The 55,984-nt window shown below is 73.9% G+C and carries 51 protein-coding genes (2 of these 51 cut by a window edge); 15 read left to right on the forward strand and 36 right to left on the reverse strand.

Annotation, left to right across the window (positions count from 1 at the left end):
* Positions 1-6, forward strand: partial view of a glutamate decarboxylase gene (locus ACFVVL_RS04325; protein WP_380298528.1) — the 3' portion only. It extends 1,401 nt beyond the left edge of the window; the window shows 6 of its 1,407 coding nt (coding positions 1,402-1,407); the start codon falls outside the window, past its left edge; the stop codon is at positions 4-6.
* A 418-nt stretch (positions 7-424) separates the two neighbouring features.
* Positions 425-1,528: a DUF2690 domain-containing protein gene (locus tag ACFVVL_RS04330; protein WP_387671275.1), complete on the forward strand. Its 1,104-nt coding sequence runs from the start codon at positions 425-427 to the stop codon at positions 1,526-1,528.
* Positions 1,529-1,559: 31 nt separating this feature from the next.
* Here ACFVVL_RS04330 and ACFVVL_RS04335 read toward each other — a convergent pair whose 3' ends face one another.
* The 5 genes from ACFVVL_RS04335 to ACFVVL_RS04355 all read right to left on the reverse strand — a co-directional run bounded on the left by ACFVVL_RS04335 (position 1,560) and on the right by ACFVVL_RS04355 (position 8,358).
* Positions 1,560-2,678, reverse strand: coding sequence for a sigma-70 family RNA polymerase sigma factor (locus ACFVVL_RS04335; RefSeq protein ID WP_387671276.1), 1,119 nt, complete (start codon positions 2,676-2,678; stop codon positions 1,560-1,562).
* 113 nt (positions 2,679-2,791) lie between these two features.
* The gene (gene dnaG, locus ACFVVL_RS04340) at positions 2,792-4,702 is read right to left on the reverse strand and encodes a DNA primase (RefSeq protein ID WP_387671277.1); all 1,911 of its coding nucleotides are present in this window, start codon (positions 4,700-4,702) and stop codon (positions 2,792-2,794) included.
* A gap of 101 nt (positions 4,703-4,803) precedes the next feature.
* Positions 4,804-6,120, reverse strand: coding sequence for a deoxyguanosinetriphosphate triphosphohydrolase (locus ACFVVL_RS04345; RefSeq protein WP_387671279.1), 1,317 nt, complete (start codon positions 6,118-6,120; stop codon positions 4,804-4,806).
* 128 nt (positions 6,121-6,248) lie between these two features.
* Positions 6,249-7,256 carry an SGNH/GDSL hydrolase family protein gene (locus ACFVVL_RS04350; RefSeq protein WP_387671281.1) on the reverse strand — a complete coding sequence of 336 codons (1,008 nt, stop codon included), beginning with the start codon at positions 7,254-7,256 and terminating at the stop codon, positions 6,249-6,251.
* Between the two features lie 157 nt (positions 7,257-7,413).
* Complete coding sequence (locus tag ACFVVL_RS04355; protein WP_380294979.1) at positions 7,414-8,358, reverse strand: PAC2 family protein; 945 nt, start codon at positions 8,356-8,358, stop codon at positions 7,414-7,416.
* A gap of 702 nt (positions 8,359-9,060) precedes the next feature.
* Between ACFVVL_RS04355 and ACFVVL_RS04360 the strand changes: the two genes are divergently transcribed.
* Positions 9,061-9,789 carry a GNAT family N-acetyltransferase gene (locus ACFVVL_RS04360; RefSeq protein ID WP_380294981.1) on the forward strand — a complete coding sequence of 243 codons (729 nt, stop codon included), beginning with the start codon at positions 9,061-9,063 and terminating at the stop codon, positions 9,787-9,789.
* A gap of 3 nt (positions 9,790-9,792) precedes the next feature.
* On the opposite strand, the gene ACFVVL_RS04365 is transcribed toward ACFVVL_RS04360, so the two are convergent.
* Positions 9,793-9,918, reverse strand: a complete 126-nt coding sequence (locus ACFVVL_RS04365; protein WP_387671283.1) for a hypothetical protein — start codon at positions 9,916-9,918, stop codon at positions 9,793-9,795.
* A 13-nt stretch (positions 9,919-9,931) separates the two neighbouring features.
* Entirely contained in the window at positions 9,932-11,050 is a 1,119-nt protein-coding gene (locus tag ACFVVL_RS04370; RefSeq protein WP_387671285.1) for an ADP-ribosylglycohydrolase family protein, read from the reverse strand.
* 110 nt (positions 11,051-11,160) lie between these two features.
* Here ACFVVL_RS04370 and ACFVVL_RS04375 point away from each other — a divergent pair, with 110 nt between their 5' ends.
* Entirely contained in the window at positions 11,161-12,162 is a 1,002-nt protein-coding gene (locus tag ACFVVL_RS04375; protein WP_387671287.1) for a hypothetical protein, read from the forward strand.
* Positions 12,163-12,251: 89 nt separating this feature from the next.
* Here ACFVVL_RS04375 and ACFVVL_RS04380 read toward each other — a convergent pair whose 3' ends face one another.
* From ACFVVL_RS04380 to ACFVVL_RS04405, 6 genes are all read right to left on the reverse strand, one after another.
* A complete protein-coding gene (locus tag ACFVVL_RS04380) occupies positions 12,252-12,794 on the reverse strand; it encodes a ribonuclease domain-containing protein (RefSeq protein ID WP_387671289.1) in 543 nt (180 codons plus the stop codon).
* A 340-nt stretch (positions 12,795-13,134) separates the two neighbouring features.
* Complete coding sequence (ppdK, locus tag ACFVVL_RS04385; RefSeq protein ID WP_380294988.1) at positions 13,135-15,843, reverse strand: pyruvate, phosphate dikinase; 2,709 nt, start codon at positions 15,841-15,843, stop codon at positions 13,135-13,137.
* A 565-nt stretch (positions 15,844-16,408) separates the two neighbouring features.
* Positions 16,409-17,686: a tRNA dihydrouridine synthase DusB gene (gene dusB / locus ACFVVL_RS04390; protein WP_380294990.1), complete on the reverse strand. Its 1,278-nt coding sequence runs from the start codon at positions 17,684-17,686 to the stop codon at positions 16,409-16,411.
* 125 nt (positions 17,687-17,811) lie between these two features.
* Complete coding sequence (locus ACFVVL_RS04395; protein WP_387671292.1) at positions 17,812-18,789, reverse strand: DUF4097 family beta strand repeat-containing protein; 978 nt, start codon at positions 18,787-18,789, stop codon at positions 17,812-17,814.
* Positions 18,786-19,430 (reverse strand): response regulator, encoded by a 645-nt coding sequence (locus tag ACFVVL_RS04400; RefSeq protein ID WP_387671294.1) that lies wholly within the window; start codon positions 19,428-19,430, stop codon positions 18,786-18,788. Before ACFVVL_RS04400 ends, ACFVVL_RS04395 begins: the two co-directional genes overlap by 4 nt.
* A complete protein-coding gene (locus ACFVVL_RS04405; protein WP_387671295.1) occupies positions 19,418-20,647 on the reverse strand; it encodes a sensor histidine kinase in 1,230 nt (409 codons plus the stop codon). The genes ACFVVL_RS04400 and ACFVVL_RS04405 overlap by 13 nt, the downstream gene beginning before the upstream one ends.
* A gap of 134 nt (positions 20,648-20,781) precedes the next feature.
* On the opposite strand from ACFVVL_RS04405, the gene ACFVVL_RS04410 reads away from it, so the two are divergent.
* Complete coding sequence (locus tag ACFVVL_RS04410; protein WP_387671297.1) at positions 20,782-21,438, forward strand: hypothetical protein; 657 nt, start codon at positions 20,782-20,784, stop codon at positions 21,436-21,438.
* Positions 21,439-21,815: 377 nt separating this feature from the next.
* On the opposite strand, the gene ACFVVL_RS04415 is transcribed toward ACFVVL_RS04410, so the two are convergent.
* Positions 21,816-22,739: a helix-turn-helix transcriptional regulator gene (locus ACFVVL_RS04415; protein WP_380294997.1), complete on the reverse strand. Its 924-nt coding sequence runs from the start codon at positions 22,737-22,739 to the stop codon at positions 21,816-21,818.
* A 100-nt stretch (positions 22,740-22,839) separates the two neighbouring features.
* Between ACFVVL_RS04415 and ACFVVL_RS04420 the strand changes: the two genes are divergently transcribed.
* Complete coding sequence (locus tag ACFVVL_RS04420; RefSeq protein WP_380422320.1) at positions 22,840-24,306, forward strand: MFS transporter; 1,467 nt, start codon at positions 22,840-22,842, stop codon at positions 24,304-24,306.
* Positions 24,307-24,365: 59 nt separating this feature from the next.
* Here ACFVVL_RS04420 and ACFVVL_RS04425 read toward each other — a convergent pair whose 3' ends face one another.
* The 3 genes from ACFVVL_RS04425 to ACFVVL_RS04435 are packed head-to-tail and all read right to left on the reverse strand — an operon-like array spanning position 24,366 to position 25,298.
* A complete protein-coding gene (locus ACFVVL_RS04425; protein WP_387671300.1) occupies positions 24,366-24,632 on the reverse strand; it encodes a hypothetical protein in 267 nt (88 codons plus the stop codon).
* Positions 24,632-25,171 carry an RNA polymerase sigma factor gene (locus ACFVVL_RS04430; RefSeq protein ID WP_387671302.1) on the reverse strand — a complete coding sequence of 180 codons (540 nt, stop codon included), beginning with the start codon at positions 25,169-25,171 and terminating at the stop codon, positions 24,632-24,634. The genes ACFVVL_RS04425 and ACFVVL_RS04430 overlap by 1 nt, the downstream gene beginning before the upstream one ends.
* On the reverse strand, positions 25,164-25,298 hold the full coding sequence (locus ACFVVL_RS04435; protein WP_387671304.1) for a hypothetical protein: 135 nt from the start codon (positions 25,296-25,298) through the stop codon (positions 25,164-25,166). The genes ACFVVL_RS04430 and ACFVVL_RS04435 overlap by 8 nt, the downstream gene beginning before the upstream one ends.
* Before the next feature lie 90 nt (positions 25,299-25,388).
* Here ACFVVL_RS04435 and ACFVVL_RS04440 point away from each other — a divergent pair, with 90 nt between their 5' ends.
* Positions 25,389-28,736: a HEAT repeat domain-containing protein gene (locus tag ACFVVL_RS04440; protein WP_387671306.1), complete on the forward strand. Its 3,348-nt coding sequence runs from the start codon at positions 25,389-25,391 to the stop codon at positions 28,734-28,736.
* Positions 28,737-29,146: 410 nt separating this feature from the next.
* On the opposite strand, the gene ACFVVL_RS04445 is transcribed toward ACFVVL_RS04440, so the two are convergent.
* Both ACFVVL_RS04445 and ACFVVL_RS04450 read right to left on the reverse strand, forming a co-directional pair.
* Positions 29,147-29,575: a VOC family protein gene (locus ACFVVL_RS04445; protein WP_380289058.1), complete on the reverse strand. Its 429-nt coding sequence runs from the start codon at positions 29,573-29,575 to the stop codon at positions 29,147-29,149.
* Positions 29,576-29,653: 78 nt separating this feature from the next.
* A complete protein-coding gene (locus tag ACFVVL_RS04450) occupies positions 29,654-32,011 on the reverse strand; it encodes a hypothetical protein (RefSeq protein ID WP_387671308.1) in 2,358 nt (785 codons plus the stop codon).
* A gap of 203 nt (positions 32,012-32,214) precedes the next feature.
* Here ACFVVL_RS04450 and ACFVVL_RS04455 point away from each other — a divergent pair, with 203 nt between their 5' ends.
* On the forward strand, positions 32,215-32,826 hold the full coding sequence (locus tag ACFVVL_RS04455) for an NADAR family protein (RefSeq protein ID WP_387671309.1): 612 nt from the start codon (positions 32,215-32,217) through the stop codon (positions 32,824-32,826).
* A 164-nt stretch (positions 32,827-32,990) separates the two neighbouring features.
* On the forward strand, positions 32,991-34,283 hold the full coding sequence (locus ACFVVL_RS04460; RefSeq protein ID WP_387671310.1) for a hypothetical protein: 1,293 nt from the start codon (positions 32,991-32,993) through the stop codon (positions 34,281-34,283).
* A 129-nt stretch (positions 34,284-34,412) separates the two neighbouring features.
* Here the strand turns inward: ACFVVL_RS04460 and ACFVVL_RS04465 are convergent, their stop codons facing one another.
* Positions 34,413-35,795, reverse strand: a complete 1,383-nt coding sequence (locus tag ACFVVL_RS04465; RefSeq protein WP_380289066.1) for a glycine--tRNA ligase — start codon at positions 35,793-35,795, stop codon at positions 34,413-34,415.
* A 191-nt stretch (positions 35,796-35,986) separates the two neighbouring features.
* Between ACFVVL_RS04465 and ACFVVL_RS04470 the strand changes: the two genes are divergently transcribed.
* The 4 genes from ACFVVL_RS04470 to ACFVVL_RS04485 are packed head-to-tail and all read left to right on the forward strand — an operon-like array spanning position 35,987 to position 39,180.
* Positions 35,987-37,000, forward strand: a complete 1,014-nt coding sequence (locus ACFVVL_RS04470; protein ID WP_387671311.1) for a metal ABC transporter substrate-binding protein — start codon at positions 35,987-35,989, stop codon at positions 36,998-37,000.
* Between the two features lie 13 nt (positions 37,001-37,013).
* Positions 37,014-37,793 (forward strand): metal ABC transporter ATP-binding protein, encoded by a 780-nt coding sequence (locus tag ACFVVL_RS04475; protein WP_380289069.1) that lies wholly within the window; start codon positions 37,014-37,016, stop codon positions 37,791-37,793.
* The gene (locus tag ACFVVL_RS04480) at positions 37,790-38,734 is read left to right on the forward strand and encodes a metal ABC transporter permease (RefSeq protein WP_380289071.1); all 945 of its coding nucleotides are present in this window, start codon (positions 37,790-37,792) and stop codon (positions 38,732-38,734) included. Before ACFVVL_RS04475 ends, ACFVVL_RS04480 begins: the two co-directional genes overlap by 4 nt.
* 35 nt (positions 38,735-38,769) lie before the next feature.
* Positions 38,770-39,180: a Fur family transcriptional regulator gene (locus ACFVVL_RS04485; RefSeq protein ID WP_355373061.1), complete on the forward strand. Its 411-nt coding sequence runs from the start codon at positions 38,770-38,772 to the stop codon at positions 39,178-39,180.
* Between the two features lie 124 nt (positions 39,181-39,304).
* On the opposite strand, the gene ACFVVL_RS04490 is transcribed toward ACFVVL_RS04485, so the two are convergent.
* From ACFVVL_RS04490 to leuA, 4 genes are all read right to left on the reverse strand, one after another.
* Entirely contained in the window at positions 39,305-40,150 is an 846-nt protein-coding gene (locus ACFVVL_RS04490; RefSeq protein WP_380289074.1) for an isoprenyl transferase, read from the reverse strand.
* 4 nt (positions 40,151-40,154) lie between these two features.
* Positions 40,155-40,901, reverse strand: a complete 747-nt coding sequence (recO, locus tag ACFVVL_RS04495) for a DNA repair protein RecO (RefSeq protein WP_380289076.1) — start codon at positions 40,899-40,901, stop codon at positions 40,155-40,157.
* Positions 40,902-41,110: 209 nt separating this feature from the next.
* Positions 41,111-41,620 carry a TerB family tellurite resistance protein gene (locus ACFVVL_RS04500; protein WP_380289078.1) on the reverse strand — a complete coding sequence of 170 codons (510 nt, stop codon included), beginning with the start codon at positions 41,618-41,620 and terminating at the stop codon, positions 41,111-41,113.
* 424 nt (positions 41,621-42,044) lie between these two features.
* Positions 42,045-43,841, reverse strand: coding sequence for a 2-isopropylmalate synthase (gene leuA, locus ACFVVL_RS04505; protein WP_387671314.1), 1,797 nt, complete (start codon positions 43,839-43,841; stop codon positions 42,045-42,047).
* Positions 43,842-44,198: 357 nt separating this feature from the next.
* Between leuA and ACFVVL_RS04510 the strand changes: the two genes are divergently transcribed.
* Together ACFVVL_RS04510 and ACFVVL_RS04515 are read left to right on the forward strand one after the other, a co-directional pair.
* Positions 44,199-45,218 (forward strand): M4 family metallopeptidase, encoded by a 1,020-nt coding sequence (locus tag ACFVVL_RS04510; protein WP_387671316.1) that lies wholly within the window; start codon positions 44,199-44,201, stop codon positions 45,216-45,218.
* A 67-nt stretch (positions 45,219-45,285) separates the two neighbouring features.
* Positions 45,286-45,552 (forward strand): protealysin inhibitor emfourin, encoded by a 267-nt coding sequence (locus ACFVVL_RS04515; RefSeq protein ID WP_380289084.1) that lies wholly within the window; start codon positions 45,286-45,288, stop codon positions 45,550-45,552.
* Between the two features lie 80 nt (positions 45,553-45,632).
* Here ACFVVL_RS04515 and ACFVVL_RS04520 read toward each other — a convergent pair whose 3' ends face one another.
* The 12 genes from ACFVVL_RS04520 to ACFVVL_RS04575 form a co-directional block, all read right to left on the reverse strand.
* Positions 45,633-46,346, reverse strand: coding sequence for an alpha/beta fold hydrolase (locus ACFVVL_RS04520; protein WP_387671318.1), 714 nt, complete (start codon positions 46,344-46,346; stop codon positions 45,633-45,635).
* Between the two features lie 22 nt (positions 46,347-46,368).
* Complete coding sequence (era, locus tag ACFVVL_RS04525; protein WP_387671320.1) at positions 46,369-47,298, reverse strand: GTPase Era; 930 nt, start codon at positions 47,296-47,298, stop codon at positions 46,369-46,371.
* 55 nt (positions 47,299-47,353) lie between these two features.
* Entirely contained in the window at positions 47,354-47,512 is a 159-nt protein-coding gene (locus ACFVVL_RS04530) for a hypothetical protein (RefSeq protein ID WP_380289088.1), read from the reverse strand.
* 139 nt (positions 47,513-47,651) lie between these two features.
* Positions 47,652-48,005, reverse strand: a complete 354-nt coding sequence (locus ACFVVL_RS04535; RefSeq protein WP_380289090.1) for a cytidine deaminase — start codon at positions 48,003-48,005, stop codon at positions 47,652-47,654.
* A gap of 43 nt (positions 48,006-48,048) precedes the next feature.
* Positions 48,049-48,588, reverse strand: coding sequence for a DUF4383 domain-containing protein (locus ACFVVL_RS04540; protein ID WP_380289092.1), 540 nt, complete (start codon positions 48,586-48,588; stop codon positions 48,049-48,051).
* A gap of 30 nt (positions 48,589-48,618) precedes the next feature.
* Positions 48,619-48,855, reverse strand: a complete 237-nt coding sequence (locus tag ACFVVL_RS04545) for a hypothetical protein (RefSeq protein ID WP_380289094.1) — start codon at positions 48,853-48,855, stop codon at positions 48,619-48,621.
* Between the two features lie 33 nt (positions 48,856-48,888).
* Complete coding sequence (locus ACFVVL_RS04550; RefSeq protein WP_387671323.1) at positions 48,889-50,214, reverse strand: hemolysin family protein; 1,326 nt, start codon at positions 50,212-50,214, stop codon at positions 48,889-48,891.
* A 19-nt stretch (positions 50,215-50,233) separates the two neighbouring features.
* Entirely contained in the window at positions 50,234-50,728 is a 495-nt protein-coding gene (ybeY, locus tag ACFVVL_RS04555; RefSeq protein WP_350546232.1) for an rRNA maturation RNase YbeY, read from the reverse strand.
* Positions 50,729-50,742: 14 nt separating this feature from the next.
* Positions 50,743-51,867 carry a PhoH family protein gene (locus tag ACFVVL_RS04560; protein ID WP_380289099.1) on the reverse strand — a complete coding sequence of 375 codons (1,125 nt, stop codon included), beginning with the start codon at positions 51,865-51,867 and terminating at the stop codon, positions 50,743-50,745.
* Between the two features lie 200 nt (positions 51,868-52,067).
* On the reverse strand, positions 52,068-52,988 hold the full coding sequence (locus ACFVVL_RS04565) for a ribonuclease Z (protein ID WP_380289101.1): 921 nt from the start codon (positions 52,986-52,988) through the stop codon (positions 52,068-52,070).
* Between the two features lie 4 nt (positions 52,989-52,992).
* The gene (locus tag ACFVVL_RS04570; protein ID WP_380289103.1) at positions 52,993-53,346 is read right to left on the reverse strand and encodes a histidine triad nucleotide-binding protein; all 354 of its coding nucleotides are present in this window, start codon (positions 53,344-53,346) and stop codon (positions 52,993-52,995) included.
* 105 nt (positions 53,347-53,451) lie between these two features.
* A protein-coding gene (locus ACFVVL_RS04575) for a S41 family peptidase (RefSeq protein ID WP_387671326.1) crosses the window boundary here: on the reverse strand, positions 53,452-55,984 show its 3' portion. It continues 719 nt past the right edge of the window; only the last 2,533 of its 3,252 coding nucleotides appear in the window; the start codon falls outside the window, past its right edge; the stop codon is at positions 53,452-53,454.

The following is a 55,984-nucleotide window of genomic DNA, read 5'->3' on the forward strand; positions in this document are numbered from 1 at the left end:
CACTGACACCCCCGCGGACCCCGCGGACGCGGGCGCGGGTGGTGGTCGCGGCGGGGAGGGCGGGTCGTTCGTGCGCCCTCCCCGCCGCGCGTCCCTGCGGCCCGGGGCAGCCTCCCCCCGTGGAGGCTGCCTCGTACCGGTGGGGGCCGGGGCACGGCAGGTGCCGGTCCGTCAGAAGCGGTCCCCGGACGAAGGACCGGGCGGCGAAGCGCTCCGGTGGGAAGAACACTGCCCCACCGCCACATGAATGTTCGAGCCCTGCCCGGTGTTGTGAGACACTTCCGTCCGTCTCAGCGCCAGGACCAGGGCTTTGGGACGCCGGGCCGCCGAGGTTTGAGACGCGAGCACGCCCGCCCACGCCCCGAGCGGTACCACCCGTTCCAGCCCGCCGCCCCGCCCGCCTCGCATGTTTGGAAGAGACCGCATGGGTTCCGCCTGGAAGCAGCTGCCGGACGACCTCTCCGCCCCCGCCAGGCGCCTGACGGAGGAGCTGCGCGCCGTCAAGGACGCGACCGGGCTCTCGCTCTCCGAACTGGCCGCCCGGACCCACTACAGCCGGGCCTCCTGGGAGCGCTGGCTCAACGGCAAGCGGGTCATCACCGAGCAGGCGCTCGACGCGCTGATCTCGACCGTGGAGTGCGACGGTCCGGCGTTGCGGGCGCTGTGGGACCTGAGCGCGGCGGCGCCGGGGACGGACGCCGGCCCCGCCTCCGCCGACGCCGCCGGGGACGCCGGGGACGCCGGGAACGCGGAGGATCCGGCGGCGGAGGCCCCGGCGGACGCCGCCGGGCCCGACGCCGCCCAGGACGCCGTGCCGCAGAGCGCACCGGAGGCCGCACCGGACGGGCAGCCGGGCAGCGGGGACGGCGCCGGCCGGACGCGGCGGCGCCCGGTGGCCCTGGTCGCCGCCTCGGTGGTGGTGGCCCTGCTGCTGGCACTGCTCGGGCTGCGGCTGCTCTCCTCCTCCGACGAGGGCGACGCCGCGGCGCCGACCGCCGCCACCGTGCCGGCGTCCGCCCCGACCACCCCGGCCACCCCGCCGGTCCCGGTGCCCGCCAACCCCGCCCCGCCGGTCCCGGCCTGCCAGGCGCTCGGCTGCGTCCACAAGGACCCCAAGCCGACCGGCTGCGGCGGGGACGCCCGGACCATGCTGACCACCAACGTCGGCAAGGTCGTCGTCTACCTCCGCTACAGCCAGAAGTGCCAGGCGGCCTGGGCCTCGATCAGCGAGGGCCAGCCCGGCGACCAGGCGACCATCACCACCAGCGCCGGGGAGTCGGAGACCGCGCTGATCCACTGGGGGTACGACAACTACTCGTGGATGGTGAACGCGGCCGATCCGACGGTCACCCTGCAGGTCTGCGGGCAGCGCAAGGAGCCGGAGGGCTCCGCCTGCTCGCCCGCGGTCTCCGACCTGGCCCGGACGGTCGCCTCGACCCCGATCCCGCCCGGCCCGGCCACCCCGCCGGCCACCCCGGCCCAGCCCGTGGACCCCGCCGTACCCGCCGAGCCCGCGCCGACGAGCTGAGCGGGGCGGGGCGGGGCGGGGGCCGGGCGGATCAGTCGAGGTAGCCCCGGAGCTGGGCGGCGAAGGCGTGGTCGCGCAGCTTCACCAGGGTCTTGGACTCGATCTGGCGGATCCGCTCGCGGGTGACCCCGAAGAGCACCCCGATCTCCTCCAGCGTGCGCGCCCGCCCGTCGTCCAGGCCGTAGCGCAGCTGCACCACCTGGCGCTCACGCTCGCCGAGGGTGGCCAGCACCGCCTCCAGGTGCTGACGCAGCAGCAGGAAGGCGGCGGACTCGGCGGGTGAGGCCGCGTCGGCGTCCTCGATGAGGTCGCCGAGCGCGACGTCGTCCTCCTCGCCGACCGGGGTGTGCAGCGAGATCGGTTCCTGGGCGAGCCGCAGCAGCTCGCGCACCCGCTCCTCGGTGAGCTCCAGCGCGGCCGCGATGTCGGCCGCGACCGGCTCGGTGCCGCGCTCCTGGAGCAGCGAGCGCTGCACCCGCACCACCCGGTTGATCAGCTCGACCACGTGCACCGGCACCCGGATCGTGCGCGCCTGGTCGGCCAGCGCGCGGCTCATCGCCTGGCGGATCCACCAGGTCGCGTAGGTGGAGAACTTGTAGCCGCGGGCGTAGTCGAACTTCTCCACGGCCCGGATCAGCCCGAGGTTGCCCTCCTGGACCAGGTCGAGCAGGGTCAGCCCGCGGCCGACGTAGCGTTTGGCGACGGAGACCACCAGCCGCAGATTGGCCTCGATCAGCCGGCGTTTGGCCAGCCGGCCGGCGGCCGCCAGGGTCTCCAGTTCGCCGGCCAGCGCGCCGGCCGGCCGCGGTTCGCGGTGCAGCCGCTCCTCGGCGAACAGGCCGGCCTCGATCCGGCGGGCCAGTTCGACCTCCTCGGCGGCGGTGAGCAACCGGATCCGGCCGATCTCGCGGAGGTACTGGCGGAGCAGGTCGGCCGCCGGGCCGCCGGGCTCGGCGCCGGGCCGCCCCGGTGCGTCCCCGTCGTCCCCGGTGGTGTCCTCCCCGGCGTCGGGGTGCCCGGCCGGCAGGCCCTGGGCGGGCACCCGGGAGCCGTCCGGGAACGGTGCCCGCGCCCGGCCGTGGTCCTCGGGCTCGGCGGGCGGGTCGGCGGCGGGCTGGGCGGTCGCGGAAAGGCCTCGGTCCACGGGCATCCCCTCTGGGCGGGCGCGACTCTGGCGGACCCGCGCTGAACGGAGACAGGACGTCCTCCAGTGTGCGGCACGCCACACTCCGTGGCCGAGACTCGTGCGCGGACTTTCTGCCGCTACAGCGCGGCGGCGCCGTGGCTGCGGAGCTGGTGCCCGTACTGCTGGAGCGCGAAGAGCTCGCCCTGGACGGCCTGGAGCTCCTCGGGAGCCACCCGGGTGCCGATCCGCTGGAGGTGCGCCCGGACCTCGGCGACCCGCCGGTCCACCGCGTGCAGGCGCAGCGTCACCAGGAAGTTCCCCGCGTAGATCGCGTCGGCCTTGCGGACCGAGCGCACCGGCTCCACGGTGAGTTCGGTGACCAGTGAGCGCACCGTGTCGTCCGGGCAGGCCTCGCGCACCACGCCGGTGAAGTCCGCGACGGTGGTGCCGTACGCGACGCCGCCCGCCCGGCCGATCACCCGGCGCACCTCGGCGTACGGCGGGGTGACGAACTCGTCCTCGCCGTAGTTGTCGAACGCGGGGCTGACCAGCTCCGGGTACTGGAGGGCCAGTTTGAGGGTCTCGCGCTCGACGAACTGGTTCGGGTCCCGCGGATCCAGCCGGAACGCGGGCCGCGCCGGCGCGGCCACCGGGGCCTCGGGGCGGCGCAGCCGGCTCTCGCCGCGCGGGTTCTGCTGGCGCTCGCGGTTCCAGCGGGCGAGCTGGGTGATCCTGCGCACGACGAACTGCTCGTCGCCGGGCGTGACGCCCAGCAGCCCGGCCAGCCGCACGGCGTACCCGTGCCGGACCGAGGCGTCCTTGATCCTGGCGACGATCGGAGCCGCGGCCTCCATCGCCGCGGCCTGCCCCTCCGGGGTCTCCACCCGGTGCTGCGACACGGCCGTGCGGAGCGCGAACTCGAAGAGCGGCACCGAGTTGTCGATCAGCTCGCGGACCGCCTCGTCGCCGCCGGCCAGCCGCAGCTCGCACGGGTCCATGCCGCCGGGGCTGACCGCGATGGAGGTCTTCGCGGCGAACTTCTGGTCGTCCTCGAAGGCGCGCAGCGCGGCCTTCTGGCCGGCGGCGTCGCCGTCGAAGGTGAAGACGGTCTCGCCGCGGTACTGGGAGGTGTCCATCAGCAGCCGGCGGATGATCTTGATGTGGTCCTCGGCGAAGGCGGTGCCGCAGGTGGCGACCGCGGTGGTGACCCCGGCCAGGTGGCAGGCCATCACATCGGTGTAGCCCTCGACCACCACCGCCCGGCCCGACTTGGCGATCTCCTTCTTCGCCAGGTCGATGCCGTAGAGCACGTGCGACTTCTTGTAGATCGGCGTCTCGGGGGTGTTGAGGTACTTGGGCCCGTTGTCGTCCTCGCGCAGCCGCCGGGCGCCGAAGCCGATCACCTCGCCGGCGATGTCGCGGATCGGCCAGACCAGCCGGCCCCGGAACCGGTCGATCAGACCGCCGCGCTGGCCCTGCGAGGCCAGGCCGCCGAGCAGGATCTCCTTGTCCGTGAACCCCTTGCCGCGCAGGTAGCGGACCAGGTGCTCCCAGCCGACCGGGGCGTAGCCGACGCCGAAGGTCTTCGCGGCCTCCTCGTCGAAGCCCCGCTCGGCCAGGAAGCGGCGGCCGATCTCGGCCTCGGGCGAGGCCAGCTGCTCCTGGTACCAGGCGGCGGCCACCTTGTGCGCCTCCACCAGGCGGGTGCGCTCGCCCTGCTGGTGGCGGGGGCTGTAGCCGCCCTCCTCGTAGCGCAGGGTGATGCCGGCCTGGGCGGCCATCCGCTCGACGGCCTCGGCGAAGGTGAAGTGCTCGATCTTCATCAGGAAGGCGATGGTGTCGCCGTTCTCCTGGCAGCCGAAGCAGTGGAAGACGCCCTTGGAGGGGTTGACGTAGAAGGAGGCGGACTTCTCGTCGTGGAAGGGGCAGACGCCCTTGTACTCGCCGCCGCCACCGTTGGTCAGCTGTACGTAGTCGCCGACCACCGCGTCGATCGGCAGTGCGCTCCGCACCGCCTGTACGTCTTCGTCCCTGATCCGCCCGGCCACCCCGGAAGTCTACTGGGGCGGACGGGCCGGACGGCGTGGCCGGACGGCACGGTCGGGCGGCGGCCGGGCGGCGGCCGGGCGGGGTGGCCGGCCGGCCCGGGTCAGCCGCGGTCGGAGCCGGTCAGCCGGGCGTGCAGGGCCAGGGCGGAGGCGTCGGTGAGGGTGGCGATCTGGTCGATCACCGTGCGCAGCGCGGCCCGGTCGTCCTCCGCCTCCCGGTACATCGCGGCGAAGACCGGGTCGAGCGTTTCGGGGGCGCACCGGCCGAGGGCGTCGGCCAGCTCGGCGATCACGATCCGCTGCCGGGCCCGCAGCTGCGCCTGCTCGTCGCGCTGCATCACGTAGCGGACGGCGACCGCCTTGAGCACCGCGCACTCCAGCCGGACCTCGCGCGGCACCACCAGCTCGGCCGCGTAGCGGGTGAGCCGGCCGGGGCCGTAGCGGGCCCGGGTGGCCTGCTCGGCGGCCAGGCAGAACCGGCCGATCAGCTGGCTGGTGAGGTCCTTGAGCCCGGCGCGGGCGCGGGCGGTGCCGTCGTAGGACTCCGGCCACCACTCCTGGGCGAGCAGCCGGTCCAGGGCGGCGGCCAGTTCCTCGGGCCCGGCGTCCCGGGCGTAGCGCCCGGCGACCTCGAACAGCTCGGCGCGCTCGCCCGGGGCGCGCAGCGCGGCGGGGTCGATGTGACCGGCCTGGAGGCCGTCCTCGACGTCGTGGGTGGAGTAGGCGACGTCGTCGGACCAGTCCATCACGGTGGCCTCGAAGCACCGGCGTCCGGACGGGGAGCCGGCCCGCAGCCAGCGGAAGACCGGCAGGTCGTCGGCGTAGACGCCGTACTTGGGCGAGGCCGGGTCGGCGGGGTGGGCGCCGTGCGTCCACGGGTATTTGGTGGCGGCGTCCAGGGCGGCGCGGGTCAGGTTGAGGCCGACGCTCCGGCCCGGCCAGGGGGCCAGCCGGGCGGGGGTCTCGTCCTGCGGGGCGAAGCGCTTGGGTTCCAGCCGGGTCAGGATGCGCAGCGACTGCGCGTTGCCCTCGAAGCCGCCGCAGTCCTGGGCGGCCTGGTCGAGCGCCTCCTCGCCGGTGTGGCCGAACGGCGGGTGGCCGATGTCGTGGGCCAGGCAGGCGGTCTCGACGAGGTCGGGGTCGCAGCCGAGGGCGGCGCCGAGTTCACGGCCGACCTGGGCGCACTCCAGCGAGTGGGTCAGCCGGGTGCGCGGGAAGTCGCTGCGCATCGGGGCGACGACCTGGGTGGTGCCGGCGAGGCGGCGCAGGGCGGCGGAGTGGAGCACACGGGCGCGGTCGCGCTGGAACGCCGTGCGGCCGGGGCGCTTGTCCGGTTCCGGCACCCAGCGGGCCTCGGCGGCGTGATCGTACGGGTTCGGGGGCGGGGCGGCGGTGAGGCGGTGCGCGGTGTCGTCCATATGACCTTCACGGTACGCCGCGGCGGTGACACCGGAGGTGTGCCGCGCGCGACGGCGCGCGGGCCGGGGCGTGAACCCCCGGGTCCGCGCGCCGGGTCCTCGGACGCGCCCCCGCCACGGCCCTCGGGTCAGCCCCGGACGGCCTTGAGAACGGCCTGGGCGGCGCCCTCCTGACCCTTGGCGTTCGGGTGGATCGCCGCCAGTCCGTGCGCCGGGAACGGCGGTTCCACCCAGCGGGCGCCCTCCCCCGCGCACATGTCGTGGCCGGCCGAGGGCGCCGCGAGGTCCACGAAGACTGCCCCGGCCGCCTCCGCGCGCCGCTTGAGCATGGCGTTGAGCTGCCGCTCCTTCTCCACCAGGAAGCCGAGGTCCCCGCCGGTCAGGGCCGAGCCCAGGACCGGGACGCAGCTCGCCGGGTCGGCGGGCAGCAGCGACGGGTAGCCGACCACGTAGACCCGGGCCTGCGGGGCGCGGCGCCCGATCTCCTTGAGCTGCCGGCCGAGCTTCTCGCCCGCCGCGTCCACCTTGCGCTGCACCTGGTCGCCGCCGTCCGCGGCGGCGTAGGAGTCACGGCACGGCGCGGCGGCGCGGTCCGAGCCGACCAGGCCCTTCAGCGCGTCCACCAGGTTCTCCTTGGCGCACTGGCCGACGACGTCCATGAACCCGGCGTCGTTGCCGCCGATGCCGACGGTCACCAGGCGGGTGGCCGGGGAGAGCGCGTCCAGCTGCGGCGGGTTGCTGCCGTCGTCGGTCTCCTGGGCGCCGGCCAGGTCGCCGGTGCGGGCGCCGCTGCAGCTGACGTCGCGGAACCGCTCCCCGGACAGGCCGAGCGCCTTGGCCACCAGGGAGGGGTAGTTGACCGCCGAACGGGAGCAGCCCCGCGGCTCCGCGGCCTGCTGCGGGCTGATCTTCAGACCCGAGGTGTAGGAGTCGCCGAGCGCCACGTACGGCCCGGTGGGCGTGGGCGTGGGCGTCGGGGTGACGGCGGCGGCCCGCGGCGGCGCGGAGCCGTCCTGGACGGCGGCCGCCACGGTGGCGGAGCCGGCGGAACCGGAGCAGCCGGCGACCAGCACGGCGGCGAGGCCCGCGCCCACCGCGCCGGTGAGCGCGGCGGTCGGGCGTACGGACAGTGGCACGGGATCCCCCCGGGTAGGAGCCGGTGGCGTTCTTCCTACGACGGCCCGTCCCCCGGGCACCGCACTGCCCAACGGACGGGCGCGCCCGATCGCTCCCGCCCGGGGGCGTGGATTTCCGGCCGGGGCGCGCGGCGCCCGCCGCTCCGCCCCCGGCCCGTCACTCCGGACCGCGCTCGTGCTCGGCCAGGAACTGCTCGAAGCGCCGGCCCAGCTCGTCCGCCGACGGCAGGTCCACCGGCTCGGCCAGCAGGCTCTCCCGGCCCTCGGCGCCGGCCACCGCGTCGTACTGGCCCTCCATGCCGCGGATCGCCGACCGCAGCTCGCCGTCGCCCTGCGCCAGCTGCTCCTCGATGTCGGCGTACACCACGTCGACCTTCTCGCGCAGCAGGGTGCCGGGCAGCACCAGGCCGGTCGCGGACTGCACCGCCTCCAGGATCATCACCGCGGCCGCCGGGTACGCCGAGCGCGCCACGTAGTGCGGCACGTGCACGGCGAAGCCCAGCACGTCGTGCCCGGCCTCGGCGAGCCGGAACTCCAGCAGGGCCTGGGCGCTGCCCGGCACCTGGGCCTGTTCGAACCACTGCGGGTAGCCGGCCGCGAGGTCCAGCCGGTTGCCGTGCGGCGTCAGGCCGACCGGGCGGGTGTGCGGCACCCCCATCGGGATGCCGTGGAAGTCCAGGCTCAGCCGGACGCCGAAGCGCTCGACCAGCTCGCGGACGGCGGCGGCGAAGCGCTCCCACTCGACGTCCGGCTCGGGCCCGGTGAGCAGCAGGAACGGCGAACCGGCCGTGTCGTGGACCAGCTGGAGCAGGATCTCCGGCGGCTCGTAGGAGGTCCACCGCTCGCGGTCGAAGACCATCGGGGGGCGGCGGGCCCGGTAGTCCACCAGACGGTCGTGGTCGAAGCGGGCCACCACCTGCGGGGCGCCCGTCTCCAGCAGGTGGGCGACCACCTGGCCGCCCGCCTCGCCGGCGTCCATGAAGCCCTCGAAGTGGTGGAGCAGCACCAGGCCGGCACCGGTGTCCGCCAGCGCGGCCCTCGCCGCGGCCACGGCGGCCACGCCCTGCTGGTCCAGCTCGTACAGCGCCTGGGGATCACGCACCGCTCACCCACACCCCGTTTCTCTCCTCGTCGCGGTCCGCCGTGTCCGCTCCCCCGCGCGTCGGCCCGCGCGAGGGCTCGTGCCCGGCTCTCCTCGTCCAGCGTGCGGGGCGCCGCCGGAATTCCCGGCGGGCCGTTCCCGTTGCCCGGGCCGCCCGCGCAGGGCCCCGGCGGGCCGGCCGGACCATGATCGCACCCGGCGGGAAAGCCCCTGGTCAGGGGGGAGCGGAAGGCCGCTGCCGCCCGTCCGGGCGCTGCCGCAGGGGCCATTCGTGTGCCGCGAAGTGACGCACCGCCTTCTGACGGGTATCGTCCTCTCGCTGCCTCGCATCGTCGCGTCGTCGTCACGTCGTCCGTAACGCCGTCGACCACGTCCCGGACCGGTGCTCGGCCAGCCACCCACGACGCATCTTGCCTTCACCTGGCCGCCTGCTTCCCTTCGCGCACTCGTTTCCTCCTCGGCCATCTCGCGGACGCACACTGTCCCCTCGCTCATCCCGCCGGACCGGTCCGTGGACCCGTGTCCGTTCCGGCACCGCGCTGCCCGTCTCCGGGCCGTCGCTCCCCGCTCCGCCCGCCCGGCCTCCGGCGTGCGCGGGCACCGGTGGGCGCACTCCGGAACGGGGCGAACCAGTCATCGCTCGCCCGTGCCGCACCCCGGCACGGGCCAGCGCCCTCCGACCGATGAAGGACCGAAGGTTCCGTGCCCGTACCTGTCATCCTCACCGGCCGCACCGTGCGGCTGGAGCCCCTCGCCGCGCACCACGCCGAGGCCATCGCCAAGGCCGGCGCCGAGGACCGTACGACCTACGCCTTCACCCCCGTCCCGCACGGCCTGGAAGCGGCCCGCGAATACGTCGCCCGCGCCCTGGCCGACCAGGCCGCGGGCAGGTCGCTGCCGTTCGCCACGGTGAACCAGGCCGACGGCCGGGTGGTGGGCTCCACCCGGTTCCTGGAACTCGACTACTGGCAGGGGCCGCTGGTCTGGCCGCCGGTGCCGGGCGTGCCGTTCGGCGATCCGGACACCGCCGTCCCGGACGCCGCCGAGATCGGCAACACCTGGCTGTCGCCGCGGGCCCAGGGCACCGGCATCAACACCGAGGCCAAGCTGCTGATGCTCCGGCACGCCTTCGAGGTGTGGGGCGTGCAGCGGATCTCGCTGCGCGCCGACGCCCGCAACCTGCGCTCGCGCACCGCCATCGAGCGGCTCGGGGCGACCTCCGAGGGCGTCCGCCGGGCGCACTCGCGCGGGCTGGACGGGGTGGTCCGGTCGACCGCGTTCTACTCGATCCTGGACAGCGAGTGGCCGGCCGTCCGGGACATCATCGAACTGCGGATCGCCGCCGCCACCTCGCCGAGCGCCCCGGATCCGGCGATCAACCAGGAGTGCCTTAGACACGGCGGCGGCGCCGGGCACCTGATCACGGCCTGACCGTCAGGCCCCGGCGGGCTCCCCGCCGGCGGCCCGCAGCAGCCGGGCCGGCAGGCCGCCGTCACCGCCGTCCGCGCCGTCCCGCGGCCCGGGCGCGCGGTGCGGGCAGGTCTCGACGACGGCGGCCACCGGGCGCCACCCGTCACGGCCCGGGGCGACGGTCGGTTCCCGGACGGGGTGGCCGTCCGCCCGGCAGATCCGCAGCGTGCCCTCCCGGGTGTGCAGACGCCGGCGGCGGTCCGCCGGCGCGCCGGTCCGCAGCCGCTGCCACTGCGCGTCCGTCCACACCACGTCCGGTACCGGGCACGACCGCGGCACCAGCAACTGCGCGCCGTCCCGGCCCCCGGACACGGCGCCCGGCGCCCGGCGCGGGGAACGCCCAGGCGGGCAGCGGCTCGCGGGCGGCCGGCCAGGCGGCGGGAACACCGGCCGTCCCGGTGTGCGCCGCGACCACGCCGCCGGTGATCGCGGCCACGGTGTCGGCGTCCCCGCCGGCGGACACGGCCTCCCGGACCGCCGCCGGGTAGTCGGTGAGCCGGCGGGCCGCGCACCGGAGCGCGTACGGCACGGTGTCGGCGGCGCTGGTCCGGCTGCCGTTGCCGAGGACCCGGGCGGCGCGTTCGGAGCCCGGCTCGGCGAGCAGGGCGACCGCCCGGGCCGGCCCGTCGTGGACGGCGCCGCGCGGGGTGAGGTGGCGGACCTTCTCCAGGAAGCTCTCCGGCGTCATCCGGGTGGTCCTGGCCCGCACTGCGAAGGCGGCGGCCACCGCGACGGCGATCGCGCCGTCCACCGCCTGGGGGTGGGTGCGGGTGATCAGCGCGGACGCGACGGCCGGGCGCACCGCCCGCACCTGGTCGTCCGCGTACGCCGCCCCGGGCGGGGCCACCCGCATCGCGGCGCCGTTGCCGTACGAGCCCCGGCCGTCGAACAGCCCGGCGGCCGGCACCCTCGCGTCGCCGCCCTCCCGGACCAGCCGCAGCAGGCGGTCGGCGGACGGGCCGTAGCCGCGGTCGAAGTCGTGGCGCCGGGCGAAGGCGTGGGTGAGGTCGAACACGTCGATGCCACCGCGCTCGGTGTGCGCGGCGTACACCGAGCAGGCCATCTCGGTGTCGTCGGTCCACGGCCAGGGGCCGGGCGGGACGGTCCGGGCGTGCAGGTGGGTGCGGGCGGTGGCGGGGACGAAGAACTGGGCGCCGAGGGCGTCGCCGACGGAGAGGCCGTTGAGCGCGTCGAACGCGGGGCCGGTGTGAGGAGTCGTCATCGCGGCCGAGCACAGCCCTCCGCCCGCCCCGCGTCAACCGCGTTTGACCGGGCAGTCCCCCGGCGGGCGATGTTCCGCATACTCCCGATCCGGGCGGGAACCACCCGGGCATGACCCGCGCCGGCTCCCTCGTCGACCCGCTGCTGCTGCTCGGCGCCGACCAGCAGCACATCGCCACCCGCGCCCAGCTGCGCGGGCTCGGCGTGCCGTCCGGCACCATCGCGCACCGGCTGCGGGCCGGCGGGCCCTGGCAGCGGGTGCTGCCCCGGGTGATCTGCCTGCAGACCGGGCGGCTGACGGCGCACCAGCGGCTGCGGGCCGCCGTCGCCTACGCGGGGCCCAAGGGGCTGGCCGCACCGCCCGGCGGCGAGGTGCTGCTCACCGGAGCGGCGGTACTCGCCGACGCCGGGCTCCCCTCGGCCGGCCACCCGGCGGACCTCACCGAGGTGGACGTGCTGATCCCCGCCCGGCGCAAGGTCGCCGACCGGGGGTTCGTGCGGGTCCACCGGGCGAACGGGGCCATGCCCGGCGGCTTCGAGCGCGACGACGGACTCTGGAGCACCACCGTCGCCCGGGCGCTGGCCGACCTCGCGCCCCGGGAGAGCGGACGGCACCGGTTCCGCGCGCTGTGCGCGGAGGCCGTCCAACGCCGCCACTGCGAACTCGGCGAGCTGCTCGACCAGTTGCTCGCCCGGCCGGACGCCCGCGAGCTGCCCCGGCTGGCCGGGGTGGTGGAGGAGCTGACCGCCGGGGTGCGCTCGGTCGTCGAGGGCGAGGCGCGGGACGCGGTGCGCGGGGCCGGGCTGCCCGAGCCGCTCTGGAACCCGGTGCTCCTCCTGGACGGGCGGTTCCTGGCCGTGCCGGACGCCTACTGGCCGCAGGCCTGCGTCGCGCTGGAGATCGACTCCCGGGCCTGGCACCTGCGCCCGGCCGACCACGAACGGAGCCTGACCCGCGCCAACCGGCTGACCGCCGCCGGGCTGCCGGTCGTCCGCACCACCCCCGTCCAGCTGCGCCGTGACCCGGGGCCGGTGCTGCAGGAGCTGGCCGTCCTCCTCGCGGCCGGGCCGCACGGCCCGCATGCCCGGATCAGCTGGCGCCGGGCCCGCTGACCGTCCCGGGCCCCGCCCCCGGTCCTGGTTCCGGTTCCGGTTGTGGTTCCGGTTCCGGTCGGGCAGCCTCGTCCGCAGCCCCGGGGCGCTCAGCAGCGGGCGTCGATCTCCTGGAACGTGCCGTAGTGGTCGGCGGTCCAGTACTGCTCGCCGGAGCCGCCGGTGACCACCCGGCGGGCGCCGCGGTCGCCGGAGCCGGGGGTGACCACGGTGAACTCGTGGTAGTAGCCGGAGGCCTTGCGCGGAAGGCGGCTCTCGCGGTTCTCGAAGACGATGCCGTCCGAGCGGTAGGGGTAGGGGCCGCCCTTGGCGATCAGGCCGAGGGTGTCGAGGGCCTGGCCGGGCAGCGTGGTGCGGCAGACGTCGGCCATCGCCGGGTCGGTCGGCACCCAGCCGGTGGCGGTGCCCGCCGGCGCCGTGCCGGCCGGTGCGGAGGGCTTGGGCGCGCTGGGCTTGGGCGCGCTGGGCTTCGGGGCCGTCGGGGTGCTCGACGCGGCGGCCGGGCCGGTGGAGGTCGCGGCGGCCGTCGGGGTGCCGTCGCCGGTGCCGTCGGACGCGACGTAGCCGACTGCGGCGGCGATCGCGCAGAGCAGCACGGCGAGGACGGTCCACAGGCGGTTCTTGCTGGTCATGGGCTCCAGCTTCGCAGCCGGCGGCCCCGCGCGCGGCCAGCCACACACGTGGCCGCGGCCACATCGGGGCGGCCGGCGTGTCCTGGGCCGTGCCCCGGGGTGCCGTGTTCCGGGTGCCGCGCTTCCCGGGTGTCCCGGGTGTCCCGGGTGTCCCGGGTGTCCCGCACGGAGGCGGACATGCGCACGGCCGGGGCGGGTACGGACGCCGTTGTCCGTTCCCACCCCGGCCGCCTTACGTACGCCGGTTCTCCTGCGCCGAGCTCCGGTGTACGCCCCTCCCCGATGGAGGGGACGCGGTCAGCGGTCCGGCTGTGCCGGGGGGCTCGCAGCCCCCCGGCGTTCAGCGCGAGTCGCTGCCCGCAGACTCGATGGCGGCGCGGCCGGCCTCCAGGCGCGCCACCGGGATCCGGAAGGGGGAGCAGGAGACGTAGTCCAGCCCCACCTCGTGGAAGAAGTGGACCGAGTCCGGGTCGCCGCCGTGCTCGCCGCAGACGCCGAGCTTGAGGTCGGGGCGGGTCGCCCGGCCGGCCTCCACGGCGTGCTTGACCAGCGAGCCGACGCCGTCGCGGTCGATGGTCTCGAACGGCGAGACCCCGAAGATGCCCTTCTCCAGGTAGGCGGTGAAGAAGGAGGCCTCGACGTCGTCGCGGGAGAAGCCCCAGACCGTCTGGGTGAGGTCGTTGGTGCCGAAGGAGAAGAACTCGGCGGCCTCGGCGATCTGGCCGGCCGTGACGGCGGCGCGCGGCAGCTCGATCATGGTGCCCAGCTTGATGTCCAGCTGGACGCCGGTGGAGTGGGCGACCTCGGCGAGCACCCGCTCGCACTCGTCGCGGACCAGCTCCAGCTCCTGGACGGTGCCGACCAGCGGGATCATCACCTCGGGGCGCGGGTCCCCGCCGGCCAGCTTGCGCTCGGCGGCGGCCTCGGCGATGGCGCGGACCTGCATGCCGAACAGACCGGGGATGACCAGGCCGAGGCGCACACCGCGCAGGCCGAGCATCGGGTTCTGCTCGTGCAGCTTGTGCACCGCCTGGAGCAGGCGCAGGTCGTTCTCGTTCGGGTCCTTGCGGGCCTCGGCGAGGGCGACGCGCACCGACAGCTCGGTGATGTCCGGCAGGAACTCGTGCAGCGGCGGGTCGAGCAGGCGGACGGTGACGGGCAGGCCGTCCAGCGCCTGGAAGAGCTCGACGAAGTCGCCCTTCTGCATCGGCAGCAGGGTGGAGAGCGCCTGCTCGCGGTCCTTGTCGTTGTCCGCGAGGATCAGGTGCTCGACCTCCTTGCGGCGCTCCTCGCCGAGGAACATGTGCTCGGTGCGGCACAGGCCGATGCCCTGGGCGCCGTAGCGGCGGGCGCGCGAACCGTCCTCGGCGTTGTCGGCGTTGGCGCGCACGGCGAGCCGGCGGCGCACGTCGGCGTGCGACATCAGCCGGTGCACGGCCTGGACCAGGCCGCCCTGGACGTCGGCGCCGGCGTGCAGGGTGCCCTCGAAGTACTCGACCACCGGGGAGGGCAGCACGGGCACCTCGCCGAGGTAGACCTTGCCGGTGGCACCGTCGATGGAGACGATGTCCCCCTCCTCCAGCACCAGGCCGTCGGCGGTGGTCATCCGGCGGCGCTTGGTGTCGACCTCCAGCTCCTCGGCGCCGCAGACACAGGTCTTGCCCATGCCGCGGGCGACGACGGCGGCGTGCGAGGTCTTGCCGCCGCGCGAGGTGAGGATGCCCTCGGCGGCGATCATGCCGTCCAGGTCGTCCGGGTTGGTCTCGCGGCGGACCAGGATGACCTTCTCGCCGGAGCGCGACCACTTCACGGCCGTGTAGGAGTCGAAGACGATCTTGCCGATCGCGGCGCCGGGCGAGGCGGCGAGGCCCCAGGCGATCTGCTTGGACTCGGCGTTCGGGGCGAAGCGCGGGAACATCAGCTGGGAGAGCTGGCCGCCGGTGACCCGCATCAGGGCCTCGTCCAGGTCGATCAGGCCCTGGTCGACCAGCTGGACGGCGATCCGGAAGGCGGCCGCGGCGGTGCGCTTGCCGACCCGGGTCTGCAGCATCCAGAGCTTGCCGCGCTCGATGGTGAACTCGATGTCGCAGAGGTCGCGGTAGTGGTTCTCGAGCGTCTGCATGATCGTCATCAGCTCGTCGTACGACTTCTTGTCGAGCTTCTCCAGCTCGGACAGCGGCAGGGTGTTGCGGATGCCGGCGACGACGTCCTCGCCCTGGGCGTTGGACAGGTAGTCGCCGTAGACGCCCTGGGTGCCGGTGGAGGGGTCGCGGGTGAAGGCGACACCGGTGCCGGAGTCCTCGCCGAGGTTGCCGAAGACCATGGTGCAGATGTTGACCGCGGTGCCCAGGTCGTTCGGGATGCGCTCCTGGCGGCGGTAGAGCCGGGCGCGGTCGCCGTTCCAGGAGTGGAAGACGGCGTGGACGGCGAGGTCCATCTGCTCGCGCGGCTCCTGCGGGAAGGCCCGGCCGGTCTCGCGCTCGACGATGCCCTTGAAGACCTCGACCAGGTGCTTCAGGTCCTCGGCGTCGAGGTCGAGGTCGTTGGTGGTGCCCTTGGCGTGCTTGGCCTCCTCCAGGGCCTCCTCGAACAGCTCGCCGTCGACGCCCAGCACGGTCTTGCCGAACATCTGGACCAGGCGGCGGTAGGAGTCCCAGGCGAAGCGCTCGTTGCCGGACTGCGCGGCCAGACCGGCCACCGAGGCGTCGGAGAGGCCGATGTTCAGGACGGTGTCCATCATGCCGGGCATGGAGAACTTGGCGCCCGAACGCACCGAGACGAGCAGCGGGTCGTCGGCCTGGCCGAGCTTCTTGCCCATCTCCTGCTCAAGGGCGTCCAGGTGGGCGCTGATCTCCTCGTGGAGCGAGGTGGGCTCGCTGCCGGTCTCCAGGAAGACCTTGCAGGCCTCGGTGGTGATGGTGAACCCCGGGGGGACCGGGAGGCCCAGGTTGGTCATCTCGGCCAGGTTCGCGCCCTTACCGCCGAGAAGGTCCTTGAGGTCCTTGTTTCCTTCAGTGAAGGAGTAAACAAACTTCTGCTGGGACGCCACGGGTCGGTCTCCTCGCACACGGTTGCCCTGACGCCGGAGAACATACCCATTTCGAAGGCGCTTCCGCGCCGCCAATAGGGCGTACGTCGTCAGGATCGCCTGGTAACCCGCTAGATCCAATGCACTGAATGGCGTTCACCTCTGGTGGTGAAATCGTCCGGCTGACGCTAGCGAGTGTTCAAGTCTTGAAGGCGGCGAAACCGGAAGATCACATCGCGGGAACGCTCGGTAGTCGCTGACCCTCCGGCCTGACGAACCGGCTTGATTTCCTGCACCCTGAGTGCCCGATCCGCCGCCGCTCCCCTTCGGGAAGCGATCCACCCCCGACTTGTTCATTTCGTCCTGTCGGCCACCTCCGACCGCCAGGGTATGTGGCCAGCGTCACGAGCGCATCTCAGCGTTCGGGCGTAGGGGGCCTCCGCCAGCCGTCGCACTGCGTCCAGGAATGTGTCCGCTCCGTGACATTCCCCTGCCGAAAAGGAGCCCTCTTGGCCAGATCGGCCAAGAGGGCTGGGACGAGATGGCAGTCAGCCCCAAGGGGTCGTTTTTGCCACTTCGTCAGGGGTCACCCGCCAGAGGTGTCCGATTCGGCATCTTCGCCCGGTCGGGCGCAGTCGTACGGATCGTCCAACCAGCCTTCCGGGAGGACGACCCGGTTGTTGCCGCTGGTCCGCCCGCGCGGGCCGTCCGCGCCGGCCGGCCAGGCCTGGGACTGCTCCACCAGGGCGAGGGTTTCGGCCAGTTCGGCGAGCGAGGAGGAGTTGGCCAGCTTCACCCGCAGCTCCGAGCCCACCGAGAAGCCCTTGGTGTACCAGGCGACGTGCTTGCGGAAGTCGATCACGCCGCGGGCCTCGTCGCCCAGCCACTCGCCGAGCAGCTGCGCGTGCCGGACCATCGCCCGCGCCACATCGGCGAAGGTCGGGCGGGCGTAGTCCACCTCGCCCTCGAAGATCGCCACCAGGTCCTTGAACAGCCACGGCCGGCCCAGACAGCCACGGCCGACCACCACGCCGTCGCAGCCGGTCTCGCGCATCATCCGCACCGCGTCGTCGGCCGACCAGATGTCCCCGTTGCCGAGCACCGGGATCTCCGCCGGGACGGACTCGCGCAGCCGGGCGATCGCCGACCAGTCGGCGGTACCGCCGTAGTGCTGGGCGGCGGTGCGGCCGTGCAGGGCGATCGCGGAGACGCCCTCCTCGGCGCCGATCCGGCCGGCGTCCAGATAGGTGAGGTGGTCGTCGTCGATGCCCTTGCGCATCTTCATGGTGACCGGCAGGCCGCCGGCGTTGGACACGGCCTCGCGCAGGATCTCGCGCAGCAGGTTGCGCTTGTACGGCAGCGCCGAGCCGCCGCCCTTGCGGGTCACCTTGGGGACGGGGCAGCCGAAGTTGAGGTCGATGTGGTCGGCGAGGCCCTCGTCGGCGATCATCCGGGCCGCCTTGCCGACGGTCACCGGGTCCACCCCGTACAGCTGGATCGAGCGCGGCTTCTCGCTCGGATCGAAGGTGATCAGCTGCATCGTCTTGGCGTTGCGCTCCACCAGGGCCCGGGTGGTGATCATCTCGGAGACGAAGAGGCCCTTGCCGCCGCTCTGCTCGCGGCACAGGGTGCGGAACGGCGCGTTGGTGATGCCGGCCATCGGCGCCAGCACGACGGGCGGCCAGACCTGCAGCGGGCCGACGGACAGCGGGGCGAACTCGGCTCCGGCGGCGGTCGTGGTCGCCGGCGCGGCGGGTGCCGGTGCGGCGGGTGCGGGGGCGGTCGCGGTGGTGTCGCCGTCGGCGGGGCCGGTCGCGGTGGCGGTCGCGGTGCTCGGCTCGGTGGGTGCGGGCGGGACTGTCATGCGCGGCTGACCTCGGGGACGGTGGATGGGGGACTCTTCATTGTCCCCCACCCGGCCGAGCGGCCCAGGGGCTCCGCTCCCGGGGCCCTCGCCGGTTCCCGGGACCGGCCTCCGTTCCCGGGTCGTCAGTCCCCGGCGGGCTCCTCCTTCGCCGGTGAGGTCTCGTTCGCCGACGGGGCCCCGTTCGCCGACGGGGTGCCCTTCGTCGGCGGAGGGTCCTTCATCGGTGGAGCGTCGTTCGCCGCGGGGCCGTCGCTCGCCACCGTGTCCTTCGCGAAGACCGACAGTGAGCCGGAGGTGACCGAGACCCTGATCTTGTTCGGGCTGGAGCGGTCCGCCAGTGCCGGATCGATGCCGCCGCGGGCCAGGGGGGACGCCCCGCCGTCGAAGTCGTAGCGCGACCCCCGGGGCAGGCCCAGCACCACCGAGCCGGACGTCACCCCGATGTCCACGCTCCGCGGGGCGGCGGCGAAGCCCAGCTGCATCGAGCCCGAGGTCGCGGCGGCGCTGACGGTCGGGGAGGTGAGGCGGCTGCCCCGGACGGAGCCGGAGGTGGTGCGCACGGTCACCGGACCGGACACGTCGGCCAGCTCCACCTCCCCGGAGGTGGAGAGCAGGTCGACCACCCCCGTCACCCCGGCGACGTCGACGCTCCCGCTGCTCAGCCGGCCGGTCACCGCGACCCCGGGCGGCACGTCGAGCTCGATCACCGCGCGGCAGCCGAGGTCGCTGACCGGGGGGACCTGGGTGCAGCGCATCCGGACGTCGAGCCGGTCCTGCTCGAAGAGCGCCGAGACGACCGGCATCCGCATCATCCAGTTCAGGTCCTGGCGGACCACCACCCGGCCCTCCTCCCCCGGCCGGATCCGGACGGTCGCGCTGCCGGTGTCCAGCCGCACCGTGGTCACCGCGACCGGGTAGGACATCTCGGAGTGCGTGCGCTGCTGCACCGCGATCGCCCAGGTCTGCACGGCGCCGGCGACCAGCGCCACGGCGAGTGCCAGCGTGCCGAGCATCCGCCAGGCCAGGCGGCCGCGACGGGCGCGCCCCGGCGCCCGCTCCCCCGGGCCGACCGCCGTGCCCTTCCCCGTTCTCATCGTCATCCCACTTCCAGGAAGCGCAGCACCGCCAGCACCCGCCGGTGGCTCTCGTCGGCGGGCGGCAGGTCGAGCTTGGCGAAGATCGAGTTGATGTGCTTGGCCACCGCGCTGTCGCTGACCACCAGGGCGGTGGCGATCGCCGCGTTCGAGCGGCCCTCCGCCATCAGGGCGAGCACGTCCCGCTCGCGCGGGGTCAGCCGCTCCAGGGGGTCGCGGTGGCGGCGCACCAGCAGCTGGGCGACCACCTCCGGGTCCAGCGCGGTGCCGCCCTCGGCGACCCGCTGGAGCGCGTCCACGAAGTCGTCGACATTGGCCACCCGCTGCTTGAGCAGATAGCCGACGCCACTGGTGTTGGTGGTCAGCAGGTCCGCGGCGTACCGCTCCTCCACGTACTGGGAGAGCAGCAGCACCGCCACCTCCGGCCACTGCCGGCGGATCACCAGCGCGGCCCGCACCCCCTCGTCCGTGAAGCCCGGCGGCATCCGGACGTCCGCCACCACCACCCGCGGCCGGTGCTCCTGCACCGCGGCGAGCAGTTCCTCGGCGTCCCCGACGGCGGCGGCCACCTCGTAGCCCACCGCCTCCAGGACCTTGACCAGGCCGACCCTGAGCAGGACCGAGTCCTCGGCGATCACAGCACGCACGGCAACTCCACGGTGATGGTGGTCGGGCCCCCGACGGGGCTGAGCACGGACAGGGACCCGTCGACCGAGGCGGTGCGCTGGCGCAGGCCGTTCAGGCCGGTGCCGCGCGAGGCGTCCGCCCCGCCCACCCCGTCGTCGCTGACGACCAGGCGCAGCCGGCCGCCGGCCGTGCGCACCGAGACGTCCGCCCGGGAGGCCCGGGCGTGCTTGGCGACGTTGGCCAGCGCCTCGGAGACGGTGAAGTAGGCGACCGCCTCGACGGTCGGCGCTATCCGCTCGGCCACCTCGACGTCCAGCCGGACCGGCAGCGGGGCGCGGGCCGCGATGCCGGAGAGCGCCGCGTCCAGACCGCGGTCCTCCAGGACGGCCGGATGCAGGCCGCGGACCAGGTCGCGCAGCTCGTCGATGGCCGCCTGGGCCTCCTCGTGGGCCTCGACGATCACCTGCATCGCCTCCGGCGGGACGTCCTTGAGGGTGCGGCGGGCCAGGCCGAGGTTCATGGCGAGCGAGGTGAGCCGCTGCTGGGCGCCGTCGTGCAGGTCGCGCTCGATCCGGCGGCGCTCGGCGTCCACCGCGTCGACCAGGCCCGCCCGGCTCTCGACCACCTCCTCGATCCGGTGCTCCAGCTCGGCGGTGCGGCCCGGGCCGAGCATCCGCACGGCGAGCGCCTCGTCCAGCCGGGCCAGCAGGCCGGCCGCGGCGGGCAGCACCGCGATCAGCAGCAGGCCGCCGACGGTGAGCGGGACGTCCAGCGCGGTCCAGCGCTCGCGGACGGGCGAGGAGGCCGGCATCAGCCAGGTCCAGCCGAAGACCGTCGAGGCCGTCAGGGCCGCGCCCCACCCGTACACGATCGCCACCGAGCCCGCCGCGACCAGCGGACCGGCCACCAGGTGGTAGCCGACATGGCTCCAGCTGACGCCGGTGCGCAGCCTGGTGAGCACGCCGGCGGGGGTGACGGAGGCCCGCAGCAGCGGCGGGATCTCCACCCCGCGCAGCGCGCGCAGCCGGCCGCGCTGGGCGGCGGTGAGCAGGCGGACCGAGAGCAGGATCGCGCCCAGGAGGACCAGCGTCACCTTCGGGGTGAGGACGATCAGCCAGGCGGGCAGGGAGAGCGGGATCCCTGCGGCGAGGAAGCGGGTGTCCCGCCAGGCCGCCGCCGACCACGGGGGCCGCGCGACGCTCCCGGCGGGCGTGCGGCGCGGCGTCGTGGAGGACATGGCGGACAGCCTAGAGCGAGGTGATCAAGCGTCACCATGAAGGGGGCTGCCCAGAAATGGTGAAGCTAGGTACACCCTCAATTCGGATCGGCGCACTACCGACAACGCCGTCCGCAGCGGGGAGTCTTGACGGCATGACGAGCACCGCATCGCACTCCGCCACCCCGCCGCACGGGCGTCCGGCCCACGGCACCACCCCCGCCGTGTCCGCCGCCCCGGCCGCCGTGGCCGAGGACCGGCTGCCGGTCGGGCCCGCCGGTGCGTTCGCCGGGTTCGACGGCCCGGGCGGGCTCTCCGGCCCCGCCGGGTCCGGCGCGCCGGGCGGGCCGTGGTCGGTGCGCAGCGTGCCGGCCGGCCGCGGTCGCGGACGGGCCGCCCTGGAGGTGTACGAGCACGGCGAGCTGGTGGACGTGGTGGTCGCGACCCGGCTCGGCCGCGGTCTGCTGCGCGGCGCCCGGGCCTGGGCCGGAGCCGGTACCGGGGCCGGCGGGCGCCGCCGCCCCCGGCACGGGCTCGCCTGGGGCCGGCTGCCGCACGGCGGCGCCGTCCCGGCCGTCGGCTTCACCGGCGGGCGGCTGCTCCGGCTGCCGGGGCGGGCGGCGCCGGTGGTCGCGGCGGCCGAGGTGGTCACCGTCGCCGGGAGGTTCTGGCTCGCCTGGGCCGAGGGCGTCTTCGACGGCGTGCTCGTCGAGGCGCCCGGCGGGGCCGGTCCCGAGCGCGCCCCGCTGACCCGGGTCCGTGCCACCCCCGTCGTCCACGCCGACGCGGCGGAGTCCGGGGGTGCCCGATGAGCGCCGCCGTACTGTCCGGCGGCCCCGGCCGGTCCCCGGTCGCCCCGTTCGCCTCGCGGGTGCCCGTCGTCGCCGCCTTCGCGCTGCTGCCCTGGGTGGCGGTGCTCGCGGCGGCCGGCGAGACGGCCTGGGTCGTCCTCGACCTGTGCGAGTTCGCCGCGCTGCTGCGGCTGGACGCCGTGCTGCGCCACCGGCACCCGGCCGCGGTCGCGCCCGCCGCGGTGGTCGCCCTGCTGCTCGCCGGTGACGCCCTGGTGGACATCGCCACCGCGGGCCCGGGCGCCGAGACGCTGGCCGCGCTGATGATGGCGGGCTGCGTCGAACTCCCGCTCGCGGCGCTCTGCCTGGTCCTCGGCCTGGCCCGCGCCGGGCGGCGCTCAGCGGGCCGGCACCCCCGGAGCCACCGCGGCGGCGCCCGGCGTCACGGCGGCGGCCGACGGCAGCCGGGTGGGCAGCCGCGTCAGCAGCGCGGCGGTCTCCTCGTCCTTCGGGGTGTAGACGACCATCCGCGGGCCCTGGGACGGTCCCAGCCAGAAGCTCGTGTACTCGAAGCGCAGCAGCCCCACCTCCGGCAGGAGGAAGCGCTTCAGCCCGTTCCCCGGCCGCAGCACGTCATGCCGCTGCCAGGCCTCGTCGAACACCGGGGAGGCCTGGCGCAGCCGGCAGAGCAGCGTCCGCCAGGCAGGCTCGTCCCCGTGCTCGCCCATCCCGGAGCGGAACCGGGCCACCATGACCTCGCGCTCGTCCTCGTGGTCCACCAGCACATCGCGGAAGCGCGAGGGGGTGAACGCCAGCCACATCAGATTGCGGTCCTCGGGGGCCAGCGCCTCCAGGTCGCCGACGACGCCGGTGTACTGCGCGTTGTACGCCAGCACGTCGTAGCGGGAGTTGATCACCGCGGCGGGGTACGGGGCCATCCGGTCCAGCGTCAGCCGGACGCCCGCCGTGATGGTCGGGCACTCCCGCACCGGCGTCGGGTCCTCCGCCCCGGCCAGGGTGAACAGATGGGCCCGCTCGCTCGGGTCGAGCAGCAGGGCACGCGCCACCGCGTCCAGCACCTGCACGGACACCTGGATCTCGCGCCCCTGCTCCAGCCAGGTGTACCAGGTGACCCCGACGGCGGCGACCTGCGCCACCTCCTCGCGGCGCAGCCCCGGCGTGCGCCGCCGGCCGGTCATCGGCAGCCCCACCTGCTCGGGGGTGATCCGTTCCCGGCGGCTGCGGAGGAACGCCGCCAACTGTTGCCGCCGCGGATCGGCGGGCGCTTTCCCGGTGGTTGCCGTCACGGTGGTCAGACTCATTCCACCAGGATGCGCCACTCGACATCCTGTTTCCAGGTACTTCTTATACCTGGATAAGCACACTCTGGTACCAGGGTGCGGTTGGTCGGATCGTAGGACCGTGACCCAGCAACTGACCGCCGCCAGGCCCCTCGTCCCCGCGTCACCGAACGCCGCACCCGCCCCGTCCGCCTCCCCCTCCTCCGGCCCCTCCCTCGGCACCGCCGGGCTGGTCACCGTCCTGCTCGGGGCGTTCCTCCCGATGCTCGACTTCTTCATCGTGAACGTCGCCCTGCCCACCATCGACCACGACCTCGCCGCCGGCCCCGCCGTGCTGGAACTGGTCGCCGCCGGGTACGGCATCGCCTTCGCCGTCCTGCTGGTCCTCGGCGGCCGGCTGGGTGACATCTTCGGCCGCCGTCGCCTCTTCGTCGCCGGGGCCGCCGCCTTCGCCGTCACCTCGCTCGCCTGCGGGCTCGCCCCCGGCGCCTGGTCCCTGGTCGCCGCCCGGGCCGCCCAGGGCGCGTCGGCCGCGCTGCTGATCCCCCAGGTGCTCGGCACCATCACCGCCGCCACCCACGGTGCCCGGCGCGGTCGCGCGCTCTCCGTCTACGGCGCGGTCGGCGGCATCTCGGTGGTCATCGGGCAGGTGCTCGGCGGGATGCTGGTCGCCGCCGACCTCTTCGGCAGCGGCTGGCGCTCGGTCTTCCTGCTGAACGTCCCCTTCGCCCTGCTCGCCCTCGTCCTCGCCCTGCGCTTCGTCCCCGAGAGCCGCGCCGAGCAGGCCACCAAGGTCGACATCGCGGGCACCGTGCTGCTCACCGCCGCCCTGCTCGCCCTGCTCGTCCCGCTGATGGAGGGCCGCGCCGCCGGCTGGCCGCTCTGGTCCTGGGTGCTGCTGGCGCTGTTCCCGGTGCTCGCCACCACCTTCGCCCTGGTCGAGCGCCGGGCCGAGCGCCGCGGTGACACCCCGCTGGTGCCGCCCACCCTGCTGCGCATCCCCGAGATGCGGCGCGGCCTCGGCATCGCCCTGCCCTACTTCGGCGGGTTCGGCGGCTTCATGTTCGTGGTCGCGGTCGCCCTCCAGCAGGGCCTGCACCTCGGCCCGGTCGCGGCCGGCTGGGCGCTGGTCCCGATGGCCGTGGGCTACTTCACCGCCTCGCTCTGCGGCCCGCGCCTGATCGGCCGCTTCGGCAGCCGCGTCCTCACCGCCGGCGCCGCCATCCAGGCCACCGGCCTGGCGACCCTCGCCCTCACCGTGCTCGCCGACCCCGAGGGCTTCTCCGCGCTGCGGATGGCCCCCGGTGTCGCCCTCGCCGGCATCGGCCAGGGCCTGATCGGCACCCCGCTGTTCCGCGTCGTCCTCTCCAAGGTCCCCGCCGCCCGGGCGGGCGTCGGCAGCGGCGTGCTCGCCACCAGCCAGCAGTCCAGCCTGGCCCTGGGCGTCGCCACCCTGGGCTCCCTCTACCTGGCCCTCTCGCCCACCCTGGGCATGGCCGACACGCTCGCCCTCTGCCTGGGCATCCAGCTCCTGGGCTCGTTCACCATCTTCTACCTGACGACCCGCCTGCCCCGGTCCATCGGCTGACGGCCGGGCCCGGCCGCGTCGTGGCCACCCGTTCCCCGGGGCGGGTGGCCACGACGCGGCTACGTCCTCCCGGCCTTCCTCAACTCGCACCGCCCGTCGGCACACTCACGCTGCAGCCGCCCCCGCGACACCGTCTCCACCAGCCCGATCACCCAGCACGTCGGACACCCGCGGAAGGCCAGCAGCCCGACCGGCAGCAACAGCAGTGCCACCGGCCCGGCGAACGGCAGCAGCACGAACGCCCCCGCCAACGCCGCGAACCCCACCCCGCCCCGGACCAGGTGCTCGGCCAGCGTCCGGCTGGCGTACCCCGACTCCCCGGCCATCACCACTCCCCTGCGACGGTGACGGCACGGACCGCCGCCCGGGCCCGGTGCAGCCGCGACTTCATCGCGGCGGTGCTGAGGCCCAGCCGATCGGCGACCATCCGCCCGCTGAGCCCCTGCACATCACGCATGATCAGCACCCGCCGCTGGTCCGCCGGCAGCGCGGCGATCGCCTCGGCGACCCGCCCGGCCTCCAGCCGCCCCAGCACCTCGTCCTCCACGGAACGGGACAGCCCGTCGTAGGACTCCGGCCGCTCCCTCACCACCAGGCGCGCCCGCCGCAGGCACTCGTTGCGCACGATCCGGAACATCCACGAGGCCAGCGCCCCGGTCGCCCGCAGCATCCCGATCTTGCGGTACAGGATGATCAGCGCCTCCTGCGCCGCGTCCTCGGCGTCCTCCTGCGTGGCGCACAGCGACCGCGCGAACCGCTGCACGTGCGGATGCGCCCCCGACACCAACGCGGCGATCGCCTCCACGTCCCCGTCCTGCGCCGCGGCCACCACCGCGTTCCCCGGCCACTCCCGCACCTCAGCCACGCCGCCGCCCCCACTTCCTCAGCACCGTCACACTGCACATCACGACCAGCGCCGCGCCGACCGCCACGGCCACCCAGACCATCATCACCGTCTCCTCCTCCGCCCGGCCCTCGCCGCAGCTGTCCATAAGAGACGGCGATGCCCCGGAAGGATTCACGCGGGTTCCGTCCCGCGCGCTACGGTTCTCGTCACCCGGGGTGGGGAACGAGGGGGAGCCGTGTCGCTCTGGTCGTGGAAGCGGAAGCCGTCGAACCTGCCGCACAGCCGGAACGAGGTGAGCGGCAGCACCGTCGGCGGGTCCGTGGTGATGAGCAACACCGTGGGGGAACTGCACATCCACCACGGGTCCGGGCCCGAACCCGCGCCCATGGACACCGAGGGGGCCGTCCAGGCCTACCTCCAGCGCGTCCGCGAGGTATACCGCCGCCTCAACCTGGACGTCCTCGGCCCCACCGGCCGGTCCGGCGAGCAACCGCTGATCGAGCTGCGGCACGTCTTCATGCCCCAGCTCGCCCGCGCCCACGAGAAGAGGGTCCCGAGCGAGGTGCGGCGGCTGCTGGTCACCAGCGGCGAACTGGTCGAGGAACACGAGCTGCCGGAGCCGCAGCGCACGGAGCCGGCCAGACCGGTGCTCCAGGTCCTCGCGAGCGAGGCCGGCCGGCGCCTCGTCGTCCTGGGCGACCCCGGTGCGGGCAAGTCGACGCTCTCCAAGTACCTGGCGCTCGCCCTGGCGGGGGCCCTGGAGGAGGTCCCCGCCGAACTCGCCCCCCTGACCGGCCTGGTCCCGGTGGTGGTCGAACTGCGCCAGTACGCGCAGGCGGCCTGGCGGGAGCGGACGATCGAGGACTTCCTCGACCACCTCCACCGGCAGGAACGGATGTGCCTGCCCCGGACCGTCCTCGAAGAACTCCTCGCCGGCGGCCGGGCCCTGGTGGTCTTCGACGGCCTGGACGAGATCTTCGACCCGGAGGTCCGCTCCGAGACGGCCCGCCGGATCACCGCCTTCGCCGCCGCCCACCCGGGTGTGCGGACGATCGTGACGTCACGCGAATACGGCTACCGGCCAGGCGCGTTCACGACGACCGGATTCGCTCAGGTGATGCTCCAGAACCTGGAACGGGACCAGGTCGAGACGTTCGTCCGCCGCTGGTACGCCGCCGCCCACCCCGAGGACCTGAACGAAGCCGAGCGTCTGACCCAGCGGCTCCTAGGCGCTGTACGCGACATTCGCGCTGTCGCGGAACTGTCCGGCAATCCGCTGCTGCTGACCATCCTGGCCGCCATCGGCCTCGGCAGGGCCATCCCCCGCGAGCGCCGCGAGGTCTACGCCCACGCGGTGGAGGTCCTGATCAGCCGCTGGGACAAGGACGCCAAGTTCCTCACCCCGCAGTCCCCTTCGAACGCCGAGGCGGCGCAGGCCCTGGAGTGGCTCAACACCAGCCGCCGCCTGAAGCTGCTCGAACGCGTCGCCCGCCGCATGCAGAACGGCACCGGAAAGCCCGGCGGCACCTACGTCCAGCGCGACGAACTGGCCGGAATCATCAGCGGGTACCTGACCGAGCACAACATTTCCCGCCCTGCCGCCGACATCGCCGCCGACCACGTCGTGGAGCACCTGAGCACCCGCAACTTCCTCCTGGCCCACTACGGCGGGGGGATCTACGGCTTCGTCCACCGGACGTTCCTGGAGTACCTCGCCGCCGCCGACATCCTGCGGCGGCGCGAGGAGGAGGAATGGAGCCGGGAGGAGCTGGTGAGCCTCCTCGACGAGCGGGCCGGCGATCCCGCCTGGCATGAAGTCATCCTGCTCACGGCGGGAAAGCTCAAGCAACGGGACGTCGCGGCGCTCCTCGGCTGCCTGCTCGAAAGGCATCGGAGAGAGGAAAGGACCAGCGAGGCACCCCTGCTGGTACTCGCCATTCGAACCCTGGCCGAGGTCGAGGAGATCGGAACCCTCTCAGGGCGGCCGAATGCCAAGCGGCTTTCGGTGGCCGCTCAGAGCGATGCCGTCATCGATGCCCTCTGCGTTGCCCTGAGTCGCCGGCCAGTCCTCAACGTCGAGGAGGCCCTGCCTGCACTGGCCACGTTCGACCACTTCTGGAACGGCAGGGAGCAGTTCCTGCGGTGGTACTTTGCTGACCAAGTGCTGGACAGCGTCCGCTCCGAGTCCTCCAGTGCCCGGATCGCGGCAACACTCGGCCGAGACCTCACCGAGGTCATCCGCCAGACCCGCCTCTCGTGGGATCTGAACCTCCGGCCCGCTGCCCTGCGGAGACTGGCGGAATGCTGGCCCGACCACCCCGACACCCGCACCACCATCCGAAACGCCACCACCGACCCCGAATGGTCGATCCGCTACAAAGCGCTTCCGGTGCTCGCCAAGCACTGGCCCGACCACCCCGACACCCACACGACCGTCCGCAAGGCCACCACCGACCCCGAGTCCTTCGTCCGTGTCGAAGCGTTGCGGACGCTGGCCGCGCGCTGGCCCGACGACCGGGACACGTACACCACCGTCCGGGACGCCGTCACCGACCCCGATTGGTTCGTCCGTGTCGAAGCGTTGCGAACGCTGGCCACACGCTGGCCCCAGCACCCCGACACCCACACCGCCATCCACAACGCCGCCACCCCTCGTTCGAGGATCCGTGGCGCGGCGTTGGAGATCCTTGCCGAGCACTGGCCCGACCACCCCGACACCCACACCACCATCCGAAACGCCGCCGCCCCTCACTCGGAGATCCGTGGCGCGGCGTTGCGGATCCTCGCCCAACGCCGGCCCGACCACCCCGACACCCACACCACCATCCACAACGCCACCACCGACCCCGAATGGTCAACCCGATACGAGGTGCTCTCGGTACTCGCCAGGCATTGGCCCGAGCACCCCGCTACTCGCACCACCGTCCGCAACGCCACCACCGACCCCGAATGGATCGTCCGACGCGCGGCGTTGCGGACTCTCGCCGAGCACTGGCCCGAGCACCCTGACACCCGCGCCACCCTCCACGACGCCACCACCACCCCTTACTCGGAGATCCGTGGCACGGCGTTGGAGATCCTCGCCACACGCTGGCCCGACCACCCCGACACCCACACCGCCATCCACAACGCCGCCACCCCTCACTCGGAGGTCCGTGGCACGGCGTTGGAGATCCTCGCCACACGCTGGCCCGACCACCCCGACACCCTCGCCACCCTCCACAACGCCGCCGCCCGCCGTTCGAAGATCCGCGGCACGGCGTTGCGGATCCTCGCCCGACACTGGCCCGAGCACCCCGACACCCACGCCACCCTCCGCAACGCCACCACCGACCCCGACGACCGCATCCGCGCCACGGCCTTGTCCCTCATGGCCTGGCGGGCCAGGGACGCGGCTTTCCCGATCACTCGGCAGGCCGCCCGAGCCGACAGTTCCGCCGACGTCAGGGTGGTGGCCGTCAAGTTGCTCGCACTGCTGTGGCCCAACGAGCCCGGAGTGCCCGGCCTGGTCGGAGAACTCGCAAAGGACGACAACGAGAACGTCCGCCTCACGGCTGAACAGGCCCTCGCCCTGCTGAAGTAGTCCGTTCGCTGTGCGCCCCCGCCGACGGGGTCCTCACACAGCGCCCCGACGGCCCAGCACGAGCCCCACGGCCGTTCCCCAGCCGTGGACGGGCGCCGGCAGGTCCGGCGCATCCGTGAACCAGACGACCTTGCAAACCCGGGAAGGGGAGTAGTGATCACGGGATTCGGACTTGTCGTGCGGTTCACCGCTCATGACGCGTCATCGGCTCGCGCCTTCGACGAACTCGCAGAGGAGGCGCTCGCGGGCATCCGCACGCTGGAGCCGGGCACGCTCGTCTACGTCAATCACGCGGTGCCCGACGAACCGAACGTCCGCGTGTTCTACGAGGAACGAGCTGCTGCGGCTCGCGGAGCGCGCGAACGCCGTCGGTTGAACCGGGAGAGGGCGCCCCGGAGCGTTCGAGGAGGTCAGTCCGAGGCCGGCTCGCCGAGTTCGGTGAAGAGGGTGAGCTGGAGGGCGCCGGGCGCTTCCAGGCGGGAGTTGAGGGAGTTCCAGGGGGTGCGGACGGGCTCGGCGAGGACTTCGGCACCCGCGGCGGCGAGGCGGGCGGTGGTGGCGGTGGCGTCGTCGACCTGGAAGGCGACCCGGAGGTGGCCGGCGACGCGGCGGCCGACCTCCACCTCGTCGATGAAGTCGGCGTGGTTGGGGTCGGCGATCTCCAGGGTGGCACGGCCGGCTTCGAGGATGGTGACCCGGCCGTCGGGGGAGGTGAAGGCGCCGCGTTCGGGGAGGCCGAGGACGTCGCGGTAGAAGTGCAGGGCCTGTTCGTAGTCGGCGGCGGTGACGACCAGGCGCAGTTCACGTACGGCGGGGGTCTCGTCGGACGGCCGGGACACATCGGCTCCTCGGGGAAGGGAAAAGCGGCCCCACCGACAACAGCGGTGGGGCCGCCTTCATTTCCGGCTCAGGGCGTGTCAGTGCCGGTGGCGCCGGCGGCGGGAGGCGAGGACGAAGGCCGCGCCGGCGAGGACGACGGCGGCGCCGATGCCGCCGATCAGCGCGACCTGGCTGCCCGTCCGGGCGAGGCTGCCGCCCGGGCGGTCAGGGGTCGTGGTGGGCTGCGGGCGGGGGCTGTCGGTCCCGGTCCCGGTCGAGGGCGCCGAGGGGGAGGCGGTCGGGGAGCCGGTGGCATCGGTGGTCGGCGAGCCGGTGGGCTCGGTGGTCGGCGAGGCGGTGGCGGTGGCGGTCGGGGAGGCGGTCGGGGTCGGCGAGGACGTGGTCACCGTGACCGTGGCGGTGCACTCCCCCGCCGTCGAGCCGGCCGGGCAGTTGCCGCCGGGCCGGTCGGCCACCACGGTGTTGCGCAGCGTGTGGTCCCCGGCGGCCGGGTCCTTCACCTTCACCGTGTACGTCAGCCGGGCCCCGGCGCCGACCGGCAGGTCGCCGGTCCAGCTGAGCACCGGCTGCGCGTAGGACGCCTTGCCGGCGGTGGTGGCGGCGTCGCCGTTGTAGTCCGCGTCGTCGAGGACGGCGCTCAGGTCGTCGGTGACGGTCAGCCCGGTGAGCGGGGCGTTCCCGGTGTTGGTGATGTCCACCTGGTACTTCACGGTGTCGCCGGGCAGGGCCTGGGCCTTGTCGGCGGTCTTGGCGACCCGGTAGCCGGCGTGCTCGGAGACGGTGTTGCGCACGGTGTTGCTGGTGCGCTGCTGGTCGCGGCCGGTCTGGGCGCCCCGGTAGGCGAGCGAGGCGGTGTTGTCGAGCTTGGTGCCCGGCGCGAGGCCCGCGTCGACCCGGGCCCGGAAGGAGACGGTGGTCTCGGCGCCCGGCCTGAGGTCGCCGACGGCGCAGGTGACGTTGCGTCCGGCGGCGGTGCAGCCGGGGCCGGAGCCGTCGACGTAGCCGGTTCCGGCGGGCAGCGCGTCGGTCAGGGTGACGCCGGTGGCGGTGTCGAGGTCGGCGGCGGTGCCGTCCTTGTGCCGGTTGGCGACGGTGAAGGTGTAGGTGATCTCGGCGCCGGGGTCGACGTTGCCGGGCGGGTTGTTCGTGGTGGAGCCGGCCGGCTGGTTGGCCTTGGTGATCTGCAGATCCGGTTCGAGGGCGTCGACGGCGAGCCAGACGGCCTGCGGGTGCAGCGCGTCGCCCGCGCCGTTGATCCGCAGCACGGCCTGGGTGCTGCCGGCGGGGATCCTGCCGGTGACGTCGATCGTCCGGGCGTCGTAGCCGTAGTTGTTGACCGGCGCGGGGGTGCGGGTGGTGAGGTTGCTGCCGGTGCCGTTCGCCGCGACGTGGTCGATCCGGCTGGTGAAGGCGTTGTCGGTGGCGGTGCCGGCGGGGCCGGGCATCGGCAGCACCGTCAGGTCGTCGACCGAGGAGCCGACCAGCAGCTGGTCGCCCGCGATCGGCACGTCGCCGTCGCCGACGGTGACGCCCATGGTGGCCGGCGGGGCCGTGGCGGGCGTGTGGATGCCGGAGAGGGTGAGCGTCGCCAGGTTGTCGGGGCTGCGCAGCAACTGGAAGCCGTCCCAGACCTGGAGGTAGCGCAGCGGCTCCGCCTGGTTCTCGTAGGCGACGACCAGCGACCAGCCGCCCCAGCAGCCGACGTTGTTGCCGCCGAAGTTCTGCGCGGAGGAGCGCCCGGCGCAGGCCTGGATGCCGGCGACGGTGTAGTTGCCCGGGCCGGCGGCCTTCACCTGGGCGGTGACGTCCTTCACGCCCGCCCCGGCGAGCAGCGGCTCCGGCGGGGTGCCGCCGACCTGCTGGTCGAACCAGTCGTAGGTGTCGGCGGTGAGCTGCTCGTAGGAGGAGCTGCCCGGAACCTTCCAGGACACCTTGTCGCCGGCGTTGATGTCACCGGAGGTGCCGCCCGCGTTGCTGGTGTTGGTCGGGTTGAACTGCCAGTACAGGCGGGCCGACCGCACCTGGGACCCGGCGGGGATGACCAGCTGCGCGGAGGACGCGTTGTCGCCGGGGGCGTCCGGGTCGGTCTTCACGTACTTGGTGCGGTTGTTGTTGGTGCCCTCGGTGTCGTTGCAGACCGAGCCGTCGCTGTCGTCACAGGTCAGCACGGAGTTGGACGCCATGGTGAGGTTGCCGTGCGCGAGCAGGTCGACGGCCGGGTCCGGGCCGATCGGCCGCTGGGCGCCGAGCCCCCGGGCCGCCTTGCCCGCCGGTGCGGCGGCCGCCGACGGGGCGGCGAGCGGCGCGGCCACCGCGAGCGCGAGCGCCGAGGCGGCCAGGGCCCCGAGGACCGCCCTGCCGGGCGGCAGGAGCCGGGACCGGTGTGCGGGTGCCGGGCGTTTCCCGCCGGCGGCGGATGGTATGCGGTCGCTCATGGGGGACTCCAGGAGGTGTTCGAGGGTGCGGAGGGTGAGGGCGCCCTCCGGGAGGAATCGTGACGATACGTCCGGATTCGACCGAGCCCGATAATATGTCACATTCTGTAGTTCATGGCTCAACTGTTTCGCCGCCATCACCGTGCGGCCGGGGCCGGGAAAATCCGTGGTCGCCGCGGACCCCTTCGTGTCAGCATGACGATATGAGCGACGAACGCACGACCGACCCCCTCGACACCCGTGACCGCGCCGCGCTGGCCACCGCCGTGGCGGCCGGGGCGGAGCCCAAGTGGCTGATGTTCTGGGGGCACCAGGAGCAGCGGGACGGCGCGCTCGGCCCCGGGGTGCTGAGCCAGTGGTGGCCCGGGCACCCGTTCACCGTCGACGGCGTCGAGTACGCGACCGCCGAGCACTGGATGATGGCGGGCAAGGCCCGGATGTTCGGGGACGAGCGGACGCTCGCCCGGATCCTCGCGGCGGCGAGCCCCGCCGAGGCGAAGAAGCTCGGCCGGCAGGTCCGCGACTTCGACGACGCGACGTGGACGGCCGGCCGGTTCGAGCTGGTGGTCCGGGGCAACGCGGCCAAGTTCGGCGGCCACGAGGACCTGCTCGGCTACCTGCTGTCGACACATCGGCGCGTCCTGGTGGAGGCCAGCCCGCTCGACCGGATCTGGGGCATCGGCCTCGGCGCCGACAACGAGCGCGCCCGGCGCCCCGCCGAGTGGCGCGGCGAGAACCTGCTCGGCTTCGCCCTCATGGAGGCCCGCACCCGGCTGGCGGCGGCCACGGCGACCGCCACGACCGCCGCCGGATAGGCGCTCCGGCCGGGCGCGCGCGCCGGGGTGCTCACCACCGCGGCGCCCCGCGCGCTCCCGGACACCACTCGCAAGCCAGTGGACGCACTGCCGTAACGCCACCGCCGCATTCCGACGCGAGGATGTCTTGCCGTCAGGGCCCAGTTGGACAGGTTGCGGTGATCATGCGTACACGGCAGACGGAACAGCCCCTCGCCCCGGACGCGGGCGGCAGCGAGAGCGAGCAGGCCGCTCTCGAACTCAGAGCGCAGCTGGACGAGTTACTCCGTGCCCGGCAGTACGCGGGGCAGCGCGAGCGCCGGCTCACCGAGGCGCTGCGCGCCCTGCCCGAGCGGCAGCGGCCGGACGGCGAGCTGCTGCGGCAGCTGACCCAGGCGCGGACGCTGCGCGAGGGGCTGGGCGCCCGCTGCCTGGAGCTGAGCGACCAGCTGAAGGCGCTGGAGGACCGGCTGCGGCAACCGGCGCCGCGCCGCTGGATCCCGCGTCAGCCCACCGGCACGCCCACCGACCCGCCGATCACCCCCGCCCCGCCCGCCCCGCCCGCCCCGCCCGTCCCGCCCGCCGCCGACCGCGGAACCACGAGCGCGAGCACGAGCACGAGCGGGCACGACAGCGTGCGCACCGGCGGGCACGACGGCGGCACCGGCCGCCCCCACGACGGCGGGCAGGCCCCCGCCGGGAAGCAGGCGCCCCCCGCCCCGCCCCGGCGCCGCACCCCGGCCGAACTGTCCGCCCTCGCCGAGCGCATCACCACCCTGTACCGCCGGACCTCCCCCGAGGAGGCCGCCGCCGTCCTGGAGCAGGGCGCCGAGCACCTCACCCCGCACGACACCGCCCAGCTGGCCGCCCTGCTCGCCCGCCGCGGCCCGGCCGGCGCCTCCGTCCAGCTGGTCCGCAGTGCCGTGCACGCCGGACCCCAGCACGCCGCCACCACCCTCGCCGAGCTGCGCCAGGCGGGGCTGGCCGAGGAGGCCGGCGACCTGTTCCACGCGCTGCGCTCCTGCCCGGCCGCCGCGCTGCCCGCGCTGCTGGACGCCCTGGAGCGGGCCGGCCAGCACGCCGACGGCGTCACCCTGCTCTGGGAGTGGGGCTCCGCGCCGACCGCCGAGCTGGCCGCGCTGGCCACCGGGCTCTACCGGGCGGACCGCGCCGCCGACGCCCGCACGCTGCTGCGCCAGGCGGCCGGCCGGCCCGCCGGGGACCTCGCCGCGCTCGCCGTCACCATGGCCCCGCCGCTGCCCGCCCTGCTGCTGGGCGGCCTGCCGGCGATCCGCCCGCCGGCCGAACTGGTCCGGCTGGCCGCCGCGTTGGCCGGCCGCCCGGACCTGTACGAGGCACTGCTCACGCCGCTGCTCGACGATCCCGCGCGCCATCGCACCACGCTCGCCGCGCTGCGCACGGCCGGCCTGCCGACCGCCCCGGCCGCCCGGCCGCGCTCCCGCTGGGGCCGCCGCTGACGGACCGCGCCGACGCGTCGCGACGGCGGGCAGCACGCCGGGCGGGCGGCGCAACGGCGCCCGGGAACAGCAGGAGCCCCCGCCCGCCCGGAAGGGGCGGACGGGGGCTCCCCGCGAAGCGATCGGGCGTCAGCAGCCGATGAGGCGCGCGGCCAGGTAGGACTTCACCTGGTCGAGCGAGACGCGCTCCTGCGTCATGGTGTCGCGCTCGCGCACGGTCACCGCGTTGTCCTCCAGGGTGTCGAAGTCGACCGTCACGCAGAACGGCGTGCCGATCTCGTCCTGGCGGCGGTAGCGCTTGCCGATGGCACCGGCGTCGTCGAACTCGACGTTCCACGCGGTGCGCAGGTCGGCGGCCAGGCCGCGGGCCTTCGGCGAGAGGTCGGCGTTGCGCGACAGCGGCAGCACCGCGACCTTGACCGGGGCCAGTCGCGGGTCCAGGCGCATGCCGACGCGCTTCTCCATGACGCCCTTGGCGTTCGGCGCCTCGTCCTCGAAGTAGGCGTCGAGCAGGAAGGCCAGCAGGGCGCGGTTGAGGCCGGCCGCCGGCTCGATGACGTACGGGAAGTACCGCTCGCCGGACTCCTGGTCGAAGTACTTGAGGTCCTGGCCGGAGGCCTCGCTGTGCACCGACAGGTCGTAGTCGGTGCGGTTGGCGATGCCCTCCAGCTCGGAGAACTCGGTGCCGCCGAAGTTGAAGCGGTACTCGATGTCCACCGTGCGCTTGGCGTAGTGGGAGAGCTTCTCCTTCGGGTGCTCGAACAGGCGCATGTTCTCGGTGCGCAGGCCGAGGCCGACGTACCAGTCCCAGCGCTGCTGCAGCCAGTACTCGTGCCACTGCTCGTCGTCGCCCGGCTTGACGAAGAACTCCATCTCCATCTGCTCGAACTCGCGGGTCCGGAAGATGAAGTTGCCGGGGGTGATCTCGTTGCGGAAGCTCTTGCCGACCTGGGCGATGCCGAACGGCGGCTTCTTGCGCGAGGTGGTCTGGACGGCCTTGAAGTTGGTGAAGATGCCCTGGGCGGTCTCCGGGCGCAGGTACGCCAGGCCGCTCGCCTCCTCGGTGACGCCGAGGTGGGTCTTCAGCATGCCCGAGAAGTCCTTGGGCTCGGTGAACTGGCCCTTGGTGCCGCAGTCCGGGCAGTTGATGTCCTGGAGGCCGTTCGGCGGCGGGAAGCCGTGCTTGGCCTCGTACTTCTCCTCCAGGTGGTCGGCCCGGTGGCGCTTGTGGCAGGAGAGGCACTCGGTCAGCGGGTCGTTGAAGGTCTTGACGTGGCCGGACGCCTCCCAGACCTCGCGGGCCAGGATCACCGACGAGTCGAGTCCGACGACGTCCTCGCGGGCCTGGACCATCGCACGCCACCACTGGCGCTTGATGTTCTCCTTGAGCTCGACGCCCAGCGGACCGTAGTCCCAGGCGGCACGCGTGCCGCCGTAGATCTCGCTGCAGGGGTAGACGAAGCCACGGCGCTTGCTCAGGCTGACGATCGTCTCGATCTTGTCGGCTGCCACAGTGCTCTCTTCAGTACGTACGGCCCGGTCAGGGCACGGCTGGTTGCGCGTACCCGAATACCTCAGGTTACCGGCCATATGGGTACAGGGTTCAAATCGGTATCGCCGGTACCGGCCCACTCACCGTCACCGCCCGTTCACCCGTCCGAGTGATTTGACAATCATTTCCATCTAATCTGAGAATGGTTGTCATGATGATCCGACGACGTGCCCGCAGCACCCTGGCCCTGGCCGCCACCGCCCTCGCCGCCGCCCTCACGCTGACGGCCTGCGGCAGCAGCGACGGCGCGCAGGGTGCGGACGGCCGGCTGAACGTCGTCGCGTCCTTCTACCCGATGGAGTTCCTCGCCACGAAGATCGGCGGCGAGCACGTGAAGGTCACCGGCCTGACCGCCGACGGCGTCGAGCCCCACGACCTCGAACTCACCGCCAAGCAGGTCGGACGCGTCCAGAAGGCCGACGCGATCGTCTACCTCAAGGGCCTGCAGCCCACCGTCGACAAGGCGGTCGCCGGCTCCCACGCCAAGGTCACGGTGGACGCCACCGCCGCCGTCCCGCTGGAGGACCACCACCTCCCGGAGGGCCACGCCGAGGACGACGGCCACGACCACCACGCCGAGGACGACGGCCACCACCACGACGAGGCCGCCGGCGACCCGCACATCTGGCTCGACCCGACCCGCTACGCCGCCGTGGCCCGCAGCGTCGGCGCCGGGTTCGCCGAGGCCGACCCGGCCCACGCCGACGACTACCGCAGGAACACCGACGCGCTGGTCGGCCTTCTCGCCACCCTGGACCAGGAGTTCAAGGACGGGCTGAAGGACGCCCGGAGCCGCACCTTCGTCACCAGCCACGCCGCCTTCGGCTACCTCGCCGAGGCCTACAGCCTCACCCAGGTCTCCATCAACGGCGTCGACCCCGAGTCCGAGCCCACCCCGGCCCGCCTCGCCGAGGTCCAGAAGGCCGCCCGGGACAACGGCGTCACCACGATCTTCTTCGAGACCCTGGCCAGCCCCAGGCTCGCCGAGACGGTCGCCAAGGACCTCGGACTCGGCACCGCCGTCCTCGACCCGCTGGAGGGCGTCAAAGACCGGGCCAAGGACGACTACCTCACCGTCATGCGGCAGAACCTGGCCAACCTCCGGGCCGCCCTGGGCACCGGCGCGAACGCCGGCCCGGGCGCCGCCGCCACCCCCACCAGCTGACGGGACCACCGGCATGACTCCCCCGACACCCCCGGCCGTCCGCCTGCACGACGCCGTCGCCTCGCGCGGCGGACGCCCGGTGCTGCGCGGCGTCGACCTCACCGTCCGCCCCGGCGAAGTGGTCGCCCTGCTCGGCGCCAACGGCTCCGGCAAGTCCACCACCGTCAAGGCCGTCACCGGCGCCGTCCCGCTGGAGCGCGGCGGCCTGGAACTGTTCGGCACCCCGCTCGCCCGCTTCCGCGCCTGGCACCGGATCGGCTACGTCCCGCAGCGCACCACCGCCGCCTCCGGCGTCCCCGCCACCGTGCGCGAGGTCGTCTCCACCGGCCGGCTGCCGCTGCACCGGCTGCTGCCGTTCCGCCGCGCCGACCGCACCGCCGTGGACCGCGCGCTGGCCGCCGTCGGCATGCTCGACCGGGCCGGCGACGGCGTCGCCGACCTCTCCGGCGGCCAGCAGCAGCGGGTGCTGATCGCCCGCGCGCTGGCCGGCTCCCCCGACCTGCTGATCATGGACGAGCCGATGGCCGGCGTGGACGCCGCCAGCCAGCAGGTGCTCGCCGACACCCTGCGCGCCGAGGTCGCGCGCGGCGCCGCCGTCCTGCTGGTGCTGCACGAACTCGGGCCGCTGGAACCGCTGATCGACCGCGCCGTGGTGCTCCGCGACGGCTGCGTCGCGCACGACGGCCCGCCCGTCCCCAACACCGGCCTGCACGCCCTGCCCGGCCACGACCACGTCCACCCGCACGCCGACCACGGCCACGACCACGAACGGATCCGGGGACTGCTGTCATGACCGAGATGCTCAGCTACGACTTCATGCAACGGGCGCTGATCGCCGCCGTCCTGGTCGGCTTCACCGCCCCCGCCGTCGGCATCTACCTGGTGCAGCGCCGCCAGGCCCTGATGGGCGACGGCATGGGCCACGTCGCGATGACCGGCGTCGGCCTCGGCTTCATCTTCCAGACCAGCCCGGTCTGGATGGCCGTCCTGGTCTGCGTGCTCGGCGCCGTCACCATGGAGCTGGTCCGCTCGCGCGGCAACCAGCGCGGCGACATCGCCCTCGCGATGCTCTTCTACGGCGGCATGGCCTGCGGCAAGCTGCTGGTCTCCAAGTCCGCCCAGGCGGGCGCCGGTTCACTGGAGAGCTACCTCTGGGGCTCCATCCTGACCGTCTCCCCCGCCGACCTGGCCACGATCGCCGCGCTCGGCGCCGTCGTCGTCGCCGTCACCCTCGGCCTGCGCCGCCAGCTCTTCGCGATCTGCCAGGACGAGGACTTCGCCAAGGTCACCGGCGTCCCGGTGCGGCTGCTCAACCTGCTGCTCGCCGTGATGGCCGCGGTCACCGTCACCGTCGCCATGCGGGTGGTCGGCCTGCTGCTGGTCAGCGCGCTGATGGTGGTCCCGGTGGCCGCCGCCCAGCAGCTCACCCGCTCCTTCGCCGCGACCCAGGCCGGCGCGATCGCGGTCGGCGTGATCGTCGCCCTGGCCGGCGTCACCGGCTCCTACCAGCTCGACGTGCCGTCCGGCCCGGCCATCGTGCTGCTCGCCATCGCGGTGTTCGCGGTGTTCAGCGCGATCGCCGCACCGCTCGCCCGGCGCCGCCACCGCACCACCCCCGACGCCGGACCGCAGGTCTGCGACGTCCGGCTGCCGGACCCGGAGCGGGCCGGGCCCGGCCTGCCGGACCGGACCGGCGAGATCACTCCGGCGCCCAGTGCGGGGCTGGCACAATGAGGTGCCAACCGCCCACACCACCAGGAGGACCCACGGTGACCACCGCAGGCCCGTCGCCGCGAGCCCGATCGACCCGGCAGCGCGCCGCCGTCTCGGCGGTCCTGGACGAGATCGAGGACTTCCGCAGCGCGCAGGAGCTCCACGACATGCTGAAGCACCGGGGCGACTCGGTCGGCCTCACCACCGTCTACCGGACGCTCCAGTCGCTCGCCGACGCCGGCGAGGTGGACGTCCTGCGCACCGCCGACGGCGAGGCCGTCTACCGCCGGTGCAGCAGCGGACACCACCACCACCTGGTCTGCCGGCAGTGCGGCGCCACCGTCGAGGTCGAGGGCCCGGCCGTCGAGCGCTGGGCCAACTCGGTCGCCGCCGAGCACGGGTTCAGCGACATCGCGCACACCCTGGAGATCTTCGGCACCTGCGCGGAGTGCGCCAAGCGCGCCTGAAGCCGGACGCGGGAACCCGGGCGCCCCAAGCCGGGCACGGGAAGCCGCAAGCACCACGAGGGCCCGCGGGAGTCACCTCCCGCGGGCCCTTCCGCGCACCCGGCGCCGGCGCCGGACGACGCGCTCAGCGCTGCGCCGGCACCTCGGCACCCAGCTCGGCCGGCACCTCGTTGGGGATCGCCCCGCCGAACCGGCGGTCACGCATCGCGTACTGCTCGCAGGCCCGCCACAGGTCGCGCCGGTCGAAGTCCGGCCAGAGCACGTCCTGGAACACGAACTCCGCGTACGCCGACTGCCAGAGCAGGAAGTTGGACGTCCGCTGCTCGCCGCTGGGCCGCAGGAAGAGGTCCACGTCCGGCATGTCCGGGTGGTACAGGTACTTGGCGAGCGTCTTCTCGTTGACCTTCTTCGGGTCCAGCCGGCCCGCCGCCACATCGGCCGCGATGGCCGCCGCGGCGTCCGCGATCTCCGCCCGGCCACCGTAGTTGACGCACATGTACAGGGTGACGGCGTCGTTGTCCTTGGTCTGCTCCTCGGCGACCTGGAGCTCCTGGACGACGCTCTTCCACAGCTTGGGCATCCGGCCCGCCCAGCGCACCCGCACGCCCATCGCGTCCATCTCGTCGCGGCGGCGGTGGATCACGTCGCGGTTGAAGTTCATCAGGAACTTCACCTCGTCGGGTGAGCGCTTCCAGTTCTCGGTGGAGAACGCGTACAGCGAGACGTTCTTCACGCCCAGCTCGATCGCGCCCTTCAGCACGTCCAGCACGACGCCCTCGCCGACCTTGTGGCCCTCGGTGCGCGGCAGCCCGCGCTCCTTCGCCCAGCGGCCGTTGCCGTCCATGACGATCGCGACGTGGCCGGGGACCAGCTCGCCGGGGATCTTCGGGGGCCGGGCGCCGCTGGGGTGCGGGGTCGGGGGGAGGTACTCCCGCTGCTTGCCGCCGCCGAAGAGCCGTCGCGCTGCCATGTGCTCACTTCTCCACGTATCTCATCGAGCGGATGCCCCGCTCCAGGTGCCACTGCAGATAGGCCGCGACCAGGCCGCTGCCCTCCCGCCAGTACCTCGGCTCACAGGCGTCGGCCGTCCGCCAGTCCCCTGACAGCAGCGCCCCGAGCAGTACCAGTGTCTCAGGGGAGGGTACGGCACATCCGGGTACCCGGCAGTCCGCGCAGAGCACGCCGCCGGCCTGCAGCGAGAAGAACCGGTTGGGGCCCTCCATGCCGCACTTGGCGCAGTCGTCGAAGCTCGCGCCGTACCCGTTGACCGCCAGCGACCGCAGCAGGAAGGCGTCCAGCACCAGGTGCGGCTGGTGCGGCCCGTCCGCCAGCGTGCGCAGCCCCCCGACCAGCAGCAGGTACTGCTGGACGGCCGGCTGGCCCTCGTTCTCGGCGAACCGTTCCGCCGTCTCCAGCATGGCCGTGCCGGCGGTGTAGCGGCCGTAGTCGGCGACGATCCGACCGCCGTACGGGGCGATCGTCTCGACCTGGGTGCAGAGCGGCAACCCGCGCCCGACCAGCTCACTCCCCCGGCTGAAGAACTGCACGTCCACGTGGGAGAACGGCTCCAGACGCGCGCCGAACTTCGACTTGGTCTTGCGCACCCCGCGCGCCACCGCGCGCACCTTGCCGTGGTGACGGGTGAGCAGGGTGATGATCCGGTCGGCCTCGCCGAGCTTCTGCGCCCGGAGCACCACGCCGTCGTCCCGGAAGAGGCTCATGCGCCCGCCTCGCCGGAGCGGGCCTCGAACAGTACGGACATCCCACCATTGTCCCCCAGCCGTCCCGCTCCGGCGGACAGCCGTGTGCCCGCACCGGGCCGTGGGGGATCGCCGAACGGTGCGGGTCACGGCGGGCCCCGGAGGGGGTGGGGGCCCGGTTTGTGGGGGTCCGGAGGAACGGGGCACGGGGGGAGGACGAAGGGGAAGGTCTAGTACGGCGCCCGGGTGGCCGCCTCCAGCAGCGCCCCGACCCGCGCCTGCGGCAGGTCCAGGCAGCGCCCGACGGCGTCCAGCGCCTCCCGCTCCTGCGGCCGGTACCGGCCGTCGGCCAGCGCGATCGCCGCGCCCTGGAGCAGCAGCCGCTCCCGGCCGGGCCCGGCCAGGTGCGGGGCGAGCGGTTCGAGCACCGCGTGCAGTTCCACCGCCAGCCCGCCGGCCATGCCGTGCGCGTCGTAGAGTTCGCCGCCGAGCCCGGACAGCGCCGCCATCGCGGCCAGCACCTGGGCCTCGCCGCAGTCCTCGAAGCCGGCGTCCCGGACCGCCGCGCAGGCGGCCTCGCGGGCCGCGCGGTGCGCGGTGCCGCCCGCGGCCAGCAGGGCCAGCGCGACGGTGTACTGCGCGTCGCGCAGCATCCCGCCCAGGCGCACGCAGGTGGGCTGTTCCAGGCTCTCCACCCCGAACCGGCCGTGGCAACTGGTGCACTGCACACTGCCGATCACCGGTCCGAGCGGAAGCACCGGGGTTCCCAGCAGCCGCAGCCACCGCCGGCCGTGTTGCCGGCGGTAGTTGCGGTCCCCGCCGCAGCCTGGACAGAAGAAGTCACCGAGAACGTCAGTCCGCCACCGCGGGCGAACACCCCACATCCCTGTCACGGCGCCACTCCCCAGACATGGCAGGCGGCCTGCACAACAATGGGCAGGTCACGCGACCGGCCACCGGATCGTCCCACCGACCCGGCTTTCCGGTGGGACGATGTTGCCACGGTTGCCGACACGTGTCAGTACTTCGAACGGTCCGATCCCGGAAAAAATGTGGCGCAGGACACAGCACGTGCGCCCCCCGGCCCGCGGCCGTCCGGCCCGGTCCGGGAACGCCGCCGGGCCGCCCCGAACGGGACGGCCCGGCGATGTCCACTCGTACGAACTACCCGCGCCGCGCCCGGTTGACGGCGCTGATCATCGCCTTCAGCGAGGCCAGCACGGTGTTGCCGTCGATCCCGACGCCCCACAGCACCCGGCCGTCCACCGCGCACTCGACGTACGCGGCGGCCTGGGCGTCGCCGCCCTCGCTCAGCGCGTGCTCGGCGTAGTCCAGCACCCGTACGTCCACGCCGATCTGCGCCAGCGCGTCGGCGAACGCGGAGACCGGGCCGTTGCCGGTACCGGCCAGGGTGACCGGCGCGCCGTCCACCACGGCCTCGGCGGTCAGCGCGTCCCGGCCGTCCTCGGTGGTCAGGGTGCGCGAACCGCTCAGCGAGATCCGGCCCCACGGGTTCGCCGTGGTCGGCAGGTACTCGTCCTCGAAGACCCGCCAGATCTCGGCCGGGGTGACCTCGCCGCCCTCGGCGTCGGTCATCGTCTGGATGATCCGGGAGAACTCGATCTGCATCCGGCGCGGCAGGTCCAGCTTGTGGTCGTTCTTCAGCACGTACGCCACGCCGCCCTTGCCGGACTGGCTGTTGACCCGGATGACCGCCTCGTAGGTGCGGCCGACGTCCTTCGGGTCGATCGGCAGGTACGGCACGCCCCAGGTGTGCTCCTCGACCGGCACGCCCGCCGCGGCCGCGTCCGCCGCCAGGACGTCGAAGCCCTTCTTGATGGCGTCCTGGTGCGAGCCGGAGAAGGAGGTGTACACCAGGTCGCCGGCGTACGGGTGGCGCGGGTGCACCTCCATCTGGTTGCAGTACTCGGCGGTGCGGCGCACCTCGTCGATGTCGGAGAAGTCGATCTGCGGGTCGATGCCCTGCGAGAACAGGTTCATGCCCAGGGTCACCAGGTCGACGTTGCCGGTCCGCTCGCCCTGGCCGAACAGGCAGCCCTCGATCCGGTCGGCCCCGGCCATGTAGGCCAGCTCGGCGGAGGCGACGGCGGTGCCCCGGTCGTTGTGCGGGTGCACCGACAGGCAGACGAACTCGCGGCGCGACAGGTGGCGCGACATCCACTCGAACTGGTCGGCCTGGACGTTCGGGGTGGCCCGCTCGACGGTGGCCGGCAGGTTCAGGATGATCTCGCGGCCCTCGCCCGGCTGCCAGACGTCCATGACCGCCTCGCAGACCTCCAGCGCGAAGTCCAGCTCGGTGTCGACGAAGATCTCCGGCGAGTACTGGTAGCCGAAGACGGTGTCGTCGCCCAGCAGCTTCTCGGCGTACTCCATCACCAGGCGGGTGCCGTCGGTGGCGATCGCCTTGGTGGCCTCCTTGTCGTTGCGGAACACCACGCGGCGGAACAGCGGCGCGGTCGCGTTGTACAGGTGCACGGTCGCCCGCGGCGCGCCGACCAGCGACTCGACGGTCTTCTCGATCAGCTCCTCGCGCGCCTGGGTCAGCACCGAGATGGTGACGTCCTCCGGGATCGCCCCCTCCTCGATCAGCGAGCGCACGAAGGCGTGGTCGGTGGCCCCGGAGGACGGGAAGCCGACCTCGATCTCCTTGTAGCCCATCGCGACCAGCAGGTCGAACATCTTGCGCTTGCGGGCCGGGGACATCGGGTCGATCAGCGCCTGGTTGCCGTCCCGCAGGTCGGTGGAGAGCCAGCGCGGCGCCTTGGTGATCACCTTCGACGGCCAGGTGCGGTCCGGCAGGTCGACGGTGCCGAAGGGCAGGTAGCGGCCGTGCCGCATGCCGGACGGCCGCTGGCGCACCGAGCCGGCGGTGATCGGGGTGGGCCGGCCGGCGAAGGCGCGGGCGGCGGGGACGGGCGCGGCGGAGCTCTGCTCGGTCATGGGGGCGACTCTCGGCTTCCTGTGATGCGTGGTGCGGGCTGGTCGGGGCGGTGTCCTCACCCGACTCGGCCGGCCTGCTGCCGCTCGCGGCCCCCGTGGGGCCACCGGAATCAGCGCGCAGCACAGTCCCCGCGGCGAGGGAGCCGGCCCTTGGTGGACTACAGGCCCTCGACGCGGCAGCTAAGAAGAAGCAGCCCGTTGCGCATGATGCGGCCCAGCCTAACCCAGGGCCGCGCGACCCCGAAGCCGGCCGCGCGCTCTTCCCACCCCTTGAGACGGCGCGCGGATGCGCCCGGGCGGCGCGCAATCCCGTCCGCGCCGGTGACAACACGTCATCGATGCCTCACGCTGGGCCACATGACAGCCGAACCGACGCTCTGCGCGATCGTTCCGCCGTACGTCCTGGACCGCCTCGCCGAGGACGGTCACGCGCCCGCCGCCCGCTCCCTCGCCCTCGACGCCGCGCACCGGGCCGCCCGGCTCACCGCCGCCCCGCCCGCCCCGACCGCCGACCGCCTGGAGCGGGTGATCTCCGACGCCGGGCACCGCGAACGCCTGCCCGGCCGCACCGTCCGCCGGGAGGGCGAGAGCCCCCTGCCCGACCAGTCCGTCAACCACGCCTACGACGGCCTCGGCGCCACCTGGACACTGTTCTCCGCCGTCTACGGACGGCACTCCATCGACGACCAGGGCCTGCGGCTGGACGCCACCGTCCACTACGGCCAGGAGTACGACAACGCCTTCTGGGACGGCCGGCGGATGGTCTTCGGCGACGGCGACGGCGAGGTGTTCGGCGACTTCACCGCCTGCGTCGACGTCATCGGCCACGAACTCGCCCACGGCGTCACCCAGTTCACCGCCGGCCTGGAGTACCGCGACCAGCCCGGGGCGCTCAACGAGTCGGTCTCCGACGTCTTCGGCTCCCTGGTCAAGCAGTACGCGCTGCAGCAGGACGCCGCCGCGGCGGACTGGCTGGTCGGCGCCGGACTGCTCGCCCCCGGCGTGCAGGGGGTCGCCCTGCGCTCGATGAAGGCGCCCGGCACCGCCTACGACGACCCCCGGCTGGGCAAGGACCCGCAGCCCGCCCACCTGCGCGACTACGTGCGCACCTCCCGGGACAACGGCGGGGTCCACATCAACTCGGGCATCCCCAACCACGCCTTCTACCTGCTCGCCACCGCACTCGGCGGCCCGGCCTGGGAACGCGCCGGCCGGATCTGGTACGACGCGCTGACCGGCCGGCGGCTGCCCTCCGACGCCGACTTCACGGCCTTCGCCCGGGCCACCGTCGCCGCCGCGAAGGCCCGCTACCCGGAACCGGAGGTCGCCGACACGGTGACCGCCTCCTGGGCGAAGGTCGGCATCAGCCCGGCTTGAGTCGCGCTTAAGTCAAGGTCCGGGAAAACCCCGGCAAACGCCATCGCTGGGTAGCACCATGGACACCATGCGTATCCAGGTGACCCGGACCGGCGGCCTCGCGGGACACGTCCGCCGCGCTGAGCTCGACACCACCGAGCGGGTGGACGCCCCGCACGTGCACGCGCTCGCCCGCGAGGCCGTCGCGGGCGGGCTGCGCACGCCCTCCTACGGGGTGCCGGACGGCTACCACTACGAGATCACCGTCGACGGGCGCACGGTGCACTGCGCGGACCCGAAGCTCACCGCGTCCCAGCGCGAACTGGTCTCCCTCGTCCTGCGCGAAGGCGCCTGAGCCCCTCCGCCCCGCTCCCCGCCCGGCGCTCAGGGCCGCCCGTCGCTCAGGGCCGCGCCTCGCCCAGAGCCGGCCGGCGCTCAGAGCCAGCCGTCGAGGGAGGCCAGGAAGCCCGCGAGGTCGTCCCGGTGGATGGTGTGGCCGGCCCCGTCCACCCGGCGGACCTGATAGCCGAGGCCGCGCAGGACCTCGGCGTCCTCGGGCCCGATCAGCCAGCTGTTGCCGGCCAGCTGCACCAGCGAGGGCACGGCCGGGGCGCCCGGCAGCACGGCCCCCTCGTACAGCGAGGAGAGCGCGAACGCGGTGTCCGGGTCCCACAGGGCCAGGGTGGCCAGCTCCACGTCCACGTCGGCGGGGGCCCAGCGCGGGTTGACCATGGTGAGCTGCGCCCGGGTGGCCCGCTTGAACTGCGCGAAGACCGCCGGGTCGAACAGGCCCGGCTGGACGAACTTCCACGCCGGGTCCGAGTAGACGGCCCGGGCCGGCCGCAGCCGCTCGACGGCGCGCAGCAGGACCAGCCCGCCCAGCGAGTGGCCGATGGCCAGGTCGGCGCCCTGCGGCAGGGTGTCGACCAGGTCGTCGGCGTAGCGCTCGGGGCCGTAGCGCTCCACCGGGGTCGCGCCCTCGCCGCGCGGGCTGGCGCCGTGGCCGCGCAGGTCCACGGCGATCACCCGGTAGCCGCGCTCGGCGAGCGCCGGGCCGACCGACGCCCAGCTGCGGTGGTCGGTCATGATCCCGTGGACCAGCAGCGCGACCCGGTCGCCGGACCCCCACTCACGCGTGTGCAGCTTCATCGCGCCCCCTCCCCCTCGGTGGTCAGAACCCGAGCTTGCGCAGTTGCTTCGGGTCCCGCTGCCAGTCCTTGGCGACCTTGACGTGCAGGTCCAGGAAGACCGGGGTGCCGAGCAGCGCCTCGATGTGCTTGCGGGCGGTGGTGCCGACGTGCTTGAGCCGGGCGCCCTTGGCCCCGATCACGATGGCCTTCTGGCTCTGCCGCTCGATGTAGACGTTGGCGTGGATGTCGAGCAGCGGCCGGTCCGCCGGGCGGCCCTCGCGCGGCAGCATCTCCTCGACCACGACGGCCAGCGAGTGCGGCAGCTCGTCGCGCACGCCCTCCAGGGCGGCCTCGCGGATCAGCTCGGCCACCATGATCTGCTCGGGCTCGTCGGTGAGGTCGCCGTCCGGGTAGAGCGGCATGCCCTCCGGCAGCAGCTTGCTGATCAGCTCGCCGACCAGCTCGACCTGCTTGTCGCCCACGGCGGAGACCGGGATGATCTCGGCCCACTCGATGCCCAGCTCGGCACCGAGCTGGTGGACGGCGATCAGCTGCTCGGCGAGCCGCTTGGAGTCGACCAGGTCGGTCTTGGTGACGATGGCCACCTTGGGGGTCTTCTTGATCCCGGCGAGTTCCTTGGCGATGAACTTGTCGCCGGGGCCGAGCTTCTGGTCGGCGGGCAGGCAGAAGCCGATCACGTCGACCTCGGCCCAGGTGCTGCGCACCAGGTCGTTGAGGCGCTCGCCGAGCAGGGTGCGCGGCTTGTGCAGGCCGGGGGTGTCCACCAGCACCAGCTGGGCGTCCGGGCGGTGCACGATGCCGCGGACGGTGTGCCGGGTGGTCTGCGGGCGGTCGGAGGTGATCGCGACCTTCGTCCCCACCAGAGCGTTGGTCAGGGTCGACTTGCCCGCGTTGGGCCGGCCGACGAAGCACGCGAAGCCGGAGCGGTACGAGGAGGAAGGGGCATTCATGGGCTCCATTCTCCCTGATCACCCCCGCCGGGACGGACACCGCCCGTCCGGTCCCTCACTTCTTCCCCCCGAACACCGCGCCCAGGCCCCAGCCGAGGACGAGCAGCAGGAAGGAGACCGAGCCCCAGAGCCAGAACGGCGACCCGGTCTCCTGCCACTTGCCCATGCCCATCACGCCCAGCAGCAGCCCCGCGAAGAACGCGAACGGCCCCATCGCCCAGCCCCCTCACCGCGCCGTCCCACCGCGCCGTCTCCCCGCCCGTCCCCGGTGAGATTATCCGCCACGCCCGAGGGGCCCGGAACGCGCCGGTGCCCGGGGCGTGAACCCCGGGCACCGTACGGACCGCGTGCGCTCAGCGGGCCCCGACCGCGACGCGCAGCGCCCCGTCCGGGCCGGCCAGCAGCAGCGGGGTGCCGGCCCCGCCGAGGTCCCGCACCGCCGCCAGGTCGGCCTCCGAGGGCTGCTCCGCCTCGGTCACCACGGCCGCCGCCTCCAGCGACTTCGCGCCGCTGGCCACCGCCATCGCCACCGCCGTCTGCACCGCGCTCAGCCGCAGCGACTCCAGCGCGACCGTCCCGGCCACGTAGGTGCGGCCGGTCTCGTCACGCACCGCGGCCCCCTCCGCCACGCCGTTGCGGGCGCGGGCGGAGCGGGCCAGGGTGATGATCTTCTTGTCTTCGGGGTCCAGCTCGACGATGTCACTCATGCCCAGGAGCATAGGCCCCGGCGGGGCGCCCGGGCGGCGCTCCTCAGTGCCCGATCGGGTTGGGCGGTCCGGGCCGCATCACCTTCACGAAGGTCTTGGGACCGGTCGGCAGCGCCCCCTCCTCCCCGGTGCGCTTGCGCCAGTACGGGTTGTCGTGCGGCAGGTGGCTGCTGACCCGCCCGTACATCCCGAACGCGGTGATCACCACGCCGAAGGCGAAGGCGAAGATCACGTTGTGGATGCCGAAGTTCAGGATGTTGGCGTCCGGCCGTTCGAGCACCGTCAGCCCGTAGAACCCGGAGAGGATGAACAGCGCGCCGGCCGCCATGTTCAGGTTGGCGGCGAAGTTCCCGCCGATGACCGCCCCGATCACCAGGATCCCGCCCACCACGATGGACAGGATGCTCAGCGCCCCGTTGGTGGACATCCCGGCGATCTCGTTGCCCTGGGTGGACAGGAAGCCCGGGTGGTCGGCCAGCCCCAGGCAGCCGAACACGATCAGGAAGATCCCGCCGAGCCCCGCCCCGATCCGCCAGACCAGCACCAGTTTGTGGTCGACGGGCAGTTCGTCTTGCAGCTTCATGGCGACCTCCGAGGTGGCCGAAACACCTGGCTAGCTGTAGGGGTGGCTGCCCTGCATGTGCGGCACCTCGTGCATGTACAGCGAGCCGCACTGCTGGCAACCCCGCAGGCCGGTCCCCCACTCCTGCTCCGGCCTGGTCTCGGCCTCGGCGGGAATGGTCCGGCCGCACAGTGCGAGCGCCGGGTCCCTGTCCCGCACGACGTGCCAGACCTTCACCCCGCCCGCCGTCCCCTGCGGGCCGTACTCCGCGCGAAGTTGGTGCGTCATGCCTCCCATGGTCGCCCCGCGGGCACCCGACCGCTACTCGCCGCCCTCCCGGGCCGCCCGCACCTCGGCCCGCACCGGGGCGGCGACCACGGAACCGATCCGGTTGCGGCGCCCGGCCGAGCTCTCGGCGGTCAGCCGGATCGCGGTCAGCCCGCCCGGCACCTCCTCCGGCACCGGGATCTCGCAGGACGACCCCGGGATCGGGACCCGGCCCAGGTGCTTGGCCAGCAGGCCGCCGACCGTCTCGACGTCCTCGTCCTCCAGCTCGATCCCGAACAGCTCGCCGAGGTCCTCCACCAGCAGCCGCGCGGTGATCCGGTAGGAGCCGTCCCCGAGGTCCTCCACCGGGGGGATCTCCCGGTCGTACTCGTCGGTGATCTCGCCGACGATCTCCTCCAGGATGTCCTCGATGGTGACCAGTCCGGCCGTGCCGCCGTACTCGTCGATCACGATCGCCACGTGTGAGCGCATCTGCTGCATCTCGCGCAGCAGGTCGGCGGCCGGCTTGGAGTCCGGGACGAACACCGCCGGGCGCAGCACGGCGCCCACCTCGTCGGCCTCCGAGTCCCGGTTGATGTGGGTGCGGCGCACCAGGTCCTTGAGGTAGACGATGCCGACCACGTCGTCCTCGTTGTCGCCGACCACCGGGATCCGCGAGAAGCCCGAGCGCAGCGCCAGGGTCAGCGCCTGCCGCACGGTCTTGTGCCGCTCGATCATCACCAGGTCGGTGCGCGGCACCATCACCTCGCGCACGATGGTGTCGCCCAGCTCGAAGACCGAGTGCACCATGCGGCGCTCCTCGTCCTCGATGACGTCGTTCTTCTCCGCGAGGTCGACCAGGGCCCGCAGCTCCGCCTCGGAGGCGAACGGGCCCTCCTTGTAGCCCTTGCCCGGGGTCAGCGCGTTGCCGAGCAGGATCAGCAGCCGCGGGATCGGGCCGAGGATCCGGGCCAGCGGCAGCAGCACGAAGGAGGCCGCGGTGGCGGTGGTCAGCGGGTGCTGGCGGCCGATCGTGCGGGGCGAGACGCCCACCGCCACGAAGGACACCAGCACCATCACGCCGAACGCCAGCAGCACGGCCTGCCAGGTCGTGTCGATGGTGCGCACGCACACCACGGTGACCAGGACCGCCGCCGCCATCTCGCTGGCCACCCGGATCAGGGTGGCCAGGTTGAGGTAGCGGATCGGGTCGGCGGCCAGCGCCAGCAGCCGGGCCGAGCCCTTGCGCCCGGAGCGCACGGCCTCCTCCGCCCGGAACCGGGAGACCCGGGAGATGCCCGCCTCGGCGCACGCGGCCAGCCAGCCGAGCACGACGAGCAGGACGGCACCGAGGATGAAACTCGTACTCTCACCACTCACAGGGGTTCGGGCTCCGCGCTCAGTGGGTGGTGGGGGCCGGCGAGATGCCGCCGAGGCCCCGCTCGGCCCGCCAGCCGTCGAGGATCGCCTTCTGGAGGCCGAACATCTCGGCCTCCTCGTCCGGCTCCTCGTGGTCGTAGCCGAGCACGTGCAGCACGCCGTGCACGGTGAGCAGCTGCAGCTCCTCGTCCATCGAGTGCTTCGACGGGGCGGCCTTGCCCTGCTGCTCGGCGACCTCGGGGCAGAGCACGATGTCGCCGAGCAGGCCCTGCGGCAGCTCCTCGCCCTCCTTGCCGGGGCGCAGCTCGTCCATCGGGAAGGACATCACGTCCGTCGGGCCCGGGAGGTCCATCCACTGGATGTGCAGCTCCTCCATCGCCGCCCCGTCCACCAGGATCACGGACAGTTCGGACTGCGGGTGGATCCGCATCTTGTCCAGTGCGTAGCGGGCGACGGCGAGGACGGACTCCTCGTCGACGTCCCAACCGGACTCGTTGGCGATGTCGATCGACATGAGGGGCTGGTTACTCAGCTTTCGGTGCGGTGGGACTGTCGGGGTGCGCGCGAGCCGCGCCGCTGGGCGGGCTTGACCGGGAGCCTGCGCTCGTCGGTCTCCTGGGCCTCCTGGCGGGCGTCCCAGCGCTCGTACGCGTCCACGATCCGGCCGACCAGCTTGTGGCGGACCACGTCGGTGCTGGTGAGGACGGAGAAGTGGATGTCGGGCACGTCGACCAGGATCTCCTGGACGACCTTGAGGCCGCTGCGGGTGCCGCCCGGGAGGTCGATCTGGCTGGTGTCGCCGGTGACGACCACCCGGGAGTTGAACCCGAGGCGGGTGAGGAACATCTTCATCTGCTCGGGCGAGGTGTTCTGGGCCTCGTCGAGGATGATGAAGGCGTCGTTGAGGGTGCGGCCGCGCATGTAGGCGAGCGGCGCGACCTCGATGGTCCCGGCGGCCATCAGGCGCGGGATGGAGTCCGGGTCCATCATGTCGTGCAGCGCGTCGTACAGCGGGCGCAGGTACGGGTCGATCTTCTCGTAGAGGGTGCCGGGCAGGAAGCCCAGCCGCTCCCCCGCCTCGACGGCCGGGCGGGTCAGGATGATCCGGTTGACCTCCTTGGCCTGCAGGGCCTGGACGGCCTTGGCCATCGCGAGGTAGGTCTTTCCGGTGCCGGCCGGGCCGAGGCCGAAGACGATCGTGTGCTTGTCGATCGCGTCGACGTAGCGCTGCTGGTTGAGGGTCTTGGGACGGATGGTCCGGCCCCGGTTGGACAGGATGTTCGCGGTGAACACCTGCGACGGGGCCGGGCTGTCGGGGTCGTCCGCGGCACCGCGGAGCATGGCGATGGAGCGCTCCACGGCGTCCTCCGTCAGGGGTTGGCCGGTGCGCAGCACCAGCATCATCTCGCTGAACAGCTGCTTGACGAGGGCCACCTCGGCGCGCGCGCCGGTCGCGGTCACCTCGTTGCCGCGGACGTGGATGTCGGCGGCGGGGAAGCCCTGCTCGATCACCCGCAGCAGCGAATCGGCGGCGCCCAGCAGGGTGACCATCGGATGCTTCTCGGGGATGACGATCCGGGCGCTGACGCGGCCGTCGTCGGCCGGCTCGGGGCGCGGCTGTCCGTTGGTACGGGTCTGCGATGTGTCACTCATAGGTCGGCGCTGGGGCCTGCCTCATCCCATCCGTGTGTCGTGGTGCCGCTGGGTCTCTCCGGGGCACCAGGGTACGCCGCGCACGTGATCGACGCGGCGGGCGGCGGGGCCGCACCCGACGATGCTGCGGCAGACCGCCCGGGTGGCGCGAACTGTTTTCCGCGCCGTCCGGGCGCCGGGCCCGCGCCGGGGCGCCGCGGTCACCCGTGCCGGGGCGGTACTGGTACCCGGGCGAGGTCCTCGGCAAGCACGATCGGGCCGTCGAAGTGCTTGCGGGCGTCGGCCAGGTGCCGGCCGAGGTCCGGGTAGCGCTGGGAGAAGTGGGTCAGCACCAGGGTGCGGGCGCCCGCCTCGGCGGCGACCTTGCCGGCCTGGCCGGCGGTGAGGTGGCCGTGCTCCTCGGCGAGCCGGGCGTCGGCGTCGGTGAAGGTGGCCTCGACGACCAGCAGGTCGGCTCCCTCGGCGAGCTCGTGCACGCCCTCGCAGAGCCGGGTGTCCATGACGAAGGCGAACCGCTGTCCGGGCCGGGGCTCGCTGACCTCGTCCAGGGTGACCCGCCGGCCGGCCGCCCCGATCGCGCCCTGGCGCTGGAGCCGGCCGACGTCCGGGCCGCCGATGCCCAGGGCGGCCAGCCGTTCGGGCACCAGCCGGCGGCCGTCCGGCTCGCGCAGCCGGTAGCCGAAGGACTCGACCGGGTGGGAGAGCCGGACGGCGTCGAGCGCGAAGCGGGCGCCGGGCGCCTCCAGCGGGCCGGGCTCCTCGATCGGGCGGGGCCGCAGCACGGCCGTCTCGTGGAAGGCGGTGGCGTGGCGCAGCCGCTCGAAGTACACCTCGCCGGAGGCCGGGAAGTAGACGTCCACCGGGTGCGGGACGCGGTCGAGGTTGATCCGCTGGATCACCCCGGCCAGGCCCAGGCTGTGGTCGCCGTGGAAGTGCGTGACGGCGATCCGGGTGAGCTGGGTGGCCGAGACCCCGGCGCGCAGCATCTGGCGCTGGGTGCCCTCGCCGGGGTCGAACAGCAGGCCCTCGCCGTCCCAGCGCAGCAGGTAGCCGTTGTGGTTGCGGTGCCGGGTCGGCACCTGGCTGGCGGTGCCGAGGACGACGAGTTCGCGCTGGGACACCGGGTCAGACCATGTCCTCGGTCATCGTCCGGCCGCCGAGCACGTGGACGTGGGCGTGGAAGACCGTCTGCCCGGCACCGGCGCCGGTGTTGAAGATCAGCCGGTAGTCCTGGACGCCCTCGTCGGCGGCGACCCGGCCGGCCTCGGCGAGCAGCTCGCCGGCGATCTCCGGCTCGTCGGCGGCCAGCGCGGCGGCGTTCGGGTAGTGGGCGTGCGGGATCACCAGGACGTGCAGCGGGGCCTTCGGCGCGATGTCCCGGAAGGCGAGCACCCGCTCGGTCTTGCGCACCACGGTGGCCGGGATCTCGCCCGCCACGATCTTGCAGAACAGGCAGTCGGGCTGCGGCTCGCCGGCCATCGGGGTCTCCTCGCGGGGTCGGGTCGGTGCGTACGGCGGCATGCTAGCCGAGGCGGCCCCGGCCGGGGCGGGGGGACCGGGCCGCCCTCCCGCCCCGGCGCCGCCCTACCGCTGCCCGGGCAGCGGCGGCGGGGTCCTGGCCGGCCGCTCGGCGAGCGCCTCCAGGGCCAGCCGGACGCCCTCGGCGAGCTGCGGGTCCTCCCCCGCCGCCCACGCGTGCGGCGGGAACGGCACCTCGACGTCCGGGTCCACGCCGTGGTTCTCCAGGCCCCAGCCGACCCGCTCCGACCAGAAGGCGTACTTCGGCTGGGTCACCAGGGTGCCGTCCACCAGCGAGTAGCGGCTGTCGATGCCGATCACCCCGCCCCAGGTGCGGGTGCCGACCACCGGGCCGATGCCGAGCGCCTGGATGGCCGCGTTGACGATGTCGCCGTCCGAGCCGGAGTACTCGTCGGCCAGGGCGACGACCGGCCCGCGCGGCGCGTCCTCGGGGTACGGCGAGGGGCTGGCGACGTCCCGGGCGACGCCCCAGCCGATGATCCGCCGGGACAGCTTCTCGATCACCAGCTGCGAGGTGTGCCCGCCCCGGTTGCCCCGGATGTCGACGATCACGCCCTCCCGGGCCATCTCCGAGCGCAGGTCGCGGTGGATCTGCGCCCAGCCGGTGGTCTGCATGTCGGGGATGTGCAGGTAGCCGAGCCGGCCCCCGGACAGCTCGCGCACGGCGGCCCGCCGCCCGGCCACCCAGTCGTGGTAGCGCAGCGCCTCGTCGTCGGCGAGCGGGACGACCACCGGGTGGCGCCGGTCGGTGCCGTCCTTGCCGGCCACGGTCAGTTCGACCGGCTGCCCGGCGGTGCCCGCCAGCAGCGGCGCCGGGCCGGTCAGCGGGTCCACCGGGCGGCCGTTGACCGCGAGGACCGCGTCCCCCGGGCGGACGGCCACCCCCGGCGCGGCCAGCGGCGAGTGCGCCCTCGGGTCCGAGGACTCGCCGGGCAGGACGCGGGCGATCCGCCACACCTCGCCGTCGCGGACCAGGTCGGCGCCGAGCAGGCCCTGCCGGCGGGCCGCCTCGGTGTGCCGGCCGGGCGGCACCACGTACGCGTGGGAGGTGCCCAGCTCGCCGTGCACCTCCCAGAGCAGGTCCACCAGGTCGTCGTGCGAGCCGAGCCGCTCCACCAGCGGGCGGTAGCGGGCCAGCACCCCGGCCCAGTCCACCCCGGAGAGGTCCGGGTGCCAGAAGTTGTCCCGCATCAGGCGGCCGTTCTCGTCGAACATCTGCCGCCACTCGGCCGCCGGGTCGACGGTCACCCGCAGCCGGGCCAGGTCGACGTCGATCTCGTCGTCCTCGCCGGACGCCTTGTGGCCGGCCGGCAGGATCCGCAGCTCGTCCTCGTCCAGCACGGCCAGCCGGGTGCCGTCGCCGCTCACCGCGAACGCGTCCAGGCCGTCCACCAGCTGCTCGGCCCGGCGCTTGCGGAAGTCGAAGCGCTCCAGGGCCGGACGCGGGCGCTCGTCGTCGAGCGAGGCCGCGTCGTCGCCCAGCTCGCCGACCAGCGGGACGCGCGTCCACAGCACGCCGTCCTTGGCGGCCCGCAGGGTGCCGAAGCGGCCGCCCTCCACCGGGAACGGCACGATCCGGTCGGCGATGCCCGCCAGGTCGACCCTGGTCACCGGCGGCGCGTCGGCCCCGCCCTCCTCGCCGCCGTCCCGCTTGCCCCGGGGCTCGTCGTCCTCGCCGCCGACCGGGCGCCCGGCCCGGCTCGGCCCGAACGGGGACGGCGTGTCGGCGGCGAGGGTGATCAGGTACGGGCGGCAGCCGTTGGGGAACGACAGGTCGAAGACGTGCGAGTCGTACACCGGGTCGAAGTTGCGCATCGAGAGGAACGCCAGGTGCCGGCCGTCCGCGGTGAACGCCGGCGAGGTGTCGATGAACCGCTGCGGGGTCGCCTCGGAGACCGTCCGGGTGGCCAGGTTCGCCAGCACGATCTGGCGCAGCGACCACGGCCCGAGGGCCGGCTGCGACCAGGCCAGCCACGCCGAGTCGGGGCTGAACGCCAGCCCGCTGACCTCGCCGTCCGTGCTGTGCGCCAGCTCGTGCACGGATCCGTCGGCCAGCGAGACCAGCAGCACCCGGCCGTCGTGCGCGCCGACCGCCAGCTGCTTGCCGTCCGGCGACACCACCAGGGCGCGGACCCGTCCCAGCAGCCCGGCGGCCAGCCGGCGGCGCTCGGTGCCGAGCACGGCGGGCGCGTACTCGACCGCGTCCTCGCCCTCGGCGTCGGTCACCCAGACCACGCCCTGCGCGGCGTCCTCGCCCGCCGCGCCCGGCACCACCCGGGCCAGGCGGGCCCGCACGCCCGGTGTCTCGTCCAGCACCCGGGCCGGGCCCTCCCGGTGGGCCAGCCAGTGCACGGTGCCGCGCACCACCACCGCGCCGGCCCGGCCGGTGCGGTCCGGGGCGGCGCCCTCCAGCCAGTACGCGGCGGACACCGGGCGGGGGCGGCGGCCGGTGCGGGGGCCGCCCAGCCGCACGTCGAGCCGGCGCGGCCCGGCGCCGGCCAGGTCGTCCAGCAGCCACAGCCCGCCGGCACTGTGCCAGACCACCCGGGCGCCGTCGGTGGCGGCGTCGCGGGCGTAG

This window comes from Kitasatospora sp. NPDC058115 (genome assembly GCF_042884635.1).
GTDB lineage: Bacteria > Actinomycetota > Actinomycetes > Streptomycetales > Streptomycetaceae > Kitasatospora.

Coding starts and splice junctions, on each gene's coding strand:
- ACFVVL_RS04330 (WP_387671275.1), top strand. CDS start 425: ATGGGTTCCGCCTGGAAGCAGCTGCCGGACGACCTCTCCGCCCCCGCC.
- ACFVVL_RS04335 (WP_387671276.1), bottom strand. CDS start 2,678: ATGCCCGTGGACCGAGGCCTTTCCGCGACCGCCCAGCCCGCCGCCGAC.
- ACFVVL_RS04345 (WP_387671279.1), bottom strand. CDS start 6,120: ATGGACGACACCGCGCACCGCCTCACCGCCGCCCCGCCCCCGAACCCG.
- ACFVVL_RS04370 (WP_387671285.1), bottom strand. CDS start 11,050: ATGACGACTCCTCACACCGGCCCCGCGTTCGACGCGCTCAACGGCCTC.
- ACFVVL_RS04375 (WP_387671287.1), top strand. CDS start 11,161: ATGACCCGCGCCGGCTCCCTCGTCGACCCGCTGCTGCTGCTCGGCGCC.
- ACFVVL_RS04380 (WP_387671289.1), bottom strand. CDS start 12,794: ATGACCAGCAAGAACCGCCTGTGGACCGTCCTCGCCGTGCTGCTCTGC.
- dusB (WP_380294990.1), bottom strand. CDS start 17,686: ATGACAGTCCCGCCCGCACCCACCGAGCCGAGCACCGCGACCGCCACC.
- ACFVVL_RS04395 (WP_387671292.1), bottom strand. CDS start 18,789: ATGACGATGAGAACGGGGAAGGGCACGGCGGTCGGCCCGGGGGAGCGG.
- ACFVVL_RS04405 (WP_387671295.1), bottom strand. CDS start 20,647: ATGTCCTCCACGACGCCGCGCCGCACGCCCGCCGGGAGCGTCGCGCGG.
- ACFVVL_RS04410 (WP_387671297.1), top strand. CDS start 20,782: ATGACGAGCACCGCATCGCACTCCGCCACCCCGCCGCACGGGCGTCCG.
- ACFVVL_RS04415 (WP_380294997.1), bottom strand. CDS start 22,739: ATGAGTCTGACCACCGTGACGGCAACCACCGGGAAAGCGCCCGCCGAT.
- ACFVVL_RS04425 (WP_387671300.1), bottom strand. CDS start 24,632: ATGGCCGGGGAGTCGGGGTACGCCAGCCGGACGCTGGCCGAGCACCTG.
- ACFVVL_RS04435 (WP_387671304.1), bottom strand. CDS start 25,298: ATGGACAGCTGCGGCGAGGGCCGGGCGGAGGAGGAGACGGTGATGATG.
- ACFVVL_RS04450 (WP_387671308.1), bottom strand. CDS start 32,011: ATGAGCGACCGCATACCATCCGCCGCCGGCGGGAAACGCCCGGCACCC.
- ACFVVL_RS04455 (WP_387671309.1), top strand. CDS start 32,215: ATGAGCGACGAACGCACGACCGACCCCCTCGACACCCGTGACCGCGCC.
- ACFVVL_RS04460 (WP_387671310.1), top strand. CDS start 32,991: ATGCGTACACGGCAGACGGAACAGCCCCTCGCCCCGGACGCGGGCGGC.
- ACFVVL_RS04470 (WP_387671311.1), top strand. CDS start 35,987: ATGATGATCCGACGACGTGCCCGCAGCACCCTGGCCCTGGCCGCCACC.
- ACFVVL_RS04475 (WP_380289069.1), top strand. CDS start 37,014: ATGACTCCCCCGACACCCCCGGCCGTCCGCCTGCACGACGCCGTCGCC.
- ACFVVL_RS04480 (WP_380289071.1), top strand. CDS start 37,790: ATGACCGAGATGCTCAGCTACGACTTCATGCAACGGGCGCTGATCGCC.
- ACFVVL_RS04490 (WP_380289074.1), bottom strand. CDS start 40,150: ATGGCAGCGCGACGGCTCTTCGGCGGCGGCAAGCAGCGGGAGTACCTC.
- recO (WP_380289076.1), bottom strand. CDS start 40,901: ATGAGCCTCTTCCGGGACGACGGCGTGGTGCTCCGGGCGCAGAAGCTC.
- leuA (WP_387671314.1), bottom strand. CDS start 43,841: ATGACCGAGCAGAGCTCCGCCGCGCCCGTCCCCGCCGCCCGCGCCTTC.
- ACFVVL_RS04510 (WP_387671316.1), top strand. CDS start 44,199: ATGACAGCCGAACCGACGCTCTGCGCGATCGTTCCGCCGTACGTCCTG.
- ACFVVL_RS04515 (WP_380289084.1), top strand. CDS start 45,286: ATGCGTATCCAGGTGACCCGGACCGGCGGCCTCGCGGGACACGTCCGC.
- ACFVVL_RS04520 (WP_387671318.1), bottom strand. CDS start 46,346: ATGAAGCTGCACACGCGTGAGTGGGGGTCCGGCGACCGGGTCGCGCTG.
- era (WP_387671320.1), bottom strand. CDS start 47,298: ATGAATGCCCCTTCCTCCTCGTACCGCTCCGGCTTCGCGTGCTTCGTC.
- ACFVVL_RS04530 (WP_380289088.1), bottom strand. CDS start 47,512: ATGGGGCCGTTCGCGTTCTTCGCGGGGCTGCTGCTGGGCGTGATGGGC.
- ACFVVL_RS04535 (WP_380289090.1), bottom strand. CDS start 48,005: ATGAGTGACATCGTCGAGCTGGACCCCGAAGACAAGAAGATCATCACC.
- ACFVVL_RS04540 (WP_380289092.1), bottom strand. CDS start 48,588: ATGAAGCTGCAAGACGAACTGCCCGTCGACCACAAACTGGTGCTGGTC.
- ACFVVL_RS04545 (WP_380289094.1), bottom strand. CDS start 48,855: ATGACGCACCAACTTCGCGCGGAGTACGGCCCGCAGGGGACGGCGGGC.
- ybeY (WP_350546232.1), bottom strand. CDS start 50,728: ATGTCGATCGACATCGCCAACGAGTCCGGTTGGGACGTCGACGAGGAG.
- ACFVVL_RS04560 (WP_380289099.1), bottom strand. CDS start 51,867: ATGAGTGACACATCGCAGACCCGTACCAACGGACAGCCGCGCCCCGAG.
- ACFVVL_RS04570 (WP_380289103.1), bottom strand. CDS start 53,346: ATGGCCGGCGAGCCGCAGCCCGACTGCCTGTTCTGCAAGATCGTGGCG.